At 62.7% G+C, this 45,858-nt stretch carries 43 protein-coding genes (1 of these 43 only partly in view); 28 read left to right on the forward strand and 15 right to left on the reverse strand.

Annotated elements, in window-relative coordinates; translation table 11 throughout:
• The 3 genes in view from HHL26_RS13375 to HHL26_RS13385 are tightly spaced (at most 49 nt apart) and all read left to right on the forward strand, a layout consistent with a single transcriptional unit that may run on beyond the window.
• Window positions 1-528: the end of a hypothetical protein gene (locus HHL26_RS13375; protein ID WP_066555537.1), read on the forward strand. Its footprint begins 534 nt before the window's first position; the window shows 528 of its 1,062 coding nt (coding positions 535-1,062); its start codon lies off the left edge, out of view; the stop codon is at window positions 526-528.
• 49 nt (window positions 529-577) lie between these two features.
• Window positions 578-1,492 (forward strand): sulfite exporter TauE/SafE family protein, encoded by a 915-nt coding sequence (locus HHL26_RS13380; RefSeq protein ID WP_066555535.1) that lies wholly within the window; start codon window positions 578-580, stop codon window positions 1,490-1,492.
• Window positions 1,489-2,250, forward strand: coding sequence for a TIGR02186 family protein (locus tag HHL26_RS13385; RefSeq protein WP_066555533.1), 762 nt, complete (start codon window positions 1,489-1,491; stop codon window positions 2,248-2,250). Before HHL26_RS13380 ends, HHL26_RS13385 begins: the two co-directional genes overlap by 4 nt.
• On the opposite strand, the gene HHL26_RS13390 is transcribed toward HHL26_RS13385, so the two are convergent.
• Complete coding sequence (locus tag HHL26_RS13390) at window positions 2,247-2,717, reverse strand: Lrp/AsnC family transcriptional regulator (RefSeq protein WP_066555531.1); 471 nt, start codon at window positions 2,715-2,717, stop codon at window positions 2,247-2,249. The genes HHL26_RS13385 and HHL26_RS13390 overlap by 4 nt on opposite strands.
• 116 nt (window positions 2,718-2,833) lie before the next feature.
• Between HHL26_RS13390 and alr the strand changes: the two genes are divergently transcribed.
• The 4 genes from alr to HHL26_RS13410 all read left to right on the forward strand — a co-directional run bounded on the left by alr (window position 2,834) and on the right by HHL26_RS13410 (window position 6,779).
• Entirely contained in the window at window positions 2,834-3,964 is a 1,131-nt protein-coding gene (gene alr / locus HHL26_RS13395) for an alanine racemase (protein WP_066561467.1), read from the forward strand.
• Window positions 3,961-5,214 carry a D-amino acid dehydrogenase gene (locus HHL26_RS13400; protein WP_066555529.1) on the forward strand — a complete coding sequence of 418 codons (1,254 nt, stop codon included), beginning with the start codon at window positions 3,961-3,963 and terminating at the stop codon, window positions 5,212-5,214. Before alr ends, HHL26_RS13400 begins: the two co-directional genes overlap by 4 nt.
• An 18-nt stretch (window positions 5,215-5,232) precedes the next feature.
• A complete protein-coding gene (locus tag HHL26_RS13405; RefSeq protein ID WP_066555528.1) occupies window positions 5,233-5,583 on the forward strand; it encodes a RidA family protein in 351 nt (116 codons plus the stop codon).
• A 191-nt stretch (window positions 5,584-5,774) separates the two neighbouring features.
• Window positions 5,775-6,779 (forward strand): class 1 fructose-bisphosphatase, encoded by a 1,005-nt coding sequence (locus HHL26_RS13410; RefSeq protein WP_066555527.1) that lies wholly within the window; start codon window positions 5,775-5,777, stop codon window positions 6,777-6,779.
• Between the two features lie 68 nt (window positions 6,780-6,847).
• Here the strand turns inward: HHL26_RS13410 and HHL26_RS13415 are convergent, their stop codons facing one another.
• The 4 genes from HHL26_RS13415 to HHL26_RS13430 all read right to left on the reverse strand — a co-directional run bounded on the left by HHL26_RS13415 (window position 6,848) and on the right by HHL26_RS13430 (window position 10,091).
• Window positions 6,848-7,888, reverse strand: coding sequence for a rod shape-determining protein (locus HHL26_RS13415; RefSeq protein WP_066555524.1), 1,041 nt, complete (start codon window positions 7,886-7,888; stop codon window positions 6,848-6,850).
• A 114-nt stretch (window positions 7,889-8,002) separates the two neighbouring features.
• Window positions 8,003-8,383 carry a TadE/TadG family type IV pilus assembly protein gene (locus HHL26_RS13420; protein WP_066555522.1) on the reverse strand — a complete coding sequence of 127 codons (381 nt, stop codon included), beginning with the start codon at window positions 8,381-8,383 and terminating at the stop codon, window positions 8,003-8,005.
• Window positions 8,380-8,838 carry a TadE/TadG family type IV pilus assembly protein gene (locus HHL26_RS13425; RefSeq protein ID WP_066555520.1) on the reverse strand — a complete coding sequence of 153 codons (459 nt, stop codon included), beginning with the start codon at window positions 8,836-8,838 and terminating at the stop codon, window positions 8,380-8,382. Before HHL26_RS13425 ends, HHL26_RS13420 begins: the two co-directional genes overlap by 4 nt.
• On the reverse strand, window positions 8,835-10,091 hold the full coding sequence (locus tag HHL26_RS13430; protein ID WP_066561465.1) for a pilus assembly protein TadG-related protein: 1,257 nt from the start codon (window positions 10,089-10,091) through the stop codon (window positions 8,835-8,837). Before HHL26_RS13430 ends, HHL26_RS13425 begins: the two co-directional genes overlap by 4 nt.
• 579 nt (window positions 10,092-10,670) lie before the next feature.
• Between HHL26_RS13430 and HHL26_RS13435 the strand changes: the two genes are divergently transcribed.
• The 6 genes from HHL26_RS13435 to HHL26_RS13460 are packed head-to-tail and all read left to right on the forward strand — an operon-like array spanning window position 10,671 to window position 15,585.
• Window positions 10,671-11,540, forward strand: a complete 870-nt coding sequence (locus HHL26_RS13435; protein ID WP_066561463.1) for a cytochrome c oxidase subunit II — start codon at window positions 10,671-10,673, stop codon at window positions 11,538-11,540.
• Complete coding sequence (locus HHL26_RS13440) at window positions 11,540-13,258, forward strand: cbb3-type cytochrome c oxidase subunit I (RefSeq protein ID WP_066555519.1); 1,719 nt, start codon at window positions 11,540-11,542, stop codon at window positions 13,256-13,258. The genes HHL26_RS13435 and HHL26_RS13440 overlap by 1 nt, the downstream gene beginning before the upstream one ends.
• The gene (locus HHL26_RS13445) at window positions 13,255-13,827 is read left to right on the forward strand and encodes a cytochrome c oxidase subunit 3 (protein WP_066555517.1); all 573 of its coding nucleotides are present in this window, start codon (window positions 13,255-13,257) and stop codon (window positions 13,825-13,827) included. The genes HHL26_RS13440 and HHL26_RS13445 overlap by 4 nt, the downstream gene beginning before the upstream one ends.
• A 12-nt stretch (window positions 13,828-13,839) precedes the next feature.
• Window positions 13,840-14,556 (forward strand): heme-copper oxidase subunit III family protein, encoded by a 717-nt coding sequence (locus tag HHL26_RS13450; RefSeq protein ID WP_066555516.1) that lies wholly within the window; start codon window positions 13,840-13,842, stop codon window positions 14,554-14,556.
• A 9-nt stretch (window positions 14,557-14,565) separates the two neighbouring features.
• Window positions 14,566-14,907: a cytochrome C oxidase subunit IV family protein gene (locus HHL26_RS13455; protein WP_066555514.1), complete on the forward strand. Its 342-nt coding sequence runs from the start codon at window positions 14,566-14,568 to the stop codon at window positions 14,905-14,907.
• A 3-nt stretch (window positions 14,908-14,910) separates the two neighbouring features.
• The gene (locus HHL26_RS13460) at window positions 14,911-15,585 is read left to right on the forward strand and encodes a cytochrome c family protein (RefSeq protein ID WP_066555511.1); all 675 of its coding nucleotides are present in this window, start codon (window positions 14,911-14,913) and stop codon (window positions 15,583-15,585) included.
• 93 nt (window positions 15,586-15,678) lie between these two features.
• Here the strand turns inward: HHL26_RS13460 and HHL26_RS13465 are convergent, their stop codons facing one another.
• The gene (locus tag HHL26_RS13465; RefSeq protein WP_066555510.1) at window positions 15,679-15,915 is read right to left on the reverse strand and encodes a hypothetical protein; all 237 of its coding nucleotides are present in this window, start codon (window positions 15,913-15,915) and stop codon (window positions 15,679-15,681) included.
• A 165-nt stretch (window positions 15,916-16,080) separates the two neighbouring features.
• On the opposite strand from HHL26_RS13465, the gene HHL26_RS13470 reads away from it, so the two are divergent.
• Window positions 16,081-18,411, forward strand: a complete 2,331-nt coding sequence (locus HHL26_RS13470; protein ID WP_066555509.1) for an arylsulfatase — start codon at window positions 16,081-16,083, stop codon at window positions 18,409-18,411.
• A 53-nt stretch (window positions 18,412-18,464) separates the two neighbouring features.
• On the opposite strand, the gene HHL26_RS13475 is transcribed toward HHL26_RS13470, so the two are convergent.
• Together HHL26_RS13475 and HHL26_RS13480 are read right to left on the reverse strand one after the other, a co-directional pair.
• A complete protein-coding gene (locus tag HHL26_RS13475) occupies window positions 18,465-19,163 on the reverse strand; it encodes a TetR/AcrR family transcriptional regulator (RefSeq protein ID WP_066561460.1) in 699 nt (232 codons plus the stop codon).
• Between the two features lie 102 nt (window positions 19,164-19,265).
• Entirely contained in the window at window positions 19,266-20,885 is a 1,620-nt protein-coding gene (locus HHL26_RS13480; RefSeq protein ID WP_240962443.1) for a Na+/H+ antiporter, read from the reverse strand.
• 274 nt (window positions 20,886-21,159) lie between these two features.
• On the opposite strand from HHL26_RS13480, the gene HHL26_RS13485 reads away from it, so the two are divergent.
• On the forward strand, window positions 21,160-23,940 hold the full coding sequence (locus HHL26_RS13485; protein WP_169576131.1) for a TonB-dependent receptor: 2,781 nt from the start codon (window positions 21,160-21,162) through the stop codon (window positions 23,938-23,940).
• A gap of 178 nt (window positions 23,941-24,118) precedes the next feature.
• On the opposite strand, the gene HHL26_RS13490 is transcribed toward HHL26_RS13485, so the two are convergent.
• A complete protein-coding gene (locus HHL26_RS13490) occupies window positions 24,119-25,141 on the reverse strand; it encodes a LacI family DNA-binding transcriptional regulator (protein WP_066555507.1) in 1,023 nt (340 codons plus the stop codon).
• A 148-nt stretch (window positions 25,142-25,289) separates the two neighbouring features.
• Between HHL26_RS13490 and HHL26_RS13495 the strand changes: the two genes are divergently transcribed.
• The 8 genes from HHL26_RS13495 (at window position 25,290) to HHL26_RS13530 (ending at window position 36,844) form a co-directional block, all read left to right on the forward strand.
• Window positions 25,290-27,122, forward strand: coding sequence for an alpha-amylase family glycosyl hydrolase (locus HHL26_RS13495; RefSeq protein WP_066555505.1), 1,833 nt, complete (start codon window positions 25,290-25,292; stop codon window positions 27,120-27,122).
• Window positions 27,119-28,708, forward strand: a complete 1,590-nt coding sequence (locus tag HHL26_RS13500; RefSeq protein WP_066555504.1) for an alpha-glucosidase family protein — start codon at window positions 27,119-27,121, stop codon at window positions 28,706-28,708. Before HHL26_RS13495 ends, HHL26_RS13500 begins: the two co-directional genes overlap by 4 nt.
• 11 nt (window positions 28,709-28,719) lie before the next feature.
• On the forward strand, window positions 28,720-30,777 hold the full coding sequence (locus HHL26_RS13505; protein WP_066555501.1) for a glycoside hydrolase family 97 protein: 2,058 nt from the start codon (window positions 28,720-28,722) through the stop codon (window positions 30,775-30,777).
• A gap of 149 nt (window positions 30,778-30,926) precedes the next feature.
• On the forward strand, window positions 30,927-32,432 hold the full coding sequence (locus HHL26_RS13510) for an MFS transporter (RefSeq protein ID WP_066555499.1): 1,506 nt from the start codon (window positions 30,927-30,929) through the stop codon (window positions 32,430-32,432).
• A gap of 65 nt (window positions 32,433-32,497) precedes the next feature.
• Window positions 32,498-33,694 (forward strand): hypothetical protein, encoded by a 1,197-nt coding sequence (locus tag HHL26_RS13515; protein ID WP_066555496.1) that lies wholly within the window; start codon window positions 32,498-32,500, stop codon window positions 33,692-33,694.
• The gene (locus HHL26_RS13520) at window positions 33,694-34,482 is read left to right on the forward strand and encodes a glycosyltransferase family 2 protein (RefSeq protein WP_066555492.1); all 789 of its coding nucleotides are present in this window, start codon (window positions 33,694-33,696) and stop codon (window positions 34,480-34,482) included. The genes HHL26_RS13515 and HHL26_RS13520 overlap by 1 nt, the downstream gene beginning before the upstream one ends.
• Window positions 34,479-35,780 (forward strand): lipopolysaccharide biosynthesis protein, encoded by a 1,302-nt coding sequence (locus HHL26_RS13525; RefSeq protein WP_066555490.1) that lies wholly within the window; start codon window positions 34,479-34,481, stop codon window positions 35,778-35,780. The genes HHL26_RS13520 and HHL26_RS13525 overlap by 4 nt, the downstream gene beginning before the upstream one ends.
• Window positions 35,777-36,844, forward strand: coding sequence for a glycosyltransferase (locus HHL26_RS13530; RefSeq protein WP_066555489.1), 1,068 nt, complete (start codon window positions 35,777-35,779; stop codon window positions 36,842-36,844). Before HHL26_RS13525 ends, HHL26_RS13530 begins: the two co-directional genes overlap by 4 nt.
• On the opposite strand, the gene HHL26_RS13535 is transcribed toward HHL26_RS13530, so the two are convergent.
• The 4 genes from HHL26_RS13535 to HHL26_RS13550 all read right to left on the reverse strand — a co-directional run bounded on the left by HHL26_RS13535 (window position 36,816) and on the right by HHL26_RS13550 (window position 39,459).
• Window positions 36,816-37,709 (reverse strand): formyl transferase, encoded by an 894-nt coding sequence (locus HHL26_RS13535; RefSeq protein WP_066555488.1) that lies wholly within the window; start codon window positions 37,707-37,709, stop codon window positions 36,816-36,818. The two genes, HHL26_RS13530 and HHL26_RS13535, sit on opposite strands and share 29 nt — an antisense overlap.
• Before the next feature lie 138 nt (window positions 37,710-37,847).
• The gene (locus HHL26_RS13540; RefSeq protein ID WP_169576132.1) at window positions 37,848-38,126 is read right to left on the reverse strand and encodes a hypothetical protein; all 279 of its coding nucleotides are present in this window, start codon (window positions 38,124-38,126) and stop codon (window positions 37,848-37,850) included.
• A gap of 56 nt (window positions 38,127-38,182) precedes the next feature.
• Window positions 38,183-38,794 (reverse strand): response regulator, encoded by a 612-nt coding sequence (locus HHL26_RS13545; protein WP_066555486.1) that lies wholly within the window; start codon window positions 38,792-38,794, stop codon window positions 38,183-38,185.
• A gap of 83 nt (window positions 38,795-38,877) precedes the next feature.
• Entirely contained in the window at window positions 38,878-39,459 is a 582-nt protein-coding gene (locus HHL26_RS13550) for a hypothetical protein (protein ID WP_066555482.1), read from the reverse strand.
• Between the two features lie 228 nt (window positions 39,460-39,687).
• On the opposite strand from HHL26_RS13550, the gene HHL26_RS13555 reads away from it, so the two are divergent.
• Complete coding sequence (locus tag HHL26_RS13555) at window positions 39,688-40,104, forward strand: BLUF domain-containing protein (protein ID WP_066555481.1); 417 nt, start codon at window positions 39,688-39,690, stop codon at window positions 40,102-40,104.
• 142 nt (window positions 40,105-40,246) lie between these two features.
• On the opposite strand, the gene HHL26_RS13560 is transcribed toward HHL26_RS13555, so the two are convergent.
• Window positions 40,247-40,396, reverse strand: coding sequence for a lmo0937 family membrane protein (locus HHL26_RS13560; RefSeq protein WP_140404481.1), 150 nt, complete (start codon window positions 40,394-40,396; stop codon window positions 40,247-40,249).
• Window positions 40,397-40,525: 129 nt separating this feature from the next.
• Window positions 40,526-41,137, reverse strand: coding sequence for a hypothetical protein (locus HHL26_RS13565; RefSeq protein ID WP_066555480.1), 612 nt, complete (start codon window positions 41,135-41,137; stop codon window positions 40,526-40,528).
• A gap of 295 nt (window positions 41,138-41,432) precedes the next feature.
• Between HHL26_RS13565 and HHL26_RS13570 the strand changes: the two genes are divergently transcribed.
• The 4 genes from HHL26_RS13570 to HHL26_RS13585 are packed head-to-tail and all read left to right on the forward strand — an operon-like array spanning window position 41,433 to window position 45,726.
• On the forward strand, window positions 41,433-41,867 hold the full coding sequence (locus tag HHL26_RS13570) for a MarR family winged helix-turn-helix transcriptional regulator (RefSeq protein ID WP_066555479.1): 435 nt from the start codon (window positions 41,433-41,435) through the stop codon (window positions 41,865-41,867).
• 57 nt (window positions 41,868-41,924) lie between these two features.
• On the forward strand, window positions 41,925-42,431 hold the full coding sequence (locus HHL26_RS13575; RefSeq protein ID WP_066555478.1) for a 2Fe-2S iron-sulfur cluster-binding protein: 507 nt from the start codon (window positions 41,925-41,927) through the stop codon (window positions 42,429-42,431).
• A complete protein-coding gene (locus HHL26_RS13580) occupies window positions 42,428-43,414 on the forward strand; it encodes a xanthine dehydrogenase family protein subunit M (RefSeq protein WP_066555477.1) in 987 nt (328 codons plus the stop codon). Before HHL26_RS13575 ends, HHL26_RS13580 begins: the two co-directional genes overlap by 4 nt.
• Entirely contained in the window at window positions 43,411-45,726 is a 2,316-nt protein-coding gene (locus HHL26_RS13585) for a xanthine dehydrogenase family protein molybdopterin-binding subunit (RefSeq protein WP_066555476.1), read from the forward strand. The genes HHL26_RS13580 and HHL26_RS13585 overlap by 4 nt, the downstream gene beginning before the upstream one ends.
• Window positions 45,727-45,858: the final 132 nt, after the last annotated feature.

Below are 45,858 nucleotides of genomic sequence, written 5' to 3' on the forward strand. Positions count from 1 at the left end.
TTCGACCTCTCCCCCCACGCATCCAGCCGAGCGACCGCTTATGCGCGGGTCAGTGCCGCTCTGAACGATCCAGCCTCTCCCGAAGGCGCGCTGGGCCTGGCCTGGCAGCCGGCGCGCACCATCCCGATCAGCTTCGCGGCTGAGCGGCGGATTGCGCTGGGCAAGGGCGGGCGCGACGCCAATGCCGTGATGGCGGTGAGCGGTTTCGGGCCAGTGCGGGTCGCTCCCTCGCTGGAGGTCGAAGCCTATGCCCAGGGCGGCATGGTCGGTTTCCGATCGAACGACTTTTTCGTCGACGGCAAGATATCGTTGCTCTCACCGATCAGCCATTCACCCTTGAGGCTTGGCGCCAGCCTCTCCGGCGGCGCGCAGCCGCAGGTCGAACGGCTGGACATCGGACCGGAGCTCCAGATCCGCCTGCCGCTCAAACCCGTGGCGGCCAGGCTCGGCATCGAATGGCGGGAGCGGATCGCTGGCCGGGCCGCACCGGCTTCGGGCCTTGCCGTGACGCTCGGGGCGGATTTTTAAGCGCGAGCGCCTTTATCTCTCCGCATATTGGGCTTAACCCAAGAACCGCATGGATCTCTATCTGCCCATCGCCAACCTGTCGGTGAATGCGCTGGTCATCATTGCCCTGGGCGGCGTGGTGGGCCTGCTGTCAGGCATGTTCGGGGTCGGCGGCGGGTTCCTGACCACGCCTTTGCTGATCTTCTACGGCATTCCGCCGACCGTCGCGGCAGCCTCCGCCGCGAGCCAGGTGACGGGGGCTAGCGTGTCGGGCGTGTTCACGCATATGTCGCGCGGCACGGTCGATTTCCGCATGGGCGGCGTACTGATCGCGGGCGGTGTGGTGGGGGCTGGCCTTGGCGTCCTAATCTTCCGGCTGCTTCAGGCCATCGGTCAGATCGATACGGTGATCGGCATTCTCTACGTGCTGATGCTGGGCGGCATCGGGTCGCTGATGGCGAAGGAATCCATCCAGGCGCTGATCGCGCTCAAGACCGGCAGGAAGGTCCAGGCGCGCAAACGGCGGCATCACCCGCTGGTCGCCGCCATGCCGATGCGGTGGCGCTTTTACCGGTCGGGCCTCTATATCTCGCCGCTGGCGCCGTTGCTGCTGGGCATGGCGACGGGCATCCTCACCATGTTGCTGGGCGTGGGCGGCGGCTTTATCCTGGTCCCGGCGATGCTGTATCTACTGGGCATGACGACCCAGTCGGTGGTCGGCACGTCGCTGTTCCAGATATTGTTCGTGACCATGGCCACGACGATGATGCACGCCATGACGACCCATGCGGTCGATCTGGTGCTGGCGCTGCTGCTGCTGATCGGCAGCGTGACAGGCGCGCAGGTGGGAACACGCATTTCGATGACGATCCGTCCGGAATATCTGCGCATATTGCTAGCCGCCATCGTGCTGCTGGTGGCGGCGCGCATGGCGCTGGGTCTGGGATTCCGGCCGGACGAAATCTACACGGTCGAGGTCCGGTGAAGCAGTACGCGCTTCTGGCCCTGCCCCCTGCCCTGCTGCTGCTTTGCGCTGCGGACGAACCGATGCTGGTGCCGGACGTGTCGCAGCGCGACGTCGAGATCCAGTACAGCTTCACCGGCGCCGACCTGCTGCTGTTCGGGGCCATCGTCTATCCCGACGGGCGGCGGCCGAAAAAGCCCGCCGACATCATGGTCGTGCTGAAAGGCCCGGACCAGTCGATCACCATGCGCGAGAAACAAAAGGTCGCGGGCATCTGGGTCAACGCCGACAGCGCGCGCTTCCGATCGGCTCCCAGCTTCTATGCCATCGCTTCCTCCCGGCCGATCGGCAAGGTGGTCGATGAACGGACGGCGGCGATCTACGAAATGGGCGTGGACAAGCTCCAGCTTTCTCCATCCTCGCTCAACGACAGTGCGGAATTGGACCGATTCCAGAAGGGGCTGATCGATCTGCGCGAGCGGGCCGGCCTCTATGTCGAGCAGCAGGGGACGGTGGAGATCACCGACGGCGTGCTCTACCGGGCGCGTCTGCCCTTATCGGCGCGGGTGATCGTGGGCGATTATACGGCCGAGACTTTTCTGGTGCAGGACGGCCGCGTGGTGGCGGCGGCCGTGCGCGACATCACCATCCGCAAGTCCGGTTTCGAGCGCTTCATGGCCGTCGCGGCCGAGCAATGGCCATTCGTCTACGGGCTGGTCGCGATGATGCTGGCTGTCAGCATGGGCTGGGCGGCGGGCGCGATCGCGAAGCGGATTTAGCGCCGCCCCGCTTTGCGCGGACGCAGCGCGTCGCGCATGGCGATGCTGCTGTTGATGCGGGTGACGCCGGGCATGCGGGAGAGGATTTCGCTGTGGATCGCTTCATAGGCGGCCACGCTTTCAGTCTCGACACGCAGCCAATAATCGACCCCTCCGGTCATCAGGAAACATTCCCGAATTTCCGGGCATTGACGCACGGCATGTTCGAAACGGGCAAGATAATCCTCCGTCTGCCGGTCGAGCGTCACCTGCACCAGGACGTCGACCGCTCGCCCTTCCTTTTCCATGGGCGCGGTCACGATCGTATAACCCCGGATGACGCCCGCATCCTCCAGCAGCCGGATGCGCCGGTGACAGGCCGAAGGCGACAGGCCGATTTCCGCCGCGATCTCCGAATTGGGGCGGCGGGCGTTAAGCCGCAGCAGCCGGATGATCGAGCGGTCCACAGCGTCGAGCGATTCTGCCATTTGTTGCCTTTCCTATGAAGGATCGTCCAATAATTCGTCTTTCTTAGATGATCCTGCGGTTATTTGAGAGCATTTTCATCAAGCGGCGCGATACTCTCTTCCCGAAAGGGGGCGTCATGCAGCCTGTTGATACTGCCGGGGCCGTGCTTCGCATCGATCTGGACGCGTTGGCCGAAAATTACCGGATCATTCAGCGGCAAGTCGCGCCTGCAACCGTTGCTGGCGTGGTCAAGGCGGATGGCTATGGCCTGGGCGCGGACATCGTTGCCGAAACATTGATGGATGCGGGATGCCGCCATTTCTTCGTCGCGCATCTCAGCGAAGCGGTGGCGCTCAAACCCACGCTTGGGGAGGAAATCTCGCTATTCATCCTCAACGGCCTGCAACCCGGCGCCGAGCGGGATTGCGCGGCCATCGGAGCGATTCCGGTCCTGAACTCGCTCGATCAACTTGGGCGCTGGGCCATGTTCGCGCAGGAACGGGGGCAGAGCCTGCCCGCAGCGTTGCAAGTCGACAGCGGCATGTCGCGGCTCGGCCTGCCCCCCGAAGAGGTCGCCATCCTCGCCGCAGAGCCTGAGCGGCTGGAGGGCATAGACCTCCGGCTGCTGATGAGTCATCTGGCTTGCGCGGATAATTCCGATGCCGCCTTCAACGCCACGCAACGCGCGAATTTCGAGGCGTTGAGCCAGCATTTCCCCGGCGTGCCGCGTTCGCTGGCCAATAGCGGCGGCAGTTTCCTGAAAGGCAGGCATTTCGACATCGTCCGTGCCGGGATCGCCCTTTATGGCGGGGCACCGCAAGAAGGACTCCACCTCATGCGGCCGGTGGTCGCGCTGGAGGCGCGGATCATCCAGTTACGGAGCATCCCCACGGGCGCGGGCGTCGGCTATGGCCTGACCCACCGCTGCGAGCGGCCCACGCAGATCGCGACCATAGCGGTCGGCTATGCCGACGGCTGGCCGCGCCATCTCAGCAACAGCGGTTCCGCCTTCATCGCGGGCCATCGCGCGCCGATCGTGGGGCGGGTATCGATGGACAGCATCACGCTGGACGTGACCGATGTGCCGGACATGTTTCTCTATCCCGGCGCCCCAGTGGAATTGCTCGGCCCCCATCAGACAGTGGACCAGGTCGCCGCCGACGCCGGCACCATTTCCTATGAAATCCTGACCCAACTCGGACATCGCTATCGCCGCGACATTCAAAGGACGGCGGCGATCCAGCACAGACGGAGCATGACAGCATGAAGGTCGCCATTCTCGGCAGCGGCGTGATCGGCGTCGCCTCCGCCTGGTATCTTGCGCAGGCGGGGCATGAAGTGACGGTCATCGACCGGCAGGACGGCCCCGCGCTGGAAACCAGCTTCGCCAATGCGGGGGAGATTTCGCCGGGCTATGCCTCGCCCTGGGCGGCGCCGGGCATACCGATGAAGGCCCTGCGCTGGCTGTTCATGAAACATGCGCCGCTGATTTTGCGGCCGCAGATGGACATGGCGATGCTGCGCTGGATGGTGGCGATGCTGGGGAACTGCAATGAGCGCTCCTACGCCATCAACAAGAGCCGGATGGTGCGGCTGGCAGAGTTTAGCCGCGACCGGCTGATCGATCTGCGGCGGGAAACGGGCATTGCCTATGACGAGCGATCGCAGGGCACGTTGCAGCTCTTCCGTGAGCAGAAACAGCTCGACGGCATCGCCAAGGACATTGCGGTGCTAAAGGCGGACGGCGTTCCCTTCGAAGTGCTGGACGCGGCAGGCTGCATCGCGGCGGAACCGGGACTGGCGGGCAGCGGCGTGCCTCTGGCCGGGGGCTTGCGCTTGCCCAATGACGAGACGGGGGATTGCTTCAAGTTCGCCAACGCCCTTGCCGACATGGCGAAAGCCAAGGGCGTGACCTTCCTCAACGGACGCACCATCGGGCGGATCGCCACGAAGGATGGCAAGGTCAACCATGTCGAGACCGACAAGGGGCATGTCTATGCCGACGCCTGGCTGGTGGCGATGGGCAGCTATTCGCCGCTGCTGCTGGCGCCGCTGGGGATCAGGCTGCCGGTCTATCCGGTGAAGGGCTATTCCATCACCGTGCCGATCGTAGAGGAAGGGCGGGCGCCGGTGTCGACGCTGCTCGACGAAAGCTACAAGGTGGCGATCACGCGGCTGGGCGACCGCATCCGGGTCGGCGGGATGGCGGAGCTTTCCGGCTATTCAAAGGGACTGCCCAAGGCGCGGCGGGATACGCTGGAATATTCGGTGGGTTCGTTGTTTCCGGGTGCGGGCGATCTGGGTCGCGCAAGCTTCTGGTCCGGGCTGCGGCCAATGACGCCGGACAGTACCCCGGTGATCGGGCCGACGAAAATCCCGAACCTCTTCCTCAATAGCGGCCATGGCACATTGGGGTGGACCATGGCGTGCGGGTCGGGGCATGTGATCGCGGACATCATCGGTGGGCGGAAGCCCGCCATCGAAACCGCCGATCTCGCCATCAGCCGCTATTCATAACCTAAAGGAGCGTTCCGCATGACCATCACCCGCATCGACCGTGGCCCGCGCATGAGCGAGGCCGTCATCCATGGCGACACCATCTATCTGGCCGGGCAGATCGGCGCGCCGGGGGAGAGCGTGACCGCCCAAACCAAGGCTGTGCTGGCCGAGATCGACGCCCTGCTGGAGCGCACCGGCAGCAGCAAGAACCATATGCTGATGGCGCAGATCTGGCTTGCCGACATGAATGATTTTGCCGAAATGAACGCGGTCTGGGATGGCTGGATAGCGGACGCCGAGGCGCCTGCCCGCGCAACCGGCGAAGCGAAGCTCGCCAGCCCTGATTACAAGGTGGAGATCATCATCACCGCCGCCAGGGCGCTATAATCAGACGCGGCGACTGGCCGCGCTTCGCGGCCAGTCCCGATGGGTGAACGGGTCATCTCCCAAAGCCGATTTCATGACGTCCGCTTCATGAATTGGCGCTTTTCCAATGCCCGTCCGACCGCTACGGCATAGCTCGATTCCATGCATGGCGCGCATCCGCTCGCCATATTTCTTGAGCGAGTAAGCCGCCTATGTCCATCACCCTCACCCGCTTCCTGATCGAGCAGCAGCGACAGGCCAATGCCCTGCCATCCGAGTTGCGCCTGCTGATCGAAACCGTCGCGCGCGCGTGCAAGACGATTTGCCATAGCGTGTCCAAGGGCGCGCTCGGCGAGGTGCTGGGCAGCCTGGACAGCGAGAATGTGCAGGGCGAAGTTCAGAAGAAGCTGGACGTGATCGCCAACGAGCTGTTGCTGGATGCCAATGAATGGGGCGGGCATCTGGCCGCCATGGCCTCGGAGGAGATGGAGACGATCCATCGCATCCCCAATCGCTATCCCAAGGGCGAATATCTGCTGCTGTTCGATCCGATCGACGGGTCGAGCAATATCGATGTCGACCTAAGCGTCGGTACGATCTTCTCCGTGCTGAAGGCGCCGGAGGAATGTTCGGGCCGCGAAGTGACGGAGCAGGATTTCCTCCAGCCCGGCACGCAACAGGTCGCGGCGGGTTATGCGATCTACGGGCCGCAGACGCTGCTGGTGCTGACCATCGGCACGGGGGTCTATGAATTCACGCTGGACCGGGAAATCGGGTCGTGGCGGATGACCGACGGGCCAATGCAGATGCCGCAGGGCAATGCCGAATTCGCCATCAACATGGCGCGGCGGCGGCAATGGTCGCCGGGCATCGCCCGCTATGTCGAGGAGCGGATTCAGGGGACCGAGGGGCCGCTGGGCAAGGATTACAACATGCGCTGGACCGCTTCGATGGTGGCGGACGTGCATCGCATCCTGAAACGCGGCGGGATTTTCCTCTATCCGGCGGATCATCGCCATGCCGACAAGGCGCGGCTGCGGCTGATGTACGAGGCGAACCCCATGTCCTTCCTGGTCGAGCAGGCCGGAGGCGCAGCCAGCAACGGCTATGCGCGGATCATGGACGTGAAGCCGACCGGGCTGCACCAACGTGTCGGCGTGGTGCTGGGCGACAAGGCGGAGGTGGAGACCGTGGTTGCCTATGGGCGAGAGGGATAAAGCCCAACCAAAACCGTCATGCTGAACTTGTTTCAGCATGACGAATGGGAAGAGTTACCCGCTCCCGATCAGGAAACCGTCAAAACGCCGTCGTAAGCGCGGTCTTCCAGTGCCCTGCCCGCGCCCATCGCCACGCAGATCAGCGGATTGTCCGCGACCGTGACCGGCAGGCCCGTCGCCTCGGACAGCGCTTCATCAAGGCGCTGGAGCAGCGCGCCGCCACCAGTCAGGGTAATCCCTTCCTCGATGATATCGGCCGACAGTTCCGGAGCGGTCTGTTCCAGCGCGGTCATCACCGCCATCTTGATCTGGCCGACCGGCTCGGAGAGAGCGTCGACGATCTCCGCCTCGCTGATCGTCATTTCCGCCGGGCGGCCATTGACCAGATCCCGGCCCTTCACGATCATGCGGCGGCCTTCGTCCTGAGGGGGGGTCGCCGCGCCCAGCTCGCACTTCACGCGCTCCGACGTGGCCTCACCGATCATGAGGTTGTGGGTGCGGCGGATGTGGGAGGCGATGGCTTCGTCCAGCCGGTCGCCGCCGACGCGCGCCGAATTGCTGTAGGCGATGCCGCGCAGGGAGAGGACCGCCACCTCCGTCGTGCCGCCGCCGATGTCGACCACCATCGCGCCGCGCGGTTCGGTGACGGGCAGGCCCGCGCCGATCGCCGCGGCCATGGGTTCCTCGATAAGCTGGACCCTGTAGGCGCCGGCGTTCGACGCGGCATCGCGCAATGCGCGGCGTTCCACCATGGTGGAGCCCGTGGGCACGCAGATCACCACCTCATGGCGGCGGCCGAAGCGATTGGCGCCGTTCAGCGCCTTGTCGATGAAATGCTTGATCATCTGTTCGGCCACATCGATGTCCGCGATCACGCCGTCGCGTAGAGGGCGGATCGCCTGGATGCCATTGGGCGTCTTGCCCATCATCAGCTTGGCCTGGTTGCCGACGACCTTGACCTTGCGGATGCCGTCCCGCGTCTCGATCGCGATGACCGAGGGTTCGTTGAGTACGATGCCGCGATCACGCACATAGATGACCGTGTTGACGGTGCCCAGATCGATGGCCATGTCGCAGGCGGACGAGGAAAAGAAGCGCGGCAGTTTCATCGATTTGGCGGACAATCTGTACTGGGGGTGCGGGACGGCTCCCCCTGCAGAGTCGCCTTGCCCAGCAGAAGGGCGCTGCGACAGCCCGTCCGGTAAGTGAGGCCAGTTGAGCCGTTAATAGGATCGGCGGGTATAGCTGATCGACAGTGACGGCGTCTGGTATACGATGAAATTCAGCGGCCGGGAATAGGTCATGGTGATTTCCTTATAGGGAACGCCATATTGAGTCCCGGTTACAATGGTCGGATCGTTGGTATAGGCCGGATCCAGCCCGAATTCGCGGCTCTTCACCTTGGCGATGATGTCGGTGTCGGAAGGCGTGGGAAAGATGCTGGCAAAGCGCGCGCCCTCATCCACCGCATGTTGCAAGCCGGTGCGCGCGCAGGCGATAATGCCGAGCTGGAGCGCGCCCATCAACAGCATGATGAAAGGAGGCACGGCAAGGACGAATTCGATCGCCGCCGCCCCGCGCTCGTCTCGCGCCAGCCGGATCATTGCAGGCGCACCGATGCCGAACCGGTGAGCGCGATTCCCTGGGCCGACCAATTGCTGCTGGGTGCGAGTTTGGCGAACATCGGCGTATAGGTCCCTGAAATGGTGATCGCTACATAGCGCTTCATCTGCTGAGTCGCGGTGCAGTAATCCGGCGTGGTTTGCGCCGTGCTGTCGCAAATCAGCGTGGGTGTGACGGTGACGTTATTCGTCGAAACACCGGCGGCTGAAGCGGCATCCGCCTTTAAATTGCTATAATTGTTGGAGGATGTGGTGCTGTATCCGCCCGCAGTCGCCATCTGCGCCGCACGCTCGGCCGCACGCTGGAGCGTGATCTTCGCCTTGAACGCCATGGCGACATCCCCCGCCATGAAGGTCAGCAGGACGAGAACGGGCATGATGATCGCCAGTTCGACCGTACTGTTGGCGGTTGGATCGGTGAAAAGCGGCTTCATCATCCCACCAGCCTCACCATTGTCGCGGTGATTGGATCGACTCCCGTGTTGGTGCATTGGTTGACGATATTGCTGTTGCCGATGAAGGTGACACGCTTGCTGACCATCTTCACACAGGTGGTGGTCATGCCCGACGTGCCGCTGAACGACATCGCCTGGCCGGGAAAATAGAAGGCGCCTTGCAGGACGGAACTCGCATTGCCGTTGATCGTGTTGGTTCCCGAATCCAGCGCGCGCCGGTCTTGGTAGAAGAGGACGCCATGATAGGGGTTGGTCGTGTCCGTCGGCGCCGTCAGATTGAGCGTTGCGCCGCCATTGATGTTGACAGTCGAAATCTGGCTGGGGTTGTTGGCCGCGTTGCCGCTGGTCAGGATGATGGTGACGCCGGTGCCATTGACCACCGCCTGCGACCCGATGTCGAAGGTCGTGCTGTCGATGAAATAGGTGCCGGGCGCCATGTTGAGCGTGCCCTTGACGTCGAAATTCTTGAAGCAACCTGGCGTGATGGACTTGCTGTTGTTGGGCTGAACATTGGCATTGCCATTGCAGCCTGACAAATCCGACGCAGTGGGCGTGGGCAGCGACGCATAGGGATCCTGCACCGGTATGCTGTAGGGCAGCAACGTGGTCGGCGAGACATAGTTGGAACTGGACGACAGCCCACCCACCGCCGCGACCGGGGTGGCCGTCACCGTGCTGCTGCCGCCTGCCGTGACGGCGTTCGACGCGCGCGAATTGGTGGCCATGCCGCAGCCCAGATTGACCGTGGCGTTGCCTTGGAGCGTGATGCCGACCGCACTCGTCTTTTCTAGCGAAACGACGCAATAGTTGCCGCTGCCCACGACGGCCGCAGTCGCTTCGCCATAGATGACCGGTGTCCTTACCCTCAATATCTTCGAAAAGGGCAGCTCCGCCGAGGTTTGCAGCACCACCCGCACCGCTCGGGCATCTCCGGCGAAAGCACCAGCGGTGGGCGCGTTTTCGATCGTCGGCGTTTGCGACAGGGTAATCAGCGACAAACGGCTGATGTCGGAGGTCGCGCTGTCCGAAGCGCTGAAGCCCTGCGCCACCGCATAGGCTCCGGCAAGCGCGGCGCTATCCGCCTGACGCTGAACCTGCCGCTTCCACAGGGTCCATTGCACCGTGTCAGTCGCCAGGCCCGCCGCGCCGACCAATATGGGCATGGAGGCAGCCGCCATCATCAGGACATTGCCCGTCCTGTCCCGCAGCAAACGCCCGATCGATCTGCCGAACATTTCCATTCCCTTCCTGCGCGCGGGGCAACAGCCCGGATCACAGGCGGGATTTTAAATATTGTGGGTTAATGAAATATTATTATCTAACATAAATTAGCTATACTTTAAAGTATATAACTTTAGATATATCAGCATTATTTATTATGACACTTCGATATCGAAGAAGATATTTGAATATATTTGGGAATTTTTCAAGTAAAATGAAAAATAGCCAAAAGTGATATTGCAACGAGGGATTCCAGCTTACTGCATGTGAAGGTTCGATCTCGCGAAGAGAAATGGATGGTGAGTTGATCTCATTTCCGTCATCCCGGCGAAAGCTGGGATATCAGGCGATAGCGCACAGCTTGACCTCACGAGAACCCAGCTTTCTCTGGGATGACGATATTATCGGGATTATCAAGGTCCGCCCCTGCCAATTGCGCCCGCCCCATATCCGCAAAGCGGCCTGCCACGTCCTCCCTTCTCTCAACCGCTTCCCCCATCGACATTTTTTCTATAGGTTGTGCCTGCGGTCATTACCGAGACGACTCGAAAATGCCGGAACGGCGGCGAGCGTCCTATGTGGGGAGAGGGCTTGTGCCGGTTGCGGTAGCCATCGCCATGCTTGTGGTCGGGTCGGTTGCCTTTCACCTGTTCAGTCCCTGGTGGCGCACCCCCATCGCATCCAATTGGGGATCGATCGATTCCGCGCTCGACGTGACGCTGTGGATTTGCGCTGCGGCTTTTGTCGGGTTGAACCTGTTCCTGGCCTGGGCGATCGTGAAATATCGCCATCGCGCGGGGCATCGGGCGCATTATGAGCCGGAGAACAGTTCGCTCGAAAAGCGGCTGACGATCTGGACCGCCATCGGCATTGCCGGAATGCTGGCGCCGGGGCTGGCCGCTTGGGGCAAATATGTGTCCGTGCCCAAGGAAGCCACCGTCATCGAAGCGGTCGGACAGCAATGGCAATGGTCATTCCGCTATCCGGGGCCGGATGGAGTGCTGGGCGCTGCGGGGGTCAAATATATCACGCCCGACAATGGCTTGGGACTCGACCCGCTCGATCCCTATGGGCGTGACGATATATTGGTGGAAAGCGGCGACCTACATCTGCCCGTCGGCAAGCCGGTGAAGATCGTGCTGCGGTCTAAGGATGTGTTGCACGATTTCTATGTGCCGGAATTCCGCGCCAAGATGGACCTGGTGCCAGGCATCGTCACCTATTTCTGGCTGACCCCGACCAAGACCGGCACGTTCGACATTCTCTGCGCTGAGCTGTGCGGCACGGGGCATCATGCGATGCGCGGCAAGGTGGTCGTGGAGTCGCCCAAGGCCTTTGCGGCGTGGCAGGCCCAGCAGACGAGTTTCGCGCAAATTCTGGCCGACGCGCCGCCTGCGGCCATGTCGATCCTGATCATCAAGGCTAACGCCTGTATCGTGCCCGCCTCCTGGAGCATTCGCTGATGGCTACCACTTTGGCTGACGACCTGCGCCCGCTGCATCATCCGCATAGCTGGGTCACCAAATATGTCTGGAGCCAGGATCACAAGGTCATCGCCATCCAATATAGCGTGACCGCCATCTCCATCGGGCTGGTGGCGCTGTTGCTGTCGGCGCTGATGCGGTTGCAACTGGGCTTTCCCGGCGCTTTTCCAGCGATCCAGCCCGACAATTATCTGCAATTCGTGTCAATGCACGGCATGATCATGGTCGTCTATCTGCTGACCGCGCTGTTGCTGGGGGGCTTTGGCAATTATCTGATCCCGCTGATGGTCGGGGCGCGGGACATGGTGTTCCCCTTCGTCAACATGCTGAGCTACTGGTTCTATCTGCTGTCGGTGATCGTGCTGGTGGCGGGGTTCTTCGTACCGGGCGGGCCTACGGGCGCGGGCTGGACGCTCTATCCGCCGCAGGCGATCAGCGAGGGGACGCCGGGGCATCAATGGGGCATCGCGACCATGTTGGTGAGCCTCGCCATCTTCGTCGCGGCCTTCACCATGGGCGGGCTTAATTATGTGACCACGGTGTTGCAGGCGCGGACCAAGGGCATGACGCTGATGCGGATGCCGCTGTCGGTATGGGGGATTTTCACCGCGTCCGTCATGGGCCTGCTCGCCTTCCCGGCGTTGTTCGTCGCAGCCATCATGATGCTGTTCGACCATTTCGCCGGCACCAGCTTCTTCATGCCCACCATGCAGTCCATGGGGACGATCACCGACACGCAAGGCGGAAGTCCGCTCCTTTTCCAGCATCTCTTCTGGTTCTTCGGCCATCCCGAAGTCTATATCGTCGCCCTGCCCGCCTTCGGCATCGTGTCGGACCTGATCAGCGTCCATGCGCGGCGCAACATCTTCGGATACCGCATGATGGTCTGGGCTATCGTCATCATCGGGGCATTGAGTTTCCTCGTCTGGGCGCATCATATGTATGTGAGCGGCATGAACCCCTATTTCGGGTTCTTCTTCGCCACGTCGACGCTGATCATCGCCATTCCGACCGCGATCAAGGTCTATAACTGGCTGCTGACCCTGTGGCGCGGCGACATCCATCTGCGCGTGCCGATGCTGTTCGCCATCGCCTTCATCTTCACCTTCATCCATGGCGGGTTGTCGGGACTGTTCCTGGGCAATGTCAGTGTCGACGTGCCGTTGTCCGACACTTTCTTCGTCGTCGCGCATTTCCATATGGTGATGGGGGTGTCGCCGGTGCTGGTGATCTTCGGCGCCATCTATCACTGGTATCCCAAGATTTTCGGACGGATGTGGAATGACACTTTGGGGAAACTCCATTTCTGGATCACTTTCCTGGGCGTCTATGCGATTTTCCTGCCGATGCATTATCTCGGCATTTTGGGCGTGCCGCGCCGTTATTATGCGTTGGGCGAGACCGCCTTCATCCCGCCGTCCGTGCACCTGGCCAATGAATGGATCAGCATAGCGGCGCTGGTGGTGTTCGCCGCGCAGGGGCTGTTCTTCTTCAATATGATCTGGAGCCTGTTCCGGGGACCGAAGGCCGATCCCAATCCATGGGGTGCGGCCAGTCTGGAATGGCTGACCCCCGACACGCCGCCTGCCCATGGCAATTGGGGACCGAATCTGCCGGTCGTCTATCGCTGGGCCTATGATTACAGCGTACCGGGAGCGGAACGCGACTTCATTCCCCAGACGGAACCACGCGCATGAGCATTCTTGCGCGCCTTGCCGAGAAAAGCTGGGAGACGGGTCAACCGGTCGAGCGGGATCGCCCCTCTGCGGGAACGGTCGGGATGCTGGCCTATTTCGCCGTGGCCATGGTGATGTTTTCGCTGCTGGTGGCGACCTATCTGATGCGCATGGGCCTGCATGGCGGGATGGGGCATGGCAGCGACTGGAAGCCGATGCCCGATCCGCCATTGCTCTGGATCAATACTCTGGTGCTGGTGGCGAGCAGCATCGCGTGGGAGATGGCGCGACGGGAAAGGATGCTCCGCGCCGCGATGATGGGGGCCGCGCTGGGATTCCTGTTCCTCGCCGGGCAGTTGCTGCTGTGGAAACATTATCAGGCGGCGGGCTATTATCTGTCCGCCAATCCGGCCAATGCCTTTTTCTACCTGCTGACGGCGCTACATGGCCTCCACATAGTGGGCGGGCTGATTGCCGCCGGGCGCGCACTGGCGGCGGCGAATATGCGCAATATCGCCCTATGCGCCTTCTATTGGCATTTTCTGCTGATCATCTGGTTGGTTCTGGTCGCTTTGCTGCTGTCGACTTGAGGATGTATCGCCATGGTTCAAGGCATATCGGCCCAAACACTATCGGCCCAAACACTATCGGACAGAGAAGTCATCGCCCCTGCCCTGCGGGAGATCGCGGCCGACTGGTCCGCCGATCAGGAAGTCTTCCGCCATACCCATTGGGGCAAGGCGATGATGTGGATCTTCTTGCTCAGCGACACCTTCATCTTCTCCTGCTTCCTGACCAGCTATATGACGATGCGTTCGTCCGCCGTGCTGCCCTGGCCCAATACAGCAGAAGTGTTCGCGCTCAATATCGGCGGGCAGGACATCCCGCTGATCCTGATCGCGATCATGACCTTCGTGCTGATCAGTTCCAGCGGCACCATGGCGATGGCGGTCAATTTCGGCTATCGCCGCGACCGGCGGAAAACGGCGGCTCTTATGGTCCTGACCGCTTTGTTCGGCGCGACCTTCGTGGGGATGCAGGCCTTCGAATGGACCAAGCTGATCTTCGAGGAAGGCGTCCGCCCCTGGGGCAACCCAATGGGCGCGCCGCAATTTGGCGCCAGTTTCTTCATGATCACCGGCTTTCATGGCCTGCACGTGACCTGCGGCGTCATATTGCTGCTGATCATCGCGTCCAAGGTGGCGCGGGGCCATTATGAAAAGTCGGGCGATTATTCGGCGGTCGAGATCGCCGGGCTTTACTGGCATTTCGTCGATCTCGTCTGGGTGTTCATCTTCGCCTTTTTCTATCTGTGGTGAGGCAAATCCATGCAGGACAATCCGTCGTCAGCCGCCCATGAAGGCCAGCAGCATCCGATCAGCCTGTACCTCAAAGTGTGGGGTCTGCTGTTCCTGCTGAGCGCCATGTCCTATCTGGTCGATTATCTGCATGTGCAGGGGATCGTCCGCTGGACGCTGATCATTATCTTCATGTTGCTGAAGGCCGGGCTGATCGTGTCGATCTTCATGCACATGGCATGGGAGCGGCTGTCGCTGATCTATGCGATATTGGTGCCGCCGCTGGTGCTGCTGGTGCTGGTGCGGATCATGACGATCGAGGCGAACTACGCCTTCTGGACGCGCGCGATCTTCATGGGCGGAGGGGGTTGAGCCATGGGCCGGATGCGCGGGATGGCGGTGGGGCTGTGCGTCGCGGGGGCGGCGGTGACGCTGCTGGGGCTGGGATGGTTCAGCGACAAGCTCTACACCCAAAGCAGGCCGGGGGCACTGGCCTACAAACCGACGGACGACATGCCCCCGCGCGTCGACATGGCCTCGATCCAGCGCGACTGGCCCGCCAGCTTTACGGAAGCTGGCGAAGGCAGCCGGGTGATCGCCTATCACCGGGACATGCGGGGCAAGACGCCGGCGCCTGTGGAGGGCAGCGGCGGTGCGACGGTGGCTCCGCCGCCCGATCTGGGCGCCTTGCTCGCCGGTGCGGATGCGGGCGCGGGGAAGCAGAAGGTGCAACTATGCATGAGTTGTCATGACTTCACCCAGGGCGGCCCCAATCGCATCGGGCCGAACCTGTGGGGCGTGGTCGGGCGGCCAGTGGCAAGCCATGGGGGCTTTGCCTATTCGCCCGCCATGCAGGCGCATAAGGGCAATTGGAGTTACGAGAATCTGTTCGCCTTCCTAGCCTCGCCGGGGCGGGACGTGCCGGGGACGAAGATGAGCTTCGCCGGGCTGCGCAAGCCGGAAGATCGGGCGGCGGTGATCAAATATCTTGCCACTTTGGGATCGGGCGCGCCGCCTTTGCCTCAGCCCAAGGCGATCGCGGCCCGATGATAAGAGCAAGGAACCGCAGTATATTTCTCCTCGTCATACTGAAACAAGTTCAGGGTGACGGTTGGGGATAGAATTGGCTTTCCCCCAATCAGCTCAAGACCGCCGCCAGTCTTCCTCGACCAGATAGCGGCTGAGAAATGTCGATCCCTGCCGGGCCGCCGTCCTGGCGATATGTCGACGGATGTCATTGTCGCTGGACGACCCCAAGACGGCGCGAAAGGCGTCCATGGCCTTGGCCGTGGGTTCGCGTTTCAGGTCGACATAGGGCTGAAAAATATCTCCGAGCGCCTGCTCCCAGGCTTTCTCGATCTGGAGTAGCCGCTTTTCCATGGCTCGCCTCGCTGCGCAACATATTGCACCCCGGAATATGGTGTCGCGGGCGGCTTGCGACAAGGGCAATCTCTGCGCATGACGCTTGACTTCAATCACCTGCGTTAATATAAAATATGCACTGCTGTGAAATATTTTTGCGCCCAGCCGCGACAAGGAGTGGCCATGCCGTACGCCCGCTCATCGGCCGCACTTTTCCGGACGGCGATCTCCGCGCTGCCCCTGCTGGCGCTCACCCCGCTGCCCGCCGCCGCGCAGGATACGCCTGCGCAGAAGATCTATGGCCGGACGCCCGCCGAATCCTCCCCGCCCGTCTGGCCGCAGCCGGTGCGCGCGGCCAAGGGCGCGCCCAATATCCTGCTGATCATGACCGACGATGTGGGCTTCGGGTCCAGCAGCACCTTCGGCGGGCCAGTACCGACGCCGACCTTCGACGCGCTGGCGAAGGCCGGGCTGCGCTACAACCAGTTCAATACCACCGCCATCTGCTCGCCCACGCGGGCCTCTCTGCTGACGGGACGCAATCCGCAGGCGGTTGGCATGGGCTATGTCGCCAATTGGGCTACGGGCTATGACGGTTATAACAGCGTCATTCCCAAGAGCGCCGGGACGGTGGCGCAGATATTGAAGGAAAATGGCTATAATACCGCGATGATCGGCAAGGGGCACATCACCCCCGAATGGGAAATGAGCCGCGCGGGGCCGTTCGATCGCTGGCCGACGGGGCTGGGCTTTGAATATTTCTACGGTTTCCTTGGCGCCGACAGCAGCATGGCGGAGCCCAATCTGGTCGAAAATACGAGTCCCGTCTCCCCGCCCGCCGAACCCGATTATCATCTGGAGCGGGACTTGGCCGATCATGCCATGGATTGGATCGACAGCCAGCACGCCGCCGCGCCCGACAAGCCCTTCCTGCTCTATTATGCCACCGGCACCGCCCATGCGCCCAACCAGCCGCCCGCCGATTGGCTGGCGAAATTCCGGGGCAAGTTCGATGCCGGCTGGGATGTGCTGCGCGCCGAAACTGTGGCGCGGCAAAAGAGGCTGGGCGTCATTCCGCCGGGCACCGACGACGCGCCGCATCCGGGCACGCTGCCGCGCTGGGATAGCCTGACGCCCGATCAGAAGCGGCTTTATGCCCGTTATATGGAGGCTTATGCGGCTTCGCTTGCCTATGCGGATGCGCAAATCGGACGGGTGATCCAGAAACTGCGCGACAATGGCGAGTTGGACAATACGCTCATCTTCTACATTCAGGGCGACAATGGCGCGAGCGCGGAGGGCAGTTTCGACGGCAAGCTGTTCGAGCAATCGGCACTGAGCGGAGTCAAGGAAGACCCGGCCTATGCGCTCGCCCATATTGACGAGATCGGCACGAAGACCGCTTATAATCTGATGCCGGGCGGCTGGGGCTGGGCGATGAACGCGCCCTTCCCCTGGGCCAAGCGCTATGGATCGCATTTCGGCGGCACGCGCAACGGCATGGTGATGGCCTGGCCGGGGCATATCAAGGATGCGGGTGGCCTGCGCAGCCAGTTCCATCATGTCAGCGACATCATGCCGACCGTGCTGGAAGCGGCGGGCGTGAAGGCGCCGGAGATATTGGACGGCGTGCCGCAGCAGCCGATCACCGGGATCAGCATGGGCTATAGCTTTCGGGCCAAGGACGCGCCCTCCCATCGTACGATGCAGGTGTCCGCGATGGCGCAGAATTTGAGCATCTACAAGGATGGTTGGGTCGCCGCGACCGCGCCGATGGTGACGCCCTGGGAGCGGACCCCGCCCAAGCCCGTGCCGCTGGATGAGCGGACCTGGCAGCTTTACGATGTCCGCAGCGATTTCAGCGAGGCACATGATGTTGCGGCGGAGAATCCTCAAAAGCTGGAGGCCTTGAAGGAGCAGTTCTGGGCGGAGGCTGCGCTGTCCAACATGCTGCCGATCCATGGCAGCGAGGGTGGACAGAAGGGACGGCCCGATCCCAATGAGGGGCGGACGCTGTTTAGCTATAGCGCGCCGGTCGGTCATGTTCCGGAGAGCGCAGCGCCCGCCTTGGTGGGGCGGTCCTTTGCGGTGACGGCCAAGATCAACCTACCGGCGGAGCGGGGCAAAGGCGTCCTTGTGGCGCAGGGCGGGCGTTTTGGCGGGTATAGCCTGTTCTTCGATCGGGGGCGGATCGCGTTTACCTATAATCTGACGCCGGCGCATATGACGCGGATCGTGGCCCCCTCTGCGGTGGCGGCTGGCGCGCATGTGGTCGGGCTGGACTTTACGATGGACAAGAATGTGCCGACCAGTGGAGCCGATGTGACGCTGACGGTCGATGGCAAGGCGGTGGCGCAGGGACGGGTCGAGCGCACCTTTGCGCAGGTGGTGTCGCATACCGAAGATTTCGATGTGGGGATGGACCTGGTGAGCCCGGTCGATCCTGCAGCTTATGACAGTGCGGGAAGCCGGTTCAATGGGGCGTTGGAAAGGGTTGAAGTGAGGGTGAGATAATGTGCTTAATCTCCCCTCTCCTCCGTTCGGGCTGAGCTTGGGAGATGCCTTTTCTAGCTTGATCCGGCGAACCAATCTTCCACCGAAGCGGGTACGCCCTCTCCTTCCCCCGAGGGAGCAAGCAGATTGGCGCGCGCCGTCATCATCACGTCACGCACATGTTGCGCCAGCGGCACCGATCGATCCTCCAGCGCGCCATGGTCCCAGCGGACCAGCACGCATTGCAGCATCATGTTGCACAACAGGATGCGGTTGCGGGCAATGTCGGGATGCACATGCCCGGCCAGCGCCGTCAGATGCCCCATCAGACGCAGCAGGTTCGGCGCCCTGTCGCGGGTCTGGGCAAACAACGCCGGAGTGAGCGACCAATATTGCGTCGCATAGTGCAGCATGAAGGCGGCATAGGGATGACGCCCGCGATCATCGATCAGGCGCAACTGCGGCAGGAACAATATGCCGAGCAGCGCCAGCGGATCGTCGATCCTGCCCTGTCCCTCCAGCCTGTCCAGCATCTCGCCGCGCGTGCCGTCCATCTGTTCGGCCCGGGCGGCGAAGATGGCGGCGAGCAGCCCGTCCTTCGATCCGAAATAATAGGTCACGGCATTGGTGTCGCCGCATTGGGCGGCAGCGGCGATTTCGCGCATCGAGACGGCGTCGATGCCGCGCTCCGCGAACAGCGCTTCGGCCGCCTGGATCAGCCGTGAAGCGGCGGGGACGGAGTGACGTTTACGGGGAGTGGGTCGGTTCGTCATGAGCGCGCGAAGCATAGAGCGAAGTGGAGGCAAAAACAGCGCCTGACATAAATATCGCGCCGACCCAGAGGACGACCTAAACCAACGCAGAAAGTTCGAGCATCAGGCCTTGGCTGACAGGGCGCTCAATTCCTCCAGATCGAGATCGCGTTCCAGTTCCTGAAGCGTATGTTCGTCAATCTCTCCCGTGCGGTGAAGGCGCAGCAACTCCGCCCGCCCGGCGGCGATGGCTTTCAGCACCAGGTCGAAATGGGCGTGGAGCCTGTCCGAAAACTCCTCCTCCTGCCCCGCATAGCTGACCGAGAGTTCGGCGTGACGCTGATAGCGTTCGAGCAGACGCGGGTGGAGCAGCGTACCTTCCGCATCATAGGCGTGGACTTCGACGATGCGGACCTGCGCCTGGGCCATAGCGGCTTCGGCCTCGCTCATGGTCATGCGCGGGCGATCGCTTTCCGATTCGGGCAGCTTCACCATGCGGATCACCGCGCCCAATGTCGTGCCTTGCAGCAGGACAGTGCCGATGATGACGGCGAAGGCCGTGGTCAGGATGAAGTCGCGGCCGGGAAAACCCTCCGGCACGCTGAGCGCCACCGCCAGCGTCACCACGCCGCGCATCCCGGCCCAGCCCAGCACCGTGGCCGAACGCGGACCGAGCGGTTTGTAGCCGCATATGCCCATCGCCCTCAGCCCAGCGATCACGGCATCCGAACCGAATACCCAGACGAACCGCGCAACGATGAGCGTGGCGAGGATCGCGAGGATGGGCAGCGTCATTTCGTCCAGCACCACGCCCAAGCCGCCCACACGCTCGATCACGCCGCGCAGCGACGATCCGATGAGGAGGAACACGAACGCCTCCATCAGGAAGATCATCACCGCCCAAAAGGCCGTGCCGTTCATCCGCACCATCGCGGGGAAGACGACATGCTGATACCAGCCGCAGATGAGGCCGGTCGTGACCGTCGCAATCACGCCGGAAACATGGACGGATTCGGCCAGGAGATAGGATGCCCAAGGCGCCAGCAGCGATGAGGCGATCATCAGATATTTGTCGTCCAGCCGCTTGACCGTCAGCACCCAGAGCGCGCCGATGACGGCACCGATCAATGCGCCGCCCGCCGCCAGCATGACGAAGCTTTGCAGCGCATCGACCATACTGAACGCGCCGGTCACGCCCGCCGTTATGGCGAAGCGGAAGAGGACAAGGCCGCTGGCGTCGTTGAACAGGCTCTCCCCTTCCAGCAGGATCGACAGACGGCGCGGCAGATGGACCCGCTGCAACACCGCGCGGGCCGACACGGCGTCGGGCGGCGAGACGATGGCGCCGAGCGCCGCGCAGGCTGCCCAGGGAAGGCCGGGCACCAGCCAGTGCGCCACCGCCGCGACGACCGCCGTGGTGAAGATCACCGCGCCCACGGCCAGCGCGACAATGCCGAACATATGCCTTTGAAGGTGCCGTAGCGCGATGAACCAGGCGCCGTCCATCAGCAGCGGCGGCAGGAAGATCACCAGCACCAGTTGCGGGTCGAGCGAGATCACCGGCAGGCCGGGCAGGAAGGCGAACAGCGCGCCCCCCGCCAGCAGGGCGACCGCAGGCGGCAGGCCCAGCTTGTTCGCGGCATAATGCAGGACGATGATCGCCAGCAGCATGACGATCACCAATTCGAACAACTGCATTGGGTGCATAAGGCCTTCCCCCGCCGGTTCCGTGTCGTGGCCCATATGACATGAAAATCCTTTCGGCCGACGACGAAAATGCCAGCCACGCCGACAGTTTCAAGAGGGCGGCCTTGACCCTACGGAATTCCCCGAAAATCATGTCGAAAACAGGGACGTCGACCGTCGACTACCGATGCGGATTTCATGATTACCAAATATTTTCAATAGGATAATTTGTTCCACTGAATACGTATGTGGGATTCTGTGCAGACCATGGGCCGGGCGGCTATCGATGCGGCGAGAAACACAAGCAATACGTCTTGGGGAGGGTCCACATATGCACAAGTTCCATCATTCCATCCTGCGGGCCACCCTTCTGGCTGGCGCTTCGCTGTCGGTCGCGGCGGTTGCCTCCGCGCAGACCACGGCTGAAACCGCCGCGCCGGCCGAGCCGCAGGGGGATGCGATCGTCGTCACCGGCATCCGCGCCTCGCTGGCCTCCGCCGCGAAGATGAAGCGGGATTCGGTGCTGATCGTGGATTCGATCTCCGCCGAAGACGTCGGCAAGCTGCCGGACGTATCGATAGCGGACCCGCTGGCGCGCCTGCCCGGCGTGACGGCCCAGAGGCTGGAGGGTCGCGACCAGAGGCTCTCGATCCGCGGGCTTGGCCCCGACTTCTCGACCACGCTGCTCAACGGGCGCGAGCAGGTGACGGTGGGCGACAATCGCGGCGTCGAATATGACCAATATCCGTCCGAATTCTTCCAGAACGTCAATGTCTACAAGAGCGCCGACGCGGCGCTGATCGCGGCGGGCATTTCGGGTACGGTCGACCTGCGCATGCTGCGCCCGCTGGACAAGAAGGACCGGGTCGTCGCCCTGTCGCTGCGCGGTCAGATGAACGGGATGGACAAGCTCAATCCCGACGGCAAGCGCTACGGCTATCGCGCCTCAGCCACCTATATCGACCAGTTTGCGGACGACACGTTGGGCCTGTCGCTGGGCTTTTCCGCCTCGCAGACGCCTTCGCAGGATGAACGGTTCAATGCCTGGGGCTATCCGACCGATGCCAGCGGCAACCTCATCATCGGCGGCGCCAAGCCCTATGTGCAGTCGAACCTGTTGAAGCGCTATGGCGCGGTCGGCACGCTGGAATGGCAACCGAGCGACAATTTCCATTCGACCTTCGACGTGCTGGCTTCCCATTTCGAGGAGGAGCAGCGGCTGCGCGGCATCGAGTTCCCGCTGGTCTGGGGCAGCAATGTCGGCGTCAGCGACGAGACGGTCGAAAACGGTTTCGTTACTGGCGCCACCTTCAGCAATGTCTATGGTGTGCAGCGCAACGACTATAACAAGCGCAAGGCGGATACGATCTCGCTGGGCTGGAACAATGATATCCGCCTCAACAACACGCTGAAGCTCAATGTCGATGCAAGCTGGTCGCGGGCCAAGCGTACCGACTTCCTGCTGGAGACTTATTCGGGCACCGGCTATCTGCGTTCGGGTGTGCCGGATACTGTCCGGGTCGAGCGACAGTCGAACGGTCTGTTCCGGATTATGCCGACGCTGGACTATACCGATACCAACATCATCAGCCTGACCGATCCCAATGGCTGGGGCTACAACGGCACGACGGCGGTGGTACAGGCGGGCTTCCTCAACCGGCCCAAATTCATCGACGACATGAAGTCGTTCCGCGCGAACCTGGTCGGGGACATTTCAGGCAGCATCTTTTCCAAGTGGGAAGTCGGCGGCAACTATAGCCGCCGCAAGAAGACCAGCGCCTATACGTCCTATTTCCTTTGCCCGCCGGGCGGCACGAACTGCACCGTCTCCGGCGGGACGCCGGGATCGGTGGCCGTGCCGAGCGAAGCGCTGCTGGGATCGAACGTCTCGCTCGACTATCTCGGCGTGCCTGCGATGCTGACGCTGAACCCGCTCTATCTGTACGACAATGTGCTGGATGCGGTGTATGACAACCGCCCCGGCTCGCTGGTCCGCGACAATGTGGTGAAGGAAGACGTGTTCACCGGCTATGCGAAGCTCAGCATGGACGGGGAACTGGGCGGCAAGCCGCTGAAGGGCGCGATCGGCGTGCAGGTGATCCATTCGCGGCAGGCATCAACCGGCACGATTTCCAACTTCGCCAACGGCGTCGTGACCGTACTGCCGGTGTCGGGCAAGGACAGCTACACCAACGTCCTGCCGAGCGCGCAGATTTCCGTCGAGCTGGAGCCGAGCTTCTTCGTCAAGCTGGGCGCGGCGCAGACCATGGTGCGTCCGCGTCTGGACCAGGAACGCGTCAATCAGGAATTCAGCGTCGACCTGTCGAAGGTCGGCCTGGGATCGGACCCTCAATATAGCCCGTTCAGCTCGAACGGCGGCAACATCATGCTGCGGCCCTATCAGTCGACCAATATCGATCTGTCGCTGGAGAAATATTTCCGGGGCGGCGGCTATGTGTCGGTGTCGGGTTACTTCAAGAACCTGACCGACTTCGTCGATCCGAACAACAATATCGCCTATGACTTCTCGGGCGCGCTTTCGACGCTGCCGCCTGCGGCTCAGGCCATCGTGCAGCAGCAGGGCAGCACTATCGGCTTGCTCAAGGCGCCCGCCAACACCGGCAAGGGCACGATCATGGGCGTCGAGGCGACCGCGTCGCTGCCCTTCAAGCTGTTCAGCCCGGCGCTCGACGGCTTCGGCATCTTCGCCAGCGGTTCCTATACGCATAGCGAGGTCGAATATGGCAGCAATCCGACCGAAAGCGTTACCTTGCCCGGCCTGTCGAAATGGGTCGCCAGCGGCACCGCCTATTTCGAGAAGAACGGTTTTCAGGCGCGGGTGAGCTATCGCTATCGTTCCTCCTTCCTGGGCGAAGTGGCGGGGCTGTCTGCGGCGCCGACCTTCCGCACAGCCAAGGCGGAAGGGATTCTCGATGCGCAGATCGGCTATGAGTTCCAGTCGGGGCCGCTTCAGGGACTATCGATCCTGTTGCAGGGCAAGAACCTGACCGATCAGCCCTTTGTCACCTATCAGAATGACGACCCCCGGCAGGTGATCGACTATCAGCGCTATGGCCGGGACTATTATCTGGGCCTAACGTACAAGTTCTAAAGTCCCCGATCTGCCTGACTGCACGCAGGCAGTTCTCCCCCGGACCGCCGCCCCTTTCAGGGGTGGCGGTCCTCCCTTTTTGTACCTGCAAAAATGATGTGCTCCTGCGAAGGCAGGAGCCCAGTTCAAACGGCGGGACTGGGCTCCTGCCTTCGCAGGAGCACGTTAACTACGCAAACTATGCCGTCATGCGCGTGACCAGCCTTGGCACGAGCAACGTAGGCTCCAGCGGCTTGCGGTCGATCTGCCCGATAAGCGCATCCACAAGCACCTCGCCCGCGTGCAGATAGTCCTGTGCGATGGTCGTCAGCGGCGGTCTTGTGAGGCTGGCGGCGGGGATGTCGTCGAAGCCGATCAGCGCGACATCCTGCGGCACGCTCATGCCCGCTTCGTCCAGCGCCCGCATCGCGCCGATGGCGATCAGGTCCGAACCCGCGAAGATCGCGTCGAAGGAAAGGCCACGTGCGATCAGGCGCCTGGCGGCCTCATACCCCGACTGCTCGGTCGAGAGCGCATCGACATGCAGGCCAAGGTCGACCGGCAAGGCCGCCTCTCGCATCACCTCCGTGAGGCCAGCATAGCGGTCGCGAAATTCGGGATAGCGGCTCGACGCATCGCCCAGAAAGGCGATGTTCCGGCGTCCCCGTTCGATCAGGTGGCGCCCCGCGTCGCGCCCGCCCTGCCGGTTGTCGCAGCCGATGGTCATGCCCAGCGCATTGGGGTCGACCGATCCCCAGCGCACGAAATGCGTGCCCTGCGCCACCAGTTGCTCCAGCCGGGCGCGGTAGGTTTCATAATCGCCATAGCCGAGCAGGATGATCCCGTCGGCCTTGCGGCTGTCCTCATAATCGACATGCCAGTCGGTCGAAAGTTGCTGGAAGGAGGTCAGCAGGTCATAGCCACGCTTGGCGCAGGTTTGCAGGATCGGTCCCAGCATCGAGAGGAAGAAGGGGTTGATATAGCTTTCGTCGGGCAACAGATCCTCGAAAAACAGCAGCGCCAGCGTGTTGCTCTTGCCCCGGCGCAGCGAGGACGCGTTCTTGTCCACGGTATAGTTGAGCTGCCGGGCGATGGCCTCTATCCGCTTGCGGGTGCCTTCGCTGACGGTGCGGTCGCCGCGCAAAGCCCTGGACACGGTCGGCTGGGAAACCCCTGCGAGCGTGGCGATGTCGAAGGACGTTGGTTTTTCGTTGACGGCCATCGCCTTATCTTACGCCTGCCCTTCGTCATTGGAAAGACAGCCGCTCTGAATACGTATGTCGGCTGCTTGGCCCGGTGGGTGCGAACCGACTAAGACCCCTATGAAAGCCGCTGCAATCAAGCCAGAAGCGGTAGGGGAGGCACGTTCCATGCGCGGAAGGAAAGCATCGCTGTTTGCCGCGCTGGCCGCTTTGGCTGCCCCTGCCTCATTGCTCGCCGCCGAGCCATCCGATTTCCAGGCGCGGCTGCCGGAGGATGAGGTCATCTATTTCCTCCTGCCCGACCGCTTCGACAATGGCGACAAGTCCAACGACAAGGGAGGCATGAAGGGGGACCGGCTGGTCACCGGCTATGATCCCACCTCCAAGGGCTTTTATCATGGCGGCGACCTGAAAGGGCTGATCCGCCGCCTCGACTATATTCAGGGGCTAGGCGCCACCGCCATCTGGGTCGGACCGATCTTCCGCAACAAGCCGGTGCAGGGGCCGAAGGGTCAGGAAAGCGCGGGCTATCATGGCTATTGGATCACCGACTTCACCCATGTCGACCCGCATTTCGGCACCGACGCCGATTTCGCCGCTCTGGTAGAAGCCGCGCATCGCCGGGGGATGAAGGTCTATATGGACATCATTGCCAACCACACGGCTGATGTGATCCAGTATCGGGAGTGCGCGGGCAAGCCCTGCCCCTATCGTTCGCGCGCCGATTATCCCTATCAGCGGCAGGGTGGTGTCGGGGGGAAAGCGATCAATGCCGGTTTCGCGGGCGATCAGGACCATGGCGAAGCGAATTTCGCGAAGCTGACCGATCCATCCTACGCCTATACGCCCACTATCCCCAGGGGCGAGGAGCGGATGAAAGTTCCGGCTTGGCTCAACGATCCGCTTCATTATCATAATCGCGGGGAAACGACCTATTCGGGCGAGAGCGCGACCATGGGGGACTTTGCCGGGCTGGACGATCTGATGACCGAGAACCCCCGCGTGATTGCGGGCATGATCGAGATTTTCGGCGGCTGGATCGACCGCTTCGGCATAGACGGCTTCCGGGTGGACACGGCCAAGCATGTCGATCCGCATTTCTGGCAGATGTTCGTTCCCGCCATGCAGGCCCGCGCCAGGGCGAAAGGCATCCCCAATTTCCATATTTTCGGGGAGGTCTATGTCGAGACGGTCGATGCGGGGCCGCTCGCCTGGCATACCAAGGAAGGCGGCTTTCCGGCAGTGCTGGACTTCGCTTTCCGGCAGGCGGCGCTGGAGACGGTCGCGGGCAGCGGCGCGACCGCGACATGGGAGCGGATGCTGGCGGGCGATGCGCTTTATCGCGATGGCGAGGCAACGGCGCGGACCTTGCCGACCTTCGTCAGCAACCATGATGCGGGGCGTTTTTCGACTTTCGTGCGGCGCGCCTTTCCGCAGGCGAGCGAGGATGAAGTGCTGCGCCGGGTGATGCTGGCCAACGCCATGCTGCTGACGATGCGCGGCGTGCCGACCATCTATTATGGCGACGAGCAGGGTTTTGTGGGCGACGGCGGCGATCAGGACGCTCGGGAGGATATGTTCGGCAGCCAAGTCGCGAACTATAATGACAATCGCCTGATCGGCACCGATGCCACCATGGCGACGCCGCGCTTCGACATTGGCCATCCGCTCTATCGGGAGATCGCCGTGCTCGCCCGCCTGCGTACCGCCCACCCGGCCTTGCGGCGCGGTAAGGAGGTCATCCGGGCGCGGGGCGACCAGCCGGGCCTTTTCGCGCTGTCCCGCTTCGATCCCGAGAGCGGCGCGGAAACGCTGATCGCCTTCAACACATCGACCGCGCCGATCAAGGCGCAGGTCGAGGTCGATGTCCGTTCCGACCGTTTCGCTACTTTGGCCGGAACCGAATGCGCCGCCAGCGCCTCCGCCCCCGGCAGCATCGCCGTCTCCCTTCCCCCTCTCAGCTACAGCATCTGCGTTGCCCGGAGTGCCTCTCCCCAATGACCGACCAAAACCTCCCCTGGTGGCGCGGCGCCGCCATCTACCAGATCTATCCGCGCAGCTTTGCCGATTCCAATGGCGACGGCATTGGCGACCTCAAGGGCATCACCGCCCATCTGCCCTATGTGGCGTCGCTGGGCGTGGACGCGATCTGGCTGTCCCCCTTCTTCAAGAGCCCGATGCGCGATTTCGGCTATGACGTGTCGGATTATTGCGATGTCGATCCGATCTTCGGCACGCTGGCGGATTTCGACGCGCTGGTGGCGCGGGCGCATGAACTCGGCCTGCGCATCATCGTCGATCAGGTCTGGGCGCATACATCCGAAGAGCATGACTGGTTCATCGAGAGCCGCTCCAGCCGCGACAATCCCAAGGCTGACTGGTATGTCTGGGCCGATCCCAAGCCGGACGGATCGCCACCCAACAACTGGCAGTCGGTGTTCGGCGGCCCGGCCTGGACCTGGGATGCGCGGCGCGGCCAATATTATATGCACCAGTTCCTGGCGCAGCAGCCGCAATTGCACCTGCATCATCCCGAAGTGCAGGACAGCGTGTTCAACATCATCCGTTTCTGGCTGGACCGGGGCGTGGATGGCTTCCGCATCGACGCGATCAACCATTCGATGCACGATCCGAAACTGCGCGACAATCCACCCGCCCCCGATAATGGCAAGATACGCACGCGTCCCTTCGACTTCCAGATCAAGAAGTACAGCCAGAGCCATCCCAATATTCCGCTGTTTCTGGAAAAGGTTCGTCAAGTCTTCGACGAATATGCGGACCGTTTCACCGTGGCCGAAGTCGGCGGCGATGACAGCGATATAGAGATGAAGACCTTCACGCAGGGCGATGGCAGGCTGAATACGGCCTATGGTTTCGACTTCCTCTATGCGCCGGAGCTGACCGCCGAATTCCTCAGGACGGCGCTCGTCAAATGGCCGGCTGAAACCCACAGCGGCTGGCCGAGCTGGGCGTTCGAAAATCATGACGCGCCGCGTGCCGTGTCGCGCTGGGCCAAGGGGGTGGAGCCGGACGCCTATTGCCGGATGAAGATGCTGCTGCTCGCCTGCCTGCGCGGCAATATCTTCCTTTATTATGGCGAGGAATTGGGGCTGCCGCAGGTCGACATCGCTTTCGAGGATTTGCAGGATCCTGAAGCCATCGCCAACTGGCCGCTGACTCTCTCCCGCGACGGTGCGCGCACGCCGATGCCTTGGCAGGCGGATGCGAAATATCTGGGCTTTTCCGACGCCAAGCCCTGGCTTCCGGTCGGGGAAGCCCATCGGGCGCTGGCCGTCGATGTGCAGGAAGCGCAGCCGGATTCCCTGCTGCACTGGACGCGGCGGGTTCTTGCCCTGCGCAACGGATCGCTGGCCTTGCGTATCGGGACCATCGATTTCCTCGACGCGTCTGATGAACTGCTGGCGTTCGAGCGTGCTCATGAGGGCAAACGGATGCTTTGCGTCTTCAACCTTGGCGACAAGCCCGTGACATGGACGCCGCAGGGACATTGGCAGGTGCTGCTGTCCACCGGCGGGATCGAAGCATGGCATTTCCCCCCAGCCTCCGGTCTTGTCGCGCACGCCTAAAAGGAATTCTCATGAACAAACTGACCGCGCTCGCGCTGCCCCTTTTTGCGCTCTCGCTCGCCCCGGCCATCGCCCGTGCTGATGTGGTAGCCAAGGCCGCCTCCCCCGATGGCCGCATCACGCTGACCGTCAGCCTCGATAATGAAGGCCGCCCCAGCTACGCCGTGCAGCGCGATGGGAAGGCGCTGATCGCGGACAGCCGCCTCGGTTTCCTGTTCACCGACGCGCCGAAGATCGAGCGCAACCTGACGCTGGCCGACAGCAAGACGGGCAAGAACGACACGACATGGACCCAACCCTGGGGCGAATGGTCCAGTATCCGCGACCATCACAATGAAATCCGCCTCTCCTTCCGCGAGAAGAGCGATCTTCAGCGCGAGATGGATGTGACCTTCCGCCTGTTCGACGATGGCGTGGCCTTCCGCTACACGCTGCCGGATCAGCTCCATCTGCATCACGCCAATATCGCGGAGGAACTGACACAGTTTGCCTTCGCGGAGGGCGGCACCGCCTGGTGGAAGCCCGCCTTCGAGTGGAACCGGGAGGAATATCTCTATAACAGGACGCCGCTCGACGCGGTCGGCACCGCGCAGACGGTGATGACGGTGAAGCTCGCCAGCGGCACCCATGTCGCACTGCATGAGGCGGCTCTGGTCGACTATGCCGGGATGAACCTCGCCCGTGCGCAGGGCAACACTTTCCGCGCTACGCTGACGCCCGGCTCCGGCGCTCCCAAGGTGTCACGCGACGCCGGTTTCTCGACGCCATGGCGCACCATCGCCATCGCGGACGATGCGGCGGGGCTTTACATGAACCACATGATCCTGAACCTCAACGAACCCAATAAGCTGGGCGACGTGTCGGGCTGGATCAAGCCGGGCAAGTTCGTCGGCGTGTGGTGGAACATGATCAAAGGCGACTGGAGCTGGGCGCGGGGGCCGAAACATGGCGCGGCCACGGCCAATGTCCGCCGTTACATCGACTTCGCAGCTGCCAGCGGCATCCCCGCCGTGCTGGTCGAGGGATGGAATATCGGCTGGGACGGCAACTGGTTCGGCAATGGCAAGGATATGAACTTCTCCCAGCCAACCGAGGATTTCGACGCCGATGGGCTGGCCGCTTATGCTAAGTCGAAGAGTGTTACCTTGATCGGCCATCATGAGACGGGCGGCTCCGCCAGCCATTATGACGGCCAATTGGACAGCGCGTTTGCGTGGGCAGCCAAGCATGGCGAACAGGTGGTGAAGACCGGCTATGTCACCGATGCCGGGCAGATCGAGCGGATCGATCCCGACGGCTCCCAGCATCGCGAATGGCATGAGGGTCAGTGGATGGTGAACCACTATCTCCGCGTCGTGCAGACTGCCGCCAAGTACAAGGTCAGCATCGACAGCCATGAGCCAGTGAAGGATACGGGCCTGCGCCGCACCTACCCCAATTGGGTGACGCGTGAAGGCGGGCGCGGCATGGAATATAATGCCTGGATCGGCGGCAAGAACCCACCCGAGCATGAAGCGAACCTCGTCTTCACCCAGTTGCTGGGCGGGCCGATGGACTTCACGCCGGGCGTACTCAGCCTCTCCGGTTCCGAGGGGAGCGCGATCCAGTCGACGGTTGCGAAGCAATTGGCACTCTATGTGGTGCTCTATTCGCCCTTCGTAATGGCGGCCGATACGCCGGAGAACTACGCCAAATATCCCGGCCCCTTCCAGTTCATCAAGGATGTGCCGACCGACTGGTCCGATACCCGCGTGCTGAATGGCGAGGTGGGCGATTATGTCACCATCGCGCGCAAGGCCAAGGGCAGCAATGACTGGTATCTGGGCGCGATCGGGGATGAGGAAGCGCGGTCAAGTCAGGTGAAGCTCGACTTTCTGGATGCCGGGCGGTCTTATGTGGCGGAGATTTATCGGGACGGGCCGGGGGCGGACTATCGCACCGAGGCGCGCCATGCCATCGTGATCGAGAAGAAGGCTGTGAAGAAGGGCGACGTGCTGAGCATCGATCTGGCGCCGGGGGGCGGTCAGGCGATCCGCTTCGTGGCGAGCGGTGGGAAGGGCAAACGGTAAATTCTGGACGCGCCGTGTTCCTGCGTAGGCATTCGAACGAGACGAGTGGCTCGTGAGAACCCAGTTCAGACGGCAGAGCTGGGCTCCTGCCTTCGCAGGAGCACGGAGTTCTTCAAGGAAAGCTAGCTGCGTAAACAGGCTGAGGATGTATGGATCAAACTAATAACAGCCCGCCTCCCCTTAGCCGCCCCCGCCAAGGCTTCTGGGGCCTGTGGAACATCAGCTTCGGCTTTTTCGGCATCCAGATCGGCTTTGCCCTGCAAAACGCCAATATGAGCCGCATCTTCCAGTCGCTGGGCGAGAGTCTGGACGATCTGGCGCTGCTGTGGATCGCGGCGCCGCTGACCGGGCTGCTCGTCCAGCCGATCATCGGCCATTATAGCGACAGGACATGGTGCCGCTTCGGGCGGCGGCGGCCTTATTTCTTCGCGGGTGCGCTGTTCGCGGCGCTGGCGCTGTTCGGCATGCCCAATGCGCCGAGCCTGCTGGCCGCCGCGATGATGCTTTGGGTGCTGGACGCCTCGCTCAACGTTTCGATGGAGCCGTTCCGCGCCTTTGTCGGGGACATGCTGGCGAAGGAGCAGCATATGGCAGGCTATGCGCTCCAGACCGCCTTCATCGGTGCGGGGGCGGTCATCGGCTCGTCCACGCCATGGCTGCTGGACCGGCTGGGCGTCGCCAATGTCGCGGTCGGTTCGGGCATTCCCGATACGGTCAGGATCAGCTTTTATATCGGCGGCGCGGCACTGTTTCTCGCCGTGCTGTGGACCGTTCTAACAACCCGCGAATATTCGCCCGAACAGATGGCCCGCTTCGAGCCAATAGAAGAAGAATCAGGAGCGGTCACTGCGCCGCCCATTCCCGCAGGCGGCCCGCTCTGGATCTTCGCCGGACTGGCGGTCATCGCGTTCGTCCGTCTCTGGGCGCTGGAGAAGGAACTCTATCTGCTCGGCGGCCTGCTCGCCACCTATGGCGCGGCGCGGATGGCGGCGCGCTGGCTGCAAAGGCAAGGCCGCAGCGATAATCTGCTCACCCATGTCGTCGGCAATTTCGCGGCCATGCCCGACATGATGAAGCGCCTCGCGCTCGTCCAGTTCTTCACCTGGTCGGCGCTGTTCATCATGTGGATATACACCACGCCGGTCGTCGCCCAATATGTCTTCGGCTCCGCAGATCCGGCGAGCGCAGCCTATAATGAAGGCGGAAACTGGGTCGGCATCCTCTTCGCCACCTATAATGGCGTCGCCGCCTTCGCCGCGCCCTTCCTGCTCCAACCGCTCGCCCGCCGCATCGGCCAGGCGCAGACCCATGCGATCGCTCTGATGCTCGGCGCGCTGGGCTTCCTCTCCTTCCTGTTCCTGCGTGATGCGCAAGCCTTGCTGCTGTCGGAAGTCGCCATCGGCATCGCCTGGGCCTCCACCCTCGCCATGCCCTATGCGATGCTCGCCTCCAGCGTGCCGCAGGCGAAGCTCGGCATCTATATGGGCCTGTTCAACGCCTTCGTGGTGATCCCGCAACTGCTGGTCGCGACCGTCATGGGCACGATCATGCGGCATTTCTTCCCGACCGAGCCGATCTGGACCATGGCTTTCGCTGCCGGCGTGATGATGCTCGCCTCCGTCGCAACGTTGCGGTGCCGCGACGCAGCCGCCTGACAAAAAAATTTCGCGCACGACAAATTGCAACTGCGGTGGTGGCCGGGGCGTGGCGTCGTCGTCCCATGCGCATTGGATTTCTGTTCAACCACGACCAGATTCATCAGGTCGCCCATAGCTTGCCGATCGCCATGGCTCTGGCGAGCGGCGGCTTTCCCGGCGAGATCATCGTCGCCACCACCAACGACCGGCTGGCGGCGGAGGTGCAGCGGCTGGCCGGACCGATGCTGGGTTCGTCGATCCAGCATGTCCGGCTGTCCCTGACGCCCCGTTCGGAACGCATTGCGGGGCTGCTGGGCAAGCTGCTCCCTGCGGCCAAGCTGCTCTTCTATCGCGACAATCTGGATTTTTTCCGCAGCCTCGACATGCTGATCGTCGCGGAAAAGACCTCGCTGCTGCTCAAGACGCGCTATGGCCTCGACAATCTCTTCATGGTGCACACCCGCCACGGCGCCGGGGACCGGGCCATCGGCTTCGACAAGGCCAGCGCCGGTTTCGACCATGTCCTCTGTTCCGGCGAGAAGATCCGCCGCCGCCTGATTGCCGAAGCGGGGGTCGATCCTCAAGCGATCAGCATCGTCGGCTATCCCAAGTTCGACATGGTCCGTCAGGCCGGACGCAGCCAAAGCTTCTTCCGCGAACGGCCGATCACCCTCTACAACCCGCATTGCTCGCCGCATCTGTCCTCATGGTACAGCCATGGCCGACAGGTGCTGGACCATTTTCTGCGGCATGACGAGCAGGAACTGATCTTCGCCCCCCATGTCATGCTGTTCGAGCGGCCCTTCATCGTCACCATCGACAAGCTGACGGTCAACCGGGCGGGCATGATCGACAAGCGCTATCTGCACGGCGACAATATCCATATCGACCTTGGCAGCCGCGCCTCAACCGACATGAGCTATACCTTGCTGGCCGACCTCTATCTGGGGGACGCCAGCAGCCAGGTCTATGAATTCCTCCTGCGGCCCCGGCCCTGCATCTTCCTCAACAGCCACGGCATCGACTGGCAGGGCGATCCCAATTTCGCGCACTGGCAGGCGGGAGAAGTGATTTCCAGCCCGCACGAACTCGGCCCGGCGCTGGATCGAGCGAAGGCGCTGCACGAAAGCCATTACCGCCCGATCCAGGAAAGATTGTTCGCGGAGAGCTTCGACCTGGACGGCCGCCCCTCGTCGGAGCGCGCCGCGGCGGTGATCGCTGAACTCGCCCATCGTCGGCGCGACAAGGTGATCCCCCTGTCATCGGTCCGAGCCGCCTGATGCCGCTGCTCACCATCATCCTGCCCTTCTTCAATGAAGAAGGGTGGATCGGCACCACCATCGACAGTCTGGCCGCGCAAAGCGACCAGCGCTTCCGCCTGCTGCTGATCGACAATGGATCGACCGACAGCGGGACGGCGGAGGCCGCCATCCACGCCGCGCCATTGGGCCAGCGCGCCACCATCCTCCCCTGCCCGACGCCGGGCAAGATCCACGCCATGGCCATGGGGCTAAGCTGGGTCGACACGCCGCTGGTCGCCATCTGCGATGCCGACACCCACTATCCCCCAGATTATGTGAAGCGCGTCATCGCCCTGTTCGACAGCGACCCAAGGGCCGCCGCCGTCATGGCCATCGATCTCTACGCCCCCCAGGACACGGCGGACTCGCAGCAACGCATCGCCTTCATCCTGCGCAAGAGCCGCCGCTTCGCCGCCAAATGCCATGCGGGCGGCTATGCCCAGGCCTTCCGCGCCAGCGCCCTGCGCGCAGCGGGCGGGTTCGATGCGACACGCTGGCCCTATGTGCTGGAGGATCATGAGATCGTCCATCGCGTGATGGCGCATGGCCGGACCGTCTATCATCCCGGCCATGTCTGCTTTCCCTCCGACCGGCGCGCCTCGCGCAAGGCCGTCAGTTGGACGCGGGGCGAGCGGCTGCTCTACCGCTATGCCCCACGCGCCGCGATGAACTGGTATTTCTACCGTTTCCTTGGGCGCCGCCTGGCTGCCCGCAACAGCTTGGGCATTGCCTTGCGCCGGAAAGACTGGTCTTCCACTATCGCATGACGGAACGGGCCGGAATCACAGGGCGAATCTTCAAGGGGCTGGGACTGGTGCTGGGCGGAAAGGCCGGCGCCGGGCTGATCAGCCTTGTCTACCTCATCATCGCGGCACGGGCATTGGGGCCGCGCGATTATGGCATATTGGTGCTGGTCCATGGCTATGTGACGGCGGTGGTCGGCATCGTTGAATTTCCCGCCTGGCAGGCGATCGTCCGCTATGGCGCGGAGGCGAGTGCCGAGGATGCGCCGCATCGGCTGGCCCGGCTGCTGCGCTTCGGCACGACGGTCGAACTGCTGGGCGGAGCGGCAGCGATCGTCGCGGCCATGGCGCTGGCGCCACTGGTCGGGCCACATCTGGGCTGGCCGCCGGAAACCGTCGCTTTCGCCATTCCATACAGCTTCGCGGTACTGGGATCGGTGCGATCGGCTCCGGCGGGTTATCTGCAATTGATTGGCCGTTTCGACCTGATCGGCCTGCACAATATGGTGCAGCCGCTGGTGCGCCTGATCGGCGCGACATTGGCCTGGCTGCTGGGCTGGGGGTTGAAGGGTTTTCTCTGCGCATGGCTCGCCGCCGCGCTGGCGGAATTCGCCGTGCTCTGGGGCATGGGCCTCATCTGCGCCCTCAACAGGCTCGGCACGATCCTGCGCCACCCCGAACGCGGCAGCGCAGTGCAGGACAATCCGGGCATCTGGCGCTTCCTGGTGGCGAGCAACGCCGATGTCACCTTGAGCGAACTGGCGGGCCGGATCGCACCGCTGATCGTCGGCTGGGTGCTGGGACCAGCCATGGCGGGCCTGTTCGCGGTCGCCCAACGCGCCACCGTCATCATCGCCCAGCCCGCGCAGATATTGGGTAACACCGCCTATGCCGAACTCGCCCGCATGGTCGCCGCCGGACAAGGCGGCGCGCCGCTGCGCCGGACATTGCGCCGGGTGATCGGCATCGCGCTCGCCGCAGCCGCGCCCGTGGTGGTCATCGCCGCGATCTTTCCCACACCCATCGTCACGCTGCTGGCCGGCCCCGCGTTCAAGGCGGCAGGCAGCGTCATGGTCGTGCTGATCGCGGCGCGGATGATCGCGGTGATCGGGCCGCCGTGCAGTTCCGCCCTCTCCGCCATGGGCTTCCCCGCGCTGTCGATGAGCGCCAATCTCTTCGCCAGCCTGATCTTCCTGCCGCTGCTGCCGCCGCTGCTCCACCATATGGGCCTGATGGGCGCGGGGGTGCAGGCCGTGGGACAGGCGCTGCTGGCCAGCGCGTTGCTGGCTGGCCTGGTCTGGCGCAGGAGCCTCGCCCATTGAGGATCGCCTATGTCATCAACTCGGTCGAGGGCGGCGGCGCGGCGCAGCCGGTGCCGGCCATCACCCGCGTCCTGCGCGATGCGGGCGCGGAAGTGCGCGTCTTCGCCCTAACCCCCCGTGACCGGCGGGGTCTGTCCGCCATGGTGGAGGCCGGGCTTGACCCGGTCGTGCGCGAGGGCGGGCTGACCGATCATCTGGCCGCCGCCTTATGGCTGCGGCGGCAGTTGCTGGACTGGCGCGCCACCCATATCTGGACCTCGCTCAGCCGGGCGACGATATTGGGCCTGATCCTTGGCCCGATGCTGGGCCTGCCGGTGGTGAGCTGGCAGCACGCGGCGTTTCTGAAGCCCTGGAACCGGCGGCTGATGCGCCTGCTCGCATCCCGCGCCTTGTTCTGGATCGGGGATTCGCAATCCGTCACGGCGTTGACGGCGGAGCGGCTGGGTGTGCCGCAGGACCGGCTGCTCTGCTGGCCGATCTTCGCCGCCGATCCCGCCATGCCGCAGGCGCGCGCCTGGCAGCCCGGCGAGCCGGTCCGCATCGGCACGCTAGGCCGCCTCCATCCGGTCAAGGGCTATGACGTGCTGATCGCCGCGCTCGCCCGGTTGAAGGGCGCAAGCTTCACCCTTTCCATCGCGGGCGACGGCGCGGAGCGGGAGCGGCTCGAAAGCCTTGCGCGGGAGGCGGGCGTGGAGGTGCTATTCACCGGCTATATCGACGATCCCCGCGCGTTCCTGTCGGGCCTGCACCTCTATGTCCAACCCTCGCGCTCCGAAGGCTTCTGCATCGCCGCGCATGAGGCGCTGACGGCGGGCCTGCCGGTCGTCGCTTCGGCGGTGGGTGAACTGCCCTTCTCGATCCGGCAGGGCGTCACCGGCCTCACCGTGCCCCCCGGCGATCCGGATGGGCTGGCTCAGGCTCTAGGAACGATGCTGACCGATCCCGCTCGGCTGCACATCATGGGCGAGGCGGCCCGCCGGGACATGCTTGACCGCTTCTCGCAGGATCGCTTCGCTACCACCGGCGCGGCAATCCTTAACCATATCCGCCAAGCCCGCGCCTGACATCCAGCATCAGCCCGCGCAGCGACCGATCGACCCGCTTCACATCGAACAAGGTCATGTCGCCACAGGCGGTCAGCGTGTGCATCCCGTCCCGATAGACCCCCGCTGAATCCGGCAACGCCAGGGCATCCCCTGCCTCAGCCATAAAGGTCGCCTCATCCAGCCGATCGATCCACAGCGGCCGGATCGCCCCGCCATAGGTGTCCGCGCAATCCTGCACCGGCAGCATGATCCGCCCATCGATCACCATCGGCGTGCCGCCGGGCCGGGCCGAACGCCGGTCGATCCGCACCGGATTGCCATGATGCGCCGTCCATGGCCCGCACAGCCGGTCGGCCCAAGCGACATGCAGATGCGCGATCTTCGTCCGCTTGTCCGTGGCGGGCGAATAGAAGAGCCACCAGCGTCCCTCATGCCGCAGGATGCTGGCATCGACCGGCACGCAATCCAGCGCGATCCGGCATTCCGCCCGCCAGTCGACAAGCCCGCCATGATCGCGATAGAGCGTCAGCGCGCCCGACCGATGCGCCTCCGGCAGCATCCATATCGCCCCTTCCCCGGCAAAGACCTGCGGATAGGAAAGATGCCACGGCTCGACCAGGCAGGGGCGGCGGTCGAGCAGCCGCATCGCCTCATCGAACAGCAACCGCTCGATCGTCCCATGGCGGGTGCGATAATCATAATGTTCGGCAAAAATATGCAGCCGCCCATCCTCGCCCTGCCAGCCGAAAGGGTCCGCCAGGAACTGGAAATCCGGCTCCTCCCCGATCCAGCTCACCGGCCCGCCGATGCCGCCCGCCGCGATGACCGCCGCGACCGGCTGCTTGACGAGGCCGCATCGCCATATATCCTTTCGCCTTGGCATGGGTGCAGGCACTCGCACGCTCTCCCGACGAAAGACAAGAGATTCCTGTCGCGGGGGTTTGGGGCTGGCGAAAAAACGGTGAAGATTTAACAAGGCACGGCGCACCGACCCATTATCGATGGCGCGGGGAGCATGCGTTCAGCATAAGCGATCTACCCTACCCTTATTCTCAGAAGCAGCTATGGCCTGCTGTATCTTCTTATATCGGTCTATTATTTTTTCGCATTCCTCCTTCGATTTGAAATATTCACCATAATCATCGTCATATAATGCAATATCTTTATCTGGTTTTTTCGATGTTAACCATGGCCTGAATATAGGCGATGTTTCATTGTCAGATGAATCTCTGAGGTCCGTCCACTTTTTTCTGACAATTCCGAACCCAAATGATGGGCCAGGAACATCATATTTTGTCATTACCAATCCAATTTATATTGAATGATGGTAGACCGAAAATTCACATTATCTTACGATCACGGTAAAGTTGAATCAGAAAGATCGAGGATTATTTCCGAGAACCTCTTTACGCCGAATTTTTTCATGATGCTGGCGCGATGCATTTCGACCGTTCTGACGCTGATTTGGAGCGCATCGGCCACGTCCCTATTGCTGCTGCTGGAACCAAGCGCCCGCACGATGTCCAATTCCCTTTTCGTCAGGCTCTCCAGATGAGCCGCGGCACTTTCCCTCCGTCGCTGGATTTCGGCGCGCCGCTCCAACATCGGCCGGACCTCGGCAAGCATCTTGAAAAGCAGGCTGTCGGCAAAGGGCTTTTCCAGAAAATCCGCCGCTCCCCGCTTGATGGCGTCCACCGCCGTCGGAATGTCGGGTGACTCCGTCATCACGATCAGGGGCATGTCCAGCCGCCGGGACAGAAGCTCCTCCTGAACGGCCCCGCCATCCATATCCGCAAGGTGCAATTCCACAAGGGCAATGCCGGGGGCCAGGAAATCAAGCGCTTCGATAAAGTCGGCGCCGCAGGAAAAGGGCATGGGCTCAAACCCCTCCGGCCGCAAAACGCGCACCAGATATTGGCGCGTCTTGCTGTCGTGGTCCACGATATAGACTGGACATCCAGGGTTCATAGCCAATTGCCTAAACCATCATCTTCCCGCCAACGCGCGAAGCTCTCTATGGTTTCGGCTCCGATCCTTTCTTTTTATCAGCGTCAGTTCGTCGCCATGCGGCGAGGTTCGAAGAATATCCCGATCATCCCGCCGCTCGACCATTGCACCCGCCCCATGCGTACATCCAGGCCCCGGGTCTTCACAAGCAATCGCGTTCCCTCGCTCACGCCCCCCACTTCGACCATCATCCCTTCAACCGACAGATTGCGGATCGTCCCGATCAATACGGGCGTCGACGTTACCAAGGTTGCCGAAAAATTCACCGTCAAACGCTGACTGCGAGGTTCATATTTCTGTGATGCGATGTTCGCATCAGGCTCCTCGCCGGGAACCCAGGGCAATGTCTCCTCAAGCAGAAGACCGCATCTGGAACCATTGATCCAACGAACCTCGGCCGTACGAAAGCTGGTCTCGTCGAAACTCACATGAACCTGCTGATGCAAGCCCAGCGACAAGGCGCATCGTCCGCTCAATCCGGCGTGCGACACATTCTCGACGGAAAGGTTGGCTTCCTCCACAACGGGATAGAGCAGCGCCGTCTTGAATACGGTTTGTCGCGGATGACGGCGTTTCTCCATCATCGCGCTCTCCTTATTGGACGATTGTTCTATTTCTTTGGCCATATAGGTTCCCGCAGATTCGAGAATCCGATAAAAGCAGCGCCTTACCCACGCGTGTTCATGCGCCAGGTAGTTCTACGGTAATCCCTGGAAGGCCGGCATTAACCTTCATCCCTTTAGACTGTTGGGCGCCGTACTCTCCGAGGCAGGCCCATGAAACAGGCGAGGCGCAATCCAGTCCCACCATGCGCCTCGCCTTTACTTTTCTCAGGCAAATGGCATCATCAGCACATGCTTGCACGATGGTCCTATATCAGCTCCAGCAAGTTGGACACGATCGACGCCGAAGAACGCATTCGGGAAATCGTCCATGTCTCGGTCCCGCGCAATCGTTCGCTGAATGTGACGGGCACCCTCCTGTTCTCTGGCCGCCGCTTCGCGCAATATCTGGAAGGTGCGCCAGCCGCGATCGAAGAACTCAAGGCGAGCATCCTGCGAGACTCGCGACACAGCGACGTCAGGACGATCGCATCGGGAAAAACGCCCCATCGTCACTTCGTCACCTGGTCGCTCGCTTATGCCGGCCCCTCCCATTTCGTCGCGGATATAGTGGAACGGTCCCTGAATGACGCCCTGGAAAAGGGCGATGAAGGGATCGAAGCGCTCATTCAGATGATGTCGGAATTCTCGATCCGCGGCCGTAGCTGACAGCGGTCACAAAGCTCTACCTATCCGTCAGGCTGATATAGGGTCCGTCCACCTCACGATCGTCACCTTCCCAGACGTCCCTGAAACTTACCGATCCGGATCAATTTCAACGATGCTGGTCACGAATATTGATCCAAATTGGTCATGGGACACGGCGGCCAGTGACAAGCTGATAGACAAGGACGATCAGCGCCAGCACCAGCAGCAGGTGGATAAGTCCTCCGCCCACCGGCACGATAAATGCGCCAAGTGCCCAAAGAACAAGGATGATGATAAGGATCGTCCACAACATGGTCGTCTCGCCTCTGAATGATCGTATCAGCGCAATCGCTTCACGATATAATAGTTCCGGTCCCGCGCCTGCAGTCTTACACGCAGGAAGACAGGACGGCATCGATGCCGAGACCGTCCTGTCCTGCGATCATCGCTGCGTGACGGTCGTCGTGGTCTTTTCGACAACGGAAGCGCGGACCGGGCTCGTCGACTTGCGCACGACCTTGCGCTTGACCGGAGCGGCCTTGCGCACGGTGACGGGCGCGGTCTTGACGGTTTCGGTCGTCACCGTGGTGGTTGCGGGCGCCGGGATAGCGGCGGCGCGAGCGGCCCGCGCATCGGCCGCAGCGGAAGCCGCTGCGCGTTCGGCGGCGTCGGCCCGCGCATTCGCGGCGGCGGCATCCTGCTGCGCGGCCGTGGCCGTTGCCGCGTGCATATGCGCGTCGGCATCGGTGCGCGCCTGGCTTTCACCGATCGCCGTGTCCGCGAATTGCTGCGCGTCGACGGCGGCGCGGATGGCGGCCTGCTCCTTGCCGCTCTTGAGCTGTTCCTGCGCAAGCCGCAACGATGCCTGCGCTTTGGCCAGCACGGCCGGATCGAAGTCGCCGGCCTTCAGCTTGGCGGCGGCATCGATTTTCCCTTGAGCTTGCGCGATCGCGGCAAGAGCGCGCTCCTCATCTCCGGCAAGCGCGGGAGCGGTCGCCAGGAACAAGGCCGATGCAGCAGCGAAAGCGCGCATGGAAAGGCTGATCTCACGCATATACTCTCCTCTATTTGTTTTCGGACCTCTAAAACGAACCAGTCTGCAACTGTGTTCCGTTTAGCTGTCGAGATGCCATGACATGCGCTGTTCAGTGTCAGCATGCCTCGCCCGCCGGACGAATATTCCCCTTATTCAGGCTAAAGCTGCGCTTCACCTTCCTTGTAAAATCGGCGATGCCAGAAGCTCGGGAACGCCATGTCCGCCGAAAAGATCCCGCCCTTTCGGTTCTATGACATGGAGATATGGTCGCCGCTATGATAGGCGCAGTTCTCTCAATTGTGATCGCATGCCCATGACCGAACCTACCCAGTCCCAAGTCGACCAGTTAACGCAGGCGTTCGGCACATTCACGCGGCGCTTCAAGGTCGCGGAGGCGGCGGCAGCGGCAGAGAATGCGCTCAATCCGCTCGATGCGCAGACGCTGATCTATGTCCGGGACCATCCCGGCTGCGGCCTGAGCGATGTCGCGCGTTATCTCAACGTGGCGATCACGACCATGTCGTCGGCTACCACCCGATTGGTCCGCAAGGCGTTGATCGAACGCCGCCGTCCCGCTGACGATCGCCGCTCAGTCGCCCTCAGCGCGACCGAGAAGGGCGGGAATGTGGTCGACGATCATATCGCGGCCTATCGGGAAACTTCTCGCTGGATGCTCCGGGCATTGGACAGGGAGGAACGGGAGCAATTGATCCGCCTGACGGGAAAAATTGCGTCGAGCGAACCTTGAATACTACGAAATTCGTAATATCTCTGCGTGGGCGCCGAAAACGATCGGAGATGCGCGATGGCGATAATAATCAACGGTTCCGATTATGCCGTGCCCGCGGACCCGCGGGTTTCCCTGCTCGACTTGCTGCGCGACCGCCTTGGCCTCACCGGAACGAAGCTGGGGTGCAACCAGGGCGCTTGCGGCGCTTGCACGGTGCTGGTCGACGGTCAGCGCATATTATCCTGTCTGACCCTGGCGGTGCAGGTCGATGGCCGGGAGGTCCGCACGATCGAGGGGCTGGGGCAGGAGGATGGCGGGCTCCATCCCTTGCAGGAAGCCTTCATCCGGCATGATGGATTGCAGTGCGGCTATTGCACGCCGGGCCAGATTTGTTCGGCCCTGGCCATGCTTGAGGAAGCCGGACGCGGAGATCCCAGTCATGTGACGGCAGATCTTTCGGCGGCCCCCCTCCTGACGCGCGAAGAAATCCGGGAGCGCATGAGCGGCAATCTCTGCCGTTGCGGCGCGCATAACGGGATCGTCGAGGCGATCGAAGACTATATGGCGGGAGCGGATGCATGAACCCCTTTTCCTATGGGCGCGCCGAGGATGTCGTGGACGCGATGCGCCAGGGCGCGAACGGCGCCGGGCGTTTTCTTGGCGGCGGCACCAATCTGGTCGACCTGATGCGGCAGAATGTGGAGAAACCGAGCGCCCTGGTCGATCTGACCGGCTTGCCAGCCGCCATTGAAGAGGCGCAGGATGGCGGGATGCTGATCGGGGCGTCGGTACGCAACGGCACGCTGGCCGCGCATCCGGCGGTACGGACGCGCTACCCCCTTCTATCGCGCGCGTTGCTGTCGGGCGCATCGAGCCAGATCCGCAACATGGCGACGGTCGGCGGCAATATCCTGCAACGCACGCGCTGCGCCTATTTCTACGATCCGGAGGGCGCCCGCTGCAACAAGCGCCAGCCCGGCAGCGGATGCGATGCGATAGAGGGCTTCACCCGTTATCACGCGATCCTGGGCGGCTCCGGCCAATGCGTGGCGACCCATCCGTCGGACATGTGCGTGGCGCTGGCGGCGATTGGCGCGGATGTGCAGGTCATGGGCACCAGCGGTGAAAGAACGATCCCCATCGTGGATTTTCACCGCTTGCCCGGCGATCGCCCCGATCTGGAAACCGTGATGGAACCGGGCGACCTCATCACCGCCATCCGCCTGCCGCCCTTGCCGGCCGCGATCCATTCGACCTATCGCAAAGTGCGGGACCGTTCGAGTTACGCTTTTGCGTTGATATCGGTTGCCGCCATTCTCGACGTGAAGGATGGCTTCATCGATAGTATTCGTGTGGCATTTGGCGGCGTGGCGCCCAAGCCATGGCGCGCCCTCAGGGCCGAAGCGGTCTTGCGCGGGCGCGCTCCATCCGAAGCGGTATTTCGCGAGGCGGCCGACGCCGAACTCGTCGAGGCCCGGACATTGGCGGGCAATGGCTTCAAGCCCGACCTTCTCCGCCGCACATTGACCGCCGTCCTTGGCGAATTGGCGGAGAAGCGGGCATGAGCAAGCTGCAAAATGCCATCGTCGGCGGCGTCCGCGCGGTGCTGGGCCAGGTTCCCGCCGGCTGGCTGCCAGGCGGCAGGCCCGATCCGCTGATCGAGAAGCGCGTGACGCTGGGGACGCAACAGCCGCGCCTGGACGGTCCCGAAAAGGTGCGGGGCGCGGCGCGCTTTGCCGCGGAGATTCCGCTGGACGGCTTGCTGTTCGCAGCCTTCGTTCATTCCACGATCGCCAGGGGCACGATCGAGCGGCTGGACGTGGCGGCCGCCGAGGCCGCGCCCGGCGTCCGGCTCGTGATGACGCACCATAATGCGCCGAAAATGGCGGTGCCGCCGGCAATCGGCATTTCCAACCTGAAAGCGGCTGGCAACAATATCCTGCCCGTCATGCAGGACGCCACTATCCGCTGGAACGGGCAAGTCGTCGCGGTCGTGCTGGCCGACACGCAGGAAGAGGCGGATCACGCGGCCAGCCTGATCGCGATCACCTATCAGCGCGCCTCCGCCCGCACGCGATTCGAGGACGGCAAGGCCGGGGCGCGGACCCCGCCTTCCATCCTGATCGAGAAAAATCCCGTCACCATCGGGGACGCCGAAGCGGCGCTGGCCGGGGCAGCCCATCAGGTCGATGCGGTCTATCGCACGCCCTGGCAGAATCACAATCCGATCGAGCCGAATGCAGCCACGGTCCAGTGGAACGGCGACCGGCTTCTGGTCCATGACGCGACGCAGATGATCCATGCGACGGCCGGGTCCCTGGCCAAGATTTTCGGCCTCAAGGAAGATCAGGTGCGGGTGTTGTCTCCCTTCGTGGGCGGCGGCTTTGGCAGCAAGGGATTATGGGATCACCAGATATTGGCGATAGCGGCGGCGCGGCTCGCCGGGCGTCCGGTCAGGATCGTGCTGTCGCGCAAGTCCATACACCGCCTCATCGGCGGACGCTCAGCGACGGAACAACGCTTCGCACTGGGCGCCGATGGTGAGGGCCGGCTGAAGGCGCTCATCCATACCGGCTATTCCGTAAAACCCCTGCACAGCGTCTGCGACGAGCAGTTCAGCATGACCGGCCGCACGCTCTACGCCGCCGAAACCTTCAAGATCGAGCAGCGCCATATCGACCTGGACCTGCTCGCCAACAGCTTCATGCGCGCGCCGGGAGAAGCCGTGGGCACCTTCGCGCTGGAAAGTGCGATGGACGAACTGGCCCATGCCATCGGCCTCGATCCCATCGAACTGCGCCGCCGCAATGTCGCGCATTGCGCGCCCCTATCCGGCGCCCCTCATTCCCAGAGCGACCTGATGCAGGCCTATGCCATGGGCGCCGAACGCTTCGGATGGGACCGGCGATCGGCCGAACCGGGGATGAAACGCGACGGCGAATGGCTGATCGGCATGGGCTGCGCCAGCGGCACCTTTCCCTATGCGCGCATGCCCGGCATGGCGGCACGGATCACGATCGACGAGAGCGGCCATGCCACGGTCGCCAGCGCCGCCCATGAAATGGGAATGGGCACGACGACCGTGCAGCGCCAGCATGCCGCCGACCGGCTGGGCCTGCCGCTGGAAAACGTCACCGTGGAGATCGGCGATTCCAGCCTGCCTTTCGGCAGCATGGCGGGCGGTTCTTCCCAGACGGCATCGCTCGGCGCGGCCATTACCGCCGCGAGCGCGAAACTCATCCCGGAACTGATCCGGTTGGCCGGCAACGATACCCCGCTTGCCGGTCTCCGTGCGGGCGAGGTCGAAACGGCCAATGGCGGCCTCCGGAAAATCGGAGACCCCTCGCGTCACGAAAGCTACGCCTCGATCCTGAAACGCGCCGGACGCAAAAGCGTGAGCGCCACCGGCCAGAGCGGACCACCGCTGGAAATGCTGAAATTCGCGATGCACAGCACCTCCGCGATTTTCTGCGAGGTCAAGGTCAGCCAGGTGACGGGCGAGGTACGGGTGTCGCGGATCGTCGGCGCCTTCGATTGCGGCCGTATCCTCAACCCGCAGACGGCCGCCAGCCAGTTTCGCGGCGGCATCATCATGGGCCTGGGCCTTGCATTGACCGAGGAAACGCTGCTCGACGAACGCACCGGGCGGATCATGAGCGGTTCGCTTGCCGACTATCATGTCCCGGTTCATCTCGACGTGCCGGAGATCGACGTGCTGTGGACCGACATCCCCGATCCACGCGCGCCGATGGGCGCCCGCGGCATTGGAGAAATCGGTGTGGCGGGCGTTGCCGCGGCTGTCGCCAATGCCGTCTTCAATGCGACCGGCAAGCGCGTGCGCGACCTGCCGATCACGCTCGACAAGCTTCTGCCCTAAGAGTTTTCTCTGATTGGGGCGTTTTGGGTCAAGCTGTTTCCTCGTATTCGTGACCGTTCCCATGGATCACTCGCTTCTCTCCGCGGTCAGCGCTGGGCTGCCGCATAATGGGGTCAGGAGAGCGGGATGCCT

It is taken from the genome of Sphingobium sp. TB-6, assembly GCF_012927365.1.
GTDB lineage: Bacteria > Pseudomonadota > Alphaproteobacteria > Sphingomonadales > Sphingomonadaceae > Sphingobium.

Bases quoted from the DNA above. Each gene is read 5' to 3' on its own strand.
- HHL26_RS13560 (WP_140404481.1), bottom strand. From the start codon at position 40,396: ATGTTGTGGACGATCCTTATCATCATCCTTGTTCTTTGGGCACTTGGC.
- HHL26_RS13460 (WP_066555511.1), top strand. From the start codon at position 14,911: ATGGGCCGGATGCGCGGGATGGCGGTGGGGCTGTGCGTCGCGGGGGCG.
- HHL26_RS13545 (WP_066555486.1), bottom strand. From the start codon at position 38,794: ATGAACCCTGGATGTCCAGTCTATATCGTGGACCACGACAGCAAGACG.
- HHL26_RS13440 (WP_066555519.1), top strand. From the start codon at position 11,540: ATGGCTACCACTTTGGCTGACGACCTGCGCCCGCTGCATCATCCGCAT.
- alr (WP_066561467.1), top strand. From the start codon at position 2,834: ATGCAGCCTGTTGATACTGCCGGGGCCGTGCTTCGCATCGATCTGGAC.
- HHL26_RS13490 (WP_066555507.1), bottom strand. From the start codon at position 25,141: ATGGCCGTCAACGAAAAACCAACGTCCTTCGACATCGCCACGCTCGCA.
- HHL26_RS13415 (WP_066555524.1), bottom strand. From the start codon at position 7,888: ATGAAACTGCCGCGCTTCTTTTCCTCGTCCGCCTGCGACATGGCCATC.
- HHL26_RS13480 (WP_240962443.1), bottom strand. From the start codon at position 20,885: ATGGGCCACGACACGGAACCGGCGGGGGAAGGCCTTATGCACCCAATG.
- HHL26_RS13525 (WP_066555490.1), top strand. From the start codon at position 34,479: ATGACGGAACGGGCCGGAATCACAGGGCGAATCTTCAAGGGGCTGGGA.
- HHL26_RS13455 (WP_066555514.1), top strand. From the start codon at position 14,566: ATGCAGGACAATCCGTCGTCAGCCGCCCATGAAGGCCAGCAGCATCCG.
- HHL26_RS13515 (WP_066555496.1), top strand. From the start codon at position 32,498: ATGCGCATTGGATTTCTGTTCAACCACGACCAGATTCATCAGGTCGCC.
- HHL26_RS13445 (WP_066555517.1), top strand. From the start codon at position 13,255: ATGAGCATTCTTGCGCGCCTTGCCGAGAAAAGCTGGGAGACGGGTCAA.
- HHL26_RS13575 (WP_066555478.1), top strand. From the start codon at position 41,925: ATGGCGATAATAATCAACGGTTCCGATTATGCCGTGCCCGCGGACCCG.
- HHL26_RS13485 (WP_169576131.1), top strand. From the start codon at position 21,160: ATGCACAAGTTCCATCATTCCATCCTGCGGGCCACCCTTCTGGCTGGC.
- HHL26_RS13520 (WP_066555492.1), top strand. From the start codon at position 33,694: ATGCCGCTGCTCACCATCATCCTGCCCTTCTTCAATGAAGAAGGGTGG.
- HHL26_RS13450 (WP_066555516.1), top strand. From the start codon at position 13,840: ATGGTTCAAGGCATATCGGCCCAAACACTATCGGCCCAAACACTATCG.
- HHL26_RS13405 (WP_066555528.1), top strand. From the start codon at position 5,233: ATGACCATCACCCGCATCGACCGTGGCCCGCGCATGAGCGAGGCCGTC.
- HHL26_RS13580 (WP_066555477.1), top strand. From the start codon at position 42,428: ATGAACCCCTTTTCCTATGGGCGCGCCGAGGATGTCGTGGACGCGATG.
- HHL26_RS13550 (WP_066555482.1), bottom strand. From the start codon at position 39,459: ATGGCCAAAGAAATAGAACAATCGTCCAATAAGGAGAGCGCGATGATG.
- HHL26_RS13505 (WP_066555501.1), top strand. From the start codon at position 28,720: ATGAACAAACTGACCGCGCTCGCGCTGCCCCTTTTTGCGCTCTCGCTC.
- HHL26_RS13400 (WP_066555529.1), top strand. From the start codon at position 3,961: ATGAAGGTCGCCATTCTCGGCAGCGGCGTGATCGGCGTCGCCTCCGCC.
- HHL26_RS13565 (WP_066555480.1), bottom strand. From the start codon at position 41,137: ATGCGTGAGATCAGCCTTTCCATGCGCGCTTTCGCTGCTGCATCGGCC.
- HHL26_RS13425 (WP_066555520.1), bottom strand. From the start codon at position 8,838: ATGATGAAGCCGCTTTTCACCGATCCAACCGCCAACAGTACGGTCGAA.
- HHL26_RS13475 (WP_066561460.1), bottom strand. From the start codon at position 19,163: ATGACGAACCGACCCACTCCCCGTAAACGTCACTCCGTCCCCGCCGCT.
- HHL26_RS13585 (WP_066555476.1), top strand. From the start codon at position 43,411: ATGAGCAAGCTGCAAAATGCCATCGTCGGCGGCGTCCGCGCGGTGCTG.
- HHL26_RS13470 (WP_066555509.1), top strand. From the start codon at position 16,081: ATGCCGTACGCCCGCTCATCGGCCGCACTTTTCCGGACGGCGATCTCC.
- HHL26_RS13510 (WP_066555499.1), top strand. From the start codon at position 30,927: ATGGATCAAACTAATAACAGCCCGCCTCCCCTTAGCCGCCCCCGCCAA.
- HHL26_RS13570 (WP_066555479.1), top strand. From the start codon at position 41,433: ATGACCGAACCTACCCAGTCCCAAGTCGACCAGTTAACGCAGGCGTTC.
- HHL26_RS13410 (WP_066555527.1), top strand. From the start codon at position 5,775: ATGTCCATCACCCTCACCCGCTTCCTGATCGAGCAGCAGCGACAGGCC.
- HHL26_RS13420 (WP_066555522.1), bottom strand. From the start codon at position 8,383: ATGATCCGGCTGGCGCGAGACGAGCGCGGGGCGGCGGCGATCGAATTC.
- HHL26_RS13540 (WP_169576132.1), bottom strand. From the start codon at position 38,126: ATGACAAAATATGATGTTCCTGGCCCATCATTTGGGTTCGGAATTGTC.
- HHL26_RS13500 (WP_066555504.1), top strand. From the start codon at position 27,119: ATGACCGACCAAAACCTCCCCTGGTGGCGCGGCGCCGCCATCTACCAG.
- HHL26_RS13390 (WP_066555531.1), bottom strand. From the start codon at position 2,717: ATGGCAGAATCGCTCGACGCTGTGGACCGCTCGATCATCCGGCTGCTG.
- HHL26_RS13380 (WP_066555535.1), top strand. From the start codon at position 578: ATGGATCTCTATCTGCCCATCGCCAACCTGTCGGTGAATGCGCTGGTC.
- HHL26_RS13495 (WP_066555505.1), top strand. From the start codon at position 25,290: ATGCGCGGAAGGAAAGCATCGCTGTTTGCCGCGCTGGCCGCTTTGGCT.
- HHL26_RS13535 (WP_066555488.1), bottom strand. From the start codon at position 37,709: ATGCCAAGGCGAAAGGATATATGGCGATGCGGCCTCGTCAAGCAGCCG.
- HHL26_RS13430 (WP_066561465.1), bottom strand. From the start codon at position 10,091: ATGTTCGGCAGATCGATCGGGCGTTTGCTGCGGGACAGGACGGGCAAT.
- HHL26_RS13465 (WP_066555510.1), bottom strand. From the start codon at position 15,915: ATGGAAAAGCGGCTACTCCAGATCGAGAAAGCCTGGGAGCAGGCGCTC.
- HHL26_RS13555 (WP_066555481.1), top strand. From the start codon at position 39,688: ATGCTTGCACGATGGTCCTATATCAGCTCCAGCAAGTTGGACACGATC.